This window comes from Dyella choica (genome assembly GCF_003977665.1).
GTDB lineage: Bacteria > Pseudomonadota > Gammaproteobacteria > Xanthomonadales > Rhodanobacteraceae > Dyella_B > Dyella_B choica.
The window spans coordinates 171,828-227,224 of sequence record NZ_RYYV01000001.1; the positions used below are offsets into that span (position 1 = coordinate 171,828).

Genomic DNA, 55,397 nt, shown 5'->3' on the forward strand with positions numbered 1-55,397 from the left:
GTTTCTCCCTAATGAGCTGAAGGACCCTCTGATCTATTCCACGGATTGCCGGCTGCCGAACGCATGCGCCAGCGTGCCGCGATCCACGTATTCCAGTTCACCACCCAGCGGCACCCCGTGCGCGAGGCGCGTCGGGCGGATGCCGGCAGCGCGTGCGAGCTGCGCCAGATAATGGGCAGTGGCTTCGCCCTCCACCGTTGGATTGGTGGCCAGAATCAGTTCTTCCACTTCGCCTTCGGCGAGGCGCTCGCTCAGCAATCCCAGGCCCAGTTCCTCCGGCCCCAAGCCATCCAGCGGCGACAGGCGCCCCATCAGCACGAAGTACTGGCCGCGGAAGCCGGTGGCCTGCTCGATCGCTGCAAGATCGGTCGGCGACTCCACCACGCACAGCACCTGCCGGTCGCGGCTGCTGCTCGCGCAAAGGGCGCACACCGGCGTTTCGCTGAAATTGCGGCAGCGCGTGCAATGCCCGATTTTCTGCATCGCCTGCTGCAGCACATCGGCGAGCTTCAGCCCGCGCTCGCGTTCGCGCTCCAGCAGATGGAACGCCATGCGCTGCGCGCTCTTGCCGCCGACACCGGGAAGGCAACGCAGGGCTTCGATAAGTTCGTTGAGGAGGGGAGATGAACTCATGAGTTTTTACTCCCCCTCCCATCCTTAAGGAGAGGGATCGCGTCGTTAGAACGGCATCTTGAACCCGGCCGGCAGATTCATGCCGGCCGTAATGCCGCCGAGTTTGTTCTTGCTGGCCTCGGCCACTTTGTTCACCGCATCGTTGATCGCGGCAGCCACCAGGTCTTCAGCCATTTCCGGATCGTCGCCGAACAGCTTTCGATCGATCTGCACGCGGCGTACTTCGTGCGCGCCGGTCATCACAACGCTAACCAGGCCGCCACCGGAAGTGCCGGTGACTTCAAGCTTGGCGATTTCTTCCTGCGCGCGCTTCATGTCTTCCTGCATGCGCTGCGCCTGCTGCATCAGCTGGCCAAGTTGTCCTCTCATGACGTGTACTCCAAAGCTCTAGGATTCAATGGGTTTGATGGATTGCGGCAGTACGCGCGCGCCGAACTCACGCTTCAGCGCCTGCACCAGCGGATCGCCTTCGATCGATGCCTCGGCGGCCGATTGCGCCGCACCGCGCGCTTCCGCGGCACGTGCAGCGGGCGTATGCACCGCGCCTTGGCTGTCCTCGACGAAGCGCAAGCGGATCGGCTCACCCATCGCCTCGCTCAGCCGATCGGCGATCTGGCTAACGATCGGCTCCACCGCCAGATGCATATGCGTAGGCTGCAGCGCAAGCACCAGGGTCTGCCCTTCCCTCCCGCGCAGCGCCGAGTTCTGCGCGAGCTGGCCGAGCGGGCCGCGCAGCTCGGCGCGGTGGATCAGTGACTCCCAATCGGGCAGGCCGCCAGGACTGGCAATACGCTGCTGCGGTGCCGCCAGAGGCGCCACTGCAGCGATATTTTCGCGCATTGATGCAGGTGGCGCCGAATGAGGAGGCGTTGCGGGTCGCGCGTTTTGCGCAGGCGCTGCAGCAGGCGCGGATGGTGGTACGACAGGGGGGCGGGGCGGCGTAGCGGGTCGCTGCCCGCCGGAGCTTGGCACGGACGTAGCGTCGTCGCCCGGGCGAAATGCCAGCATGCGCAGCAAAGCCATCTCAAAACCGGTGCGCGTATCCGGCGCAAGCGCCAGATCGCGGCGTCCGGAGGTGGCGATCTGGTAATACAGCTGCACGTCCTCAGGCGTCATGCGCTCGGCCAGGTCCGTCAATGCCGGGTCGTCGCCGTCGTTCTGATCGAGCCGGTAGCCAGGCACGAGCTGCAGCAGCTGAATGCGATGCAGGGCCGCGGCGAGGTCGTCCAGCACACTGCCGAAATCCGGCGAGAACGAAGCGATGCGTGCGCATTCATTCATCAGCGCTTGTCCGTCACCTGTCGCCAGCGCGCCGAGCAAGCCAAGCACCTGGCCCTTTTCGACGCTGCCGAGCATCGCTCGCACATCATCGGCCTTCAGTACCCCACCGCCGTAGGCGATCGCCTGGTCCAGCAGCGACAAGCCGTCACGCAACGAACCATCCGCCGCCCGCGACAGTTCCGCGATCGCCTGGTCGTCGAAGTCAATGTGCTCGGCGCCCAGGATGTGGCGCATCTGCCCGGCAATCTGATTCGGCAACAAGCGCTTGAGGTTGAAGCGCAGGCAGCGCGACAACACGGTCACCGGCAGCTTCTGTGGATCGGTGGTTGCCAGCAAGAACTTCACGTGCGGAGGCGGCTCTTCCAGCGTCTTCAACAAAGCGTTGAAGGCAGGCTTGGAGAGCATGTGCACCTCGTCCACCAGGTAGACCTTGAAACGCCCGCGCGCGGGCGCGTACTGGGCGTTCTCGATCACCTCGCGCACGTCGTCCACGCCGGTATTGCTGGCGGCGTCGATTTCCAGCAAGTCGACGAAGCGGCCTGCGTCGACCGCTGTGCATACGGCGCATTCACCGCAAGGATCGGCCGATTCGCCGCGCTCGCAGTTCAGCGACTTGGCGAAGATGCGTGCGATGGTGGTCTTGCCGACGCCACGCGTGCCCGTGAACAGATAGGCGTGATGCATACGCCCGCTGTCCAGGGCATTGGTGAGTGCGCGTACGACATGCTCCTGACCGACTAGTTCGGCGAACTTGCGGGGGCGCCACTTGCGCGCGAGTACCTGATAGGACATGCCTTAACGCTGTTTGGGCCTAAACACCGATTGTGCCAAGTCCGGGCCAGCAAGTCATGCGAGGCGGGCAGACCGGGCCATAAGGATCGAGGATAGCTCCCCCTTAAAGGCGGCGGCCCCGCCAGCCACACCCCGGCACCCGAATCATTCGCTACCGTTGCTTCCTTCCGGACCTGGCGGGGTTTGCGAACTATCGTCGCGGGGGGACCGACGGGGCCACCATAGGGTGGGCATCGAAGCCCTGAAACTGGTGCTTGACCTGCTTATTTACAAGTTGCAGCCAGCTTCAATGAATGAACTGGCGGAGAGGGCGGGATTCGAACCCGCGATACGGGGATAAGCCGTATACACACTTTCCAGGCGTGCTCCTTCAACCACTCGGACACCTCTCCGCACGCGGTAAAACCGCTTTGCCGCTACAAGACCGGCAAAGAAGCGGAAGCATACCGGCTAGCCTGGACTCAGACAAGAGAGTGTTTCAGCCGGCATCGGCTTTCGGCAGGCAGGGCGCGGTCAAATCCAGCCGCGCCCCGGCCCGCGCAACGCGATAACCACGCGCCGCCAAAGCATCCCCGTCCGCCTTGCTACCGTAGTGGTACAGCACCAACCGCTCTCGCAGCCCCTCGTCATATTCGCGCTCGATATCGTCGATGCCCGTGTGCGAAGGATTCCCCACCAGACCGCAATCGTGCGCGATCAGCTCCTGCCCGCCCGCGTAGTGCATCAGCACCTCGGGGATGGGACGGGTATCGCCGGTGAACGCGAAGCTGCCCTTGAGGCCCAAGCCGAACGAAGTGCCCGGACGATGATGCCGCGTGGCAAATACGTCGAACCAGCAACCCTCCAGCCAAAATCCCCGCGAGCACGGCACCAGCCGGAACGCCTCCCAATAATTCACGCCGCCCTCGGCCAGCACGCCGGGATAGTCGCCCACCCGCGTCTGCAGCCATGGCACCAGCGCAGCGTGCGCGAATACGCGCGAATTTCCGCGCCGTGCGTCATCAAACCACACTCGGGTGAAAAGGCGCTCCAGCCCCCCTACGTGATCCATGTGCGTATGCGTAATGTAGAGATTGCGAGGTGGTTCGCCATAGGCGGCGAAATAGCGGTCCAGCGTATCAGGGCCACAGTCGATCAGCAGCAGTGGCTTGCCATCCCGCTCCAGCACCACCGACGAGGAACCCAACTCCACCGCATGCGCGGCGCCGGTGCCGAGAAAATGCAGATGCCAACTCATGCGCTCAGTATCCGCTCGTAGCCATCCATGAGGGGAGTCCAGGTTGCCTGATCAAACACCGCCTCGCCCCCTTCCGCCGCCCCCAGCTTGAACAACGACCGGCGCAGGCGCTGCAGATTCGCCATACGCCAGCCTTGTTCCGGTACACGTATGCAGCCGCGATCGAAATCCACCAGATAAAGCCCTGCGGGGGAGATCAGCACATTGTGCGCATTGAGATCGGCATGCCACACGCCCGCGCGATGAAAACGCGCCACCAGCGTGCCCACGGCTTGCGCAAGCTCGGCATCCAGACGGCCTTGGGCCAGGCTTTGGGCCAGCGTGTGCGTATTGGCAAGACGCCGTGTGATCAGGTCGGCCCGGTAATAAAGCCCGACACGCCGATAGCGCGCTGCCACCACCTGCGGAACCGGCAATTGCAGTTGGGTCATTGCCTGCAGCAAACGAAATTCCCGGAAGCTGCGCGTGCGGTCCACGCCGATCCACAGGTAACGATCCCCCATCCATCTCGCCACCATGCCGCCGCGGCGGTAATGGCGCAGGACGCATTCACCGGCCGGCGTATGGATGACGGCGACGCCACCGCGGCCACCGGATTGTGTGCTGAGCGCTCCCTGTCGATGCCAATGCCCGGCATCGAACCATGAGCTGTCGACTTGTGGCGACACAGTGGCGTCGAACAGAATCGCATCTTCGGCGTCTTGGCGCAGTTGCTCGTGCATCGGTGCTACGGCAGCCCTGTATTAAGTCAATCCTAAGCGATTCTACATGTCCGCTCCTGCTTCCATCTGCCTGCTGCGCACGTCAGCCATCGGCGACGTCACCCATGTGGTCCCCCTGGTCCATACGCTGCGGCGTGCCTGGCCGCAGGCCGAGCTGACCTGGATCATCGGCAAGCTGGAACGCAAGCTGGTCGGCGACCTGCCCGGCGTGGACTTCGTTACCTTCAACAAAGGCGCCGGCTGGGCCGGCATGCGCGAGGTACATGCCGCTCTGAAAGGACGGCGCTTCGATGCGCTGCTGCAAATGCAAGTTGCCTTGCGCTCCAACCTGCTGAGCCTGGGGATCAAGGCCGAACGCCGCATCGGCTACGACCATGCCCGCGCCAAGGACCTGCACAGCCTGGTGATCAACGAACGCATCCCGGCACGCAGCGGCGAACACGTGCTACAGGCCATTGGCAGTTTTTGTGAACCGCTGGGCCTGAAACAGGCCGAGGTACGCTGGGATATTCCGATCCCCGAAGAAGCCCATGCGTGGGCCGCGCAGCAATGGCCCAATGACAAGCCGGTGCTGCTGGTCAGCCCCACCTCCAGCCATGCACTGCGCAACTGGCGCCCCGAGCGTTACGCCACGGTCATGGATCATGCCGATGCTGAAGGCTGGCTCAGCGTGCTGATCGGCGGCCCTTCCCCGGCGGAACGCGGCATGGCCGACGCCATCCTCGCTCGGTGCAAACACCCCCCGCTCGACCTCACCGGCAAGGACACGCTCAAGAAACTGATGGCCATGTTCTGCCGGGCGCAGCTGCTGCTGACGCCCGACTCTGGCCCCATGCACATGGCCAACACGGTGGGACTGAAAGTGCTCGGCTTGCATGCCGCCAGCAACCCCGCCCGTTCCGGCCCCTACTCCGACCGCCGCTGGTGCGTCGACAAATACGATGCGGCCACACGCAAATATCTAGGCAAGCCGGCCAGTGAGATCCCCTGGGGAAGCAAGATCGAGAAGCCGGGTGTGATGGACTTGATCGAGGTCGATGATGTGATCGAGCGCTTTGAAGCTGTCTGCCGTACAGACAGTTCGCAATAGTGCTGGCGAAAAATGCTGCGCCTGCCACCAAAGCCCCTATCTCGTGTCAAGCTGAACTCGCCTTCGATGGCGGATGCTAGGAAAACCCTTACAGGATAGAGCCCAGAAGGACGACTTATTTTCCAAGCCCGAACTGGCCCAATGTGGACTTTAGCGCCTTGCTCAGGAAATTCCTCCAGGACCTGACGCAGCTAGCGACACAAAGAAGGTCAGATCCATGCGTCAAGGCTCATTTGCCTATGTCCCCGCCATTGACGGCTTACGCGCGCTCGCCGTTCTCGCCGTAATCGTCTTTCACGTCGATGCCTGGCATATCCTGCCGGGCGGCTTCACCGGCGTGGACATGTTTTTCGTCATCTCAGGCTATGTGATCAGCCAGTCCCTCTCGGGTCGTGGCAGCCTGACCTTCCCGGCCTATCTGGCCGATTTCTATCGCAGGCGTTTCCTACGCATCCTGCCTGCGTTGCTGATCGTTCTATTGGCCAGCTTTCTGCTTTCGGCAATGTTCGTGCCGCAAGTCTGGCGCAGCGAGTTGAATGCCCGCACCGGGCTTTCCGCCTTTTTCGGCCTGAGCAACTTTACCCTGGCCTGGAATACGGACACGTATTTCTCGCCGGCAGCGGGGCTCAACCCCTATCTGCACACCTGGTCGCTTGCCGTAGAAGAACAGTTTTATCTTGTTTTTCCGGCCCTCTATTTTCTATGGCTGCGCTACAAGGAGCGGGCGCCGCTGATTTGGGCCGTGCTACCTGTCCTGGCATTGGCGTCACTGGGAATCAGCGTACTTAAGTCGAACAGCGAACCGCTGTCGGCGTTCTACCTGCTGCCTAGCCGTTTTTGGGAATTAGCGGTGGGAGCCATGCTCTTCCAGCTGATCCAGACGGGGCGGCACTGGCCGCGCTCTGCTATCGGCATGCGTTTGATGCTTGCGCTCGGGCTGGTACTGCTGGCCATCGGTTTTGTTTTCGCAAACCGCCAGCAGTTTCCCATGCCCTGGGCTTTGAGCACGGTGACAGGCACCCTGCTGTTGATTGCCGCCATAGTGCAGACTACGGATGCGCCGCCCTTGTTGGTGCGCATGTTGCAGTCGTCTCCGGCCACCTACATCGGCCGATTGTCTTATTCACTCTATCTTTGGCACTGGCCGGTAGCGGTTTTTCTGCGCTGGACCACGGGGTTGGAGTATTTGGCGATCCAGCTCGTCTATCCGATACTGGTTTTCACGCTTGCTGCTGCCTCCTATCACTGGATCGAAACACCCATTCGCGACGGCCGTTCCGCTGTGCAGCGGCACGCATGGTCCACCATCGCGCCCGGCCTCGCAGTGATCTGCCTGTTCTGGTTATCAGCGCGCTGGATCTCGGCCAACTCCGAATCCCTGTCGCTAAGCCAAACACGCGATGCGTACACCTGGTACTCGCGGAAATACGCCGTGCGGAAACCTGCCGAAACGATCAAGGACGCGCGGCTGCACGATCGCCGCCTGTTTGTCATCGGTGACTCGCATACCGCCGCCTACCGTGCGATGTTGAGCATCGCCTCGCAGCGGCTGGGCGTCGAAGTCGTGGAGCACGAACATGGCGGCTGCGGCGTGGTTACCCTCATCGGGCCTGATCCGGCCGATTGCGCCGAAGACCAGGACGCCGCGTTGCGGGAGGTCGAAGCTCGGGCGAAACCCGGTGACATCGTCTTCCTTGCCTCCTTGCGGATGCCGGAACTGGCCGGGCGCGACGGGAGTTTGGACGAGGACACCATGTTCGAGGAAGCCCGGTCCGAGCTAACCCCCGTGCAGATCGAGGACGCGCGTGCCTCTGCAGAGGCAGTGCTGACGCGGCTGGAAGCTGCACAAGTGCATATCCTGATCGATGCGCCCAAGCCTGTTTTAAAAGCCCCGCCCTACCGCTGCTCTGACTGGTTCAACCGGATGAACCCGATCTGCAAGCCCGGCCTGATGGTGGAACGCTATCGTCTGGAACAGTTGCGCGCCCCGCAAATGGCGCTCCTCAAGACGCTGGAGCACCAGCACCCTGATCTCCATGTGTGGGACCCGTTGCCGCTGCTTTGCCCCGGCACGATCTGCTCGGCCTTCGATCACGGCAAACCGCTCTACCTGGACGACAATCATCTTAGCGGTTACGGCAACCGCGTCCTCGCGCCATCCTTTATGCAGGCCGTGCTCGCCATCTGGACACCGCCCGCTTGAGTCATGCTCCCGCGCGGTAATTTTCGTAAGACTTCTCTTCCACCAGCTGCGAGCCGAGTTTCAAGTTGATCTCGCGTTTCACTAAGGCGCGCTCGTCGTTTTTAAAATAGACCGCACGCGCCAGTTCGACGAACTCGGCATCGAAGGCCTGCGCTTTTTCCTTCAGGCGAATGCGGTCTTCGATGTCCCACAGCGCTTCGTTAACTGCCAGCAGGCGTGCACGCTCCTTGCCGATATCGGTCTGCGACGCGTGGTGATTGGCCCAGGTGGCATTGAGCAGGTTCAGCTCGTTATGCACATTGGCAAGCTTGGCCGGATCGGCAATCTGTCGAGCCTTGATCTCGAGGATGGTGATCTTGTCGATCAGCTCGCCGAAGGATACCGGTACCTGAATCAGGCTCATGAAGGACCTCGCACGGAAAAAAGGCCGGCTTGCCGCCGGAAAACGGCGCCTATGATAACGCTATCGCCTGCGCTTGCACCCTGGCTGCGAGTTTCGCGCATAAATCCGCATAAAAACTCGCCGGCAAATCAGCCTTTACCGGCGCGCTCCACCAATTCGGCAGGGCAAACAAACGGCATTTCACCGCGTCCTTTTCCGTCATCAGCACCGGGAGATCATCGCCAAAGGCGAGATCCTCCGGCGTGAAGGCGTGATGATCGGGAAAAGGGTGCGCGATCACATCGAGCCCTTGCACAGCGAGACTCGCAAAGAAACGCTGCGGATGGCCGATGGCGGCCACCGCATGGACACGCATGCCGGCAAAGCTGGCAAGAGCCTGCTCACGTCCATCGCACAATGTCCGCGCGATGCCGCCACTCAGGCGCATAGGCACTTCGCCCGCTTGGGGTTTGCCACCGTTGCAAACGCGAAAATCCACCTGCTGAAGACGCCGCAGTGACTCACGCAAAGGGCCCGCCGGAAGCAAGCGGGCATTGCCGAAGCGACGCTCGCCGTCGATTACGCAGATTTCCAAATCGCGGGCGAGGCGGTAATGCTGCAAGCCATCATCCGCGATGATGACGTTGCATCCCCCGTTGAGCAGCAACTGTGCGGCGGCGGGGCGATCACGCCCAATCGCAACCGGCGCGCCGCTTGTGCGTATCAAGCAAGGCTCATCGCCGACTTCGCCTGGATCGGGTGACTCGTCGAGCAAGCTTGACCCATGCTGGCTGCCGCCATAGCCGCGACTCACCACGCCCGGTCGGTAGCCCCGCTCGCGCAACGCATCAATCAGCGCCAGCGTAAGCGGTGTCTTTCCCGTGCCCCCCGCGGTGACATTGCCGACAACGATGACCGGACTAGGCAGGCGCACGGCACGCAGCACGCCATAGCGATAAAGCGCGCGCCGAAGAGCCACTACGGACCCATAAAGTACCGCGAGCGGATAGCACCACCACGGCAATCGTCCTTCGCCGTACCAGCCCGCCTGGAGCGTCTCGGCCAGGCTCATTGCGTCAGTCGGCGGCAACGACTGCGGGGCGTTCGTTGAATTGCATGCGGTGCAACGCAGCGTAGTGGCCGCCCAGGCCCATCAGCTCGGCATGCGTGCCACGCTCGATGATCCGGCCCTGCTCCATCACCGCGATCTGGTCGGCATGCTCAATGGTCGACAGGCGATGCGCGATCACCAGCGTGGTGCGGTCGCGCATCAGGCGCTGCAGCGCTTGCTGGATCAGGCGTTCGGATTCGGTGTCCAGGGCGCTGGTGGCTTCGTCCAGCACGAGGATCGGCGCGTTCTTGAGGATCGCGCGCGCGATCGCGATGCGCTGGCGCTGGCCGCCGGATAGCATGTTGCCACCCTCGCCGATCGGACTGTGGATGCCCTTCGGCATCCGCTCGATGAATTCCATCGCATTCGCGGCTTCGGCGGCCGCCACGATTTCCTGCTCGGACGCACCAGCCAACTCGCCGTAAGCAATATTCTCCGCTACGCTGCCATCGAACAGCACCACGCTTTGCCCCACCCAGGCAATCTGCTTTCGCAGCGAGGGCAAGGTGTAGTCCTCGTAATTCTCACCGTCGAGCAGGATGACCCCGCCGGTTGGCGCATTGAACCGCGGCAACAGGCTGACCAGGCTGCTTTTGCCGCTGCCGGAGCGACCGACCAGCGCGGTCACCGAACCCGGCGGGCAATGCAGGCTGACACCGGCCAATGCTTCGAAGTCGCCGCGCGGATAAATCAGGCGCACATCCTCGTAACGCAAATCGCCCTTGGTGCGTTCCAAGGCCTTGCTGCCGTGATCGACTTCCGGCGGCAGGTCCATCACCGCAAACAGGTTTTCAGCGGCGGACACGCCCGTCTGAATAGTGGATTGCACGTTGGCCAGTCGCTTCAGCGACGGCAGCATGCCGCCCATGGCGGTAAGCACAGCCACGAACATGCCGGCCGAAATGCTATCGATCACCGCGGGGCGCGAGGCCAGGAAGATCAGGGCGGCCAGGCCGAACGATGCCACGGTCTGAACGGAGGCGCTGGAGGTAGCGGAGGTCGCGACGATCTTGAGGTTCAGATAGCGCGCGCGGCTGGAGACATCCTTGAAGCGCTCCGAGGACTGCTGCTGGCCACCGTATATGCGCAATTCACGGTGCCCGTCGATGGCTTCTTCCACTGTGCCGGTCACCGAACCCATCATGTTCTGGATGCGCCGGCTGATCAGGCGATAGCGGCGGCTCACGAGCGTGGCGATCAGCATGATCGGTGGAATCAGCAAGAACAGCACCATCGTGAGATAGGAGCTCTTGCTCAGCATCACGTAGAACATGCTGATCGCGGTCACGCTTTCGGTCACCACCACCTTCAAGGCGTCCGTGGAAGCACCCGCCACCTGTTCGCTCGTATAGGTGACGCGAGAGATCTGGTGGCCCGAATGTTCGTTGCCGAAGAAAGTGGCCGGCAGGCGCAAATAAGCCGCAAACACATCGCGCTGCATGGACTGCACCACGTTGCGACCGATGTAGCCGATACCATAGTTGCTGATGAAGGTGGCGACGCCGCGCACCAGGAAGATGGCGATGATCCAGATCGGCATCCAGAAGATGAGATAGGGATCCTTCTTCACGAACAGCTTGTCGATGATCGGCTGCAGCTCATTGGTGAAAAACGCAAGACAGCCGCCATCTACGGCAAAACCGACAATCGTGACCAGGATCACCGGCCAGTAGCGCCCGGAGTAGCCGAGCAGGCGCCGGTAGGTGCGCCGGCTTTCCGCACCCCACAGCGAAATTTTACCGCTGCTCATTTGCCCGTTTCCGCCTGCGCGGGCGTCGTGGCGATGGAAAGATGGGCAAAACCGAGCTGGCCCAGCGCATCCATCGCCGTGACCACGTTCTGGTGCGCAGTCATGGCATCGGCGCGAATGGTCACGGTCTGATTGCGGTCATCGCTGGCAACGCGCGCAATGGCCTGCTTCAGCGCGTCCACGCTCGTGCCCTGCACTTCGTCGCTGCCCACGTAAAAGTGGCCGTCACGATCCACCATGACCGTGATCGCGGGCGGCTGCATGTCGCGGTCTTCCGCGCTGGCTTGCGGCAGGTTCACCTTCATGCGCGAATGCTGCACGAAGGTGGTAGTGAGCACAAAGAACATCAGCAGGGTCAGCAGCACGTCGATCAACGAAACCACGTTGATCTCGAAATCGTCGCTGCGGCGGTCGTTACCGATACGCATGGCTCAGACCGAGGCCTTGTCGCCCGCAGCCATCGATGCGCGCCGCGCACGCGGGATCGCGGCCTGCGAGGAAAGCGTGAGGTCGTCAAGCAGCAGCGTGGCCTGCTTTTCCATGTCCACCACGTAGCCGGCCACCTTGGACCGGAAATAACGGTGCAGCACGTAGGCGGGAATCGCCACGGTCAAGCCGGCGGCGGTGCAGATCAGCGCCTCGCCGATACCACCGGCCATCTTGGTCGGATCGGCCATGCCGCCCACCATCACCTGCATGAACATGCGGATCAGGCCGATCACGGTACCGAACAGGCCAAGCAGCGGGCCGATCAGGGCGATGGTGCCGAGCGTGTTCAGATAACGCTCCATGCGATGCACCACGTGACGGCCGGTATCCTCGATCCGCTCCTTGATCAGCTCGCGCGAGTGGTTGCGCACCGCCAGTGCGGCGGCCAGCAATTCGCCCAAGGGCGAGCCGGTCGCAAGCTTTTCCAGGTGGGCCGGATCGAGCTGGTCGGAACGCGCCCATTCGCGCACCTCCTGCGCCAGTCCGGGCGGCAGCACATAGCTGCGCCGCAAGGTCCACGACCGCTCCAGCACGATGGCCAACGCTACCGCCGAACAGATCAGGATGGGCGCCATCGCCCAGCCGCCCGCCATCAGAATCTGACCCAAATCACCCACAGCAAAACTCCCGGCCCTGCCGCCTGCGCAAGGCGCCATCATAGCAGCGTCTCCGAAACGTACCGTGCGGCCAATCACTCCCGTCGCCGGCACCTAGGCTGGGATGGCAATCCCAGCATCCGGGAGGCCGCGGAGTACTGGGACTGGCATCCAGCCTAGGTCGCAACCTGCCCGATCATTCCCGCCAGTAGCGTCGTTCCATCCTCCGCCAACGCGCGGCCACATAAGCCGGCGTCGCCGCCGGAAAGTCAATCTGAACGGCACCGTCCACCGCCGTATTGAATACCGGCACGCCCGCTGCTGCATAGCGCTGCATGACTGCCGGATGCGGGTGGCCAAAACGATTGCGCCAGCCGGAGGAGACCACAGCAAGTTCAGGCCCGGTGGCGGCAATGAAACCGGCACTGGAGGAACTCTTGCTGCCATGATGCGGAACCTGCAGCACAAGCCCGGGCCCCGGCCGCAGCGAATCGGCGATGCGCCGCTCGGTGGACGCCGCAATATCGCCGGTGAGCAGCAGTCGTCCTGCACGGCCTTCGACCAGCAGCACGCATGAGTCATCGTTGGCCGGCGCCTTCGGCACCCTCGCCACGGGACTCAGTACGCGAAAACGAACCTCGTCCCACTCCCATTGCTGCCCAGCCTGACATAGCTCCATCGGCACTCGCGATCGGGCCGGTTCGCCGGAGAAGCGGCGCGCCATTGGAAACGCTGCTGCTACGGCCGCCGCGCCGCCGGCATGGTCGTTGTCGCCATGACTGATCATCAGCACATCCAGCCGATCCATACCCAGGGCATATAGGGAAGGCACGACGACGGCCGCTCCCGAATCGTATTCCGAGGGAAAGCGGGGACCTGCGTCGTAAACCAGGGTGTGATGGCGTGTGCGCACAATCATCGCGAGCCCCTGTCCCACGTCCAGCGTCCACGCCTGGAACCCGCCTTCGGCCGGCAGCCGGCGTACCGGCCACAGCAGTGGCAGAAACAGAAATACGCCAAGCATTCGCAAAGGCACTCCACGCGGCGCAAACAACCACACCGCGCCCAGCATGGCCAATACCAATGCCCAGGGTGTCACCGTCGGCAAATACCAATGCGCGCCGGGCCATGGCGCAGCCTGTTCGAGCAACCACCATTGCGCATGCGTCAACCATTCGGCCACTCGCAGCACCGGTGACGCCAGCGGTGGCCAGACGATGAGCAACAGCGTGCCGAACAAAGCGCACGGCACGATCACGAAACTCACGAAAGGCACCGCGACCAGATTCGACAATGCCCCAACCAACGACGCTTCACCGAAAAACCACATCGTCAGCGGCAGCAAGGAAACCGTCATCACCAACTGTCCCAACGTCAGCTCGCACAGAAACCCACGCAGGCCGCGTCCTTTCGCATCCATGCAGAGGATCAGGAACGCAACGCCGACGAACGACAGCCAGAAGCCTGCCTCCAGCACAGCCGTAGGATTCATCAGCAGGATTGCCATCAGTGCGGTCGCCAGCGCGTGTGACGAACCCTTCGCGCGCCGGCTGCAGCGGGCCAAGGCGAAGGAGCCGATCATCAGCATGGTACGCACTGTCGACATGCCCAACCCAGCCAACGCACCGTACGCACTGGCCAAGGCCAGTGCAGACAGCGCTTGTGCCTGCATACGGGGGTATCGCAGCGCCAGCGAAGGCCATAACCAGTAGAGGGCATGACACAACCACAGCCCGAACAGGGCCGCCACGCCCACATGAAAGCCGGAAATGGCGAGCAGATGTGAAATACCGTTGGCGCGCGCGACAATCCAGTCCTGTTGTTCCAGGCCACGCGTGTCGCCTACCGTAAAGGAACGCAATAAAGCGGCATCATGAGGATCGTGCACACGCGCCTGGATGCCATCGGCAAGCGATCCTCGCAGGCGATCCAGGCACCATGTCGCCACGCCCAGGCGCTGGTTGCGCGGGTCTTCGCGGACATAACCTACGGCCGCGATACCGCGCGCAAGTGCACTGCGTTCACTGTCGGTGCCGCCTGGATTGACCACTCCACGCGGTCTGCGCAAGCGCAACCTCAATTGCCATCGTGAACAGGGTTCCGGCTCCGCGGATGGCTTGCTGTACCAACTGATACGTGCTCGCCCTTGCCAAGATACGGCTCGCCCAGCAAGGCTGGCTCGCTCGATCTCCAACAGCACGCTGGTGGCACCGGCTTTGACTTGCGCCAGATCAACGACATGTCCGATGACTTGGAAATCCTGCCCCTCCCAGGCTCGTGGCAGACGCGCATCCATGGCCGAACCACCACGCCAGGTTGCCCATGCGAAACCGAACAGCAATGGGGCAAGCCGACGGAAGCGCGGCAGGCGCCAGGCGAGAATTGTTGCGCACACCACCAACACACCCATCACCCATTCAGGTGGCAGGGCGGGAAGCCATTGCACCACCGCGATCCCGGCCAACAGCGTTAGCGCCATATTGACTGCGCCGGGCCATGGTCGGGTTGCTTGTACCTGCTCGCCTGCCATGCGAAGAAGTTAACGCAAGCGAAAATCCGGGCTTGTAAGCAGCCGGCGCGCAGCAAAGTCGGACAAAACCCCACGCAGACCATTTTACTATGTATACATAGCTATATTAATATAGCTATATGAAACACGACGCCCCCGTTGACGCAACCCATCTACGCAACCAGATCATGAGCGTGGTGCGCCGCCTGCGCAGCGAAACGCAGAGCGGTTCGATCCCGCTCGCCCAGCTCACCGTGCTCGGCGCCATCGATCGCCTGGCCGACCAGGCCACGCCCTCGGCACTTGCGGCAGCGGAACGGGTGCGTTCGTCCAACTTGGCCAGCTTGCTTCGCAGCATGGAAGAAAGCGATCTCATCCGGCGCGTCGCCGACACCGAGGACCGCCGCAAGATACGCGTGAGCCTGACGCGCCATGGTCGCGCGGTTCTGCATCAGGACCGAGTGCGTCGCGACCAATGGCTTGCGGCGACCATCCAGGCCTGCCTGACTCGAGCGGAGCAGCAACTGCTCGCCGAAGCCGGAGCGCTGCTCGATCGCATCGCCCGCGCGTGATCCCATCATCCACTCAAAACGAGCGAAAGGAGGCAGACATGAGCACGGCATTCATTGCGATCGACTACATCATCGACATTGTGCACCCCGAAGGCAAAATCGCGCGCTCGGCCCCTCATGCGCAGCAACGGAACATCATCACCCAGGTGAACCGGGCTCTGGCCATTGCCGAAAGCAAAGGATGGCTGCGGGTGCTGGTGAAAGTAGGCTTCGCCAAGCACTATCTCGACCAGCCCAAGCATTCGCCCATGTTCGGGCGTGCCGGGCAGTTGGGCGCCCTGAAACTGGGCGAGCCAGGGACCGAGTTTCATCCGGACCTCAAGGTCACCGGCGATCATCTTGTGATCGTAAAACCGCGCGTGAGCGCCTTCTACGCCACTCCGCTCGAGGCGATCCTACGCGCCAATGGTGTACGGCGGCTCATCATCGCCGGCGTCAGCAGCTCGTGGGCGGTGCAATCGACAGCACGTGATGCGCATGACCGGGACTACGATGTCTGCATTGTCGAAGACGCGTGTGCCGCGGGTGACGAGAGCGAACATCAGGCGTCCATGAAAATGATGTCGTCGATCGCGCAGATCATCAGCGTCGACGACTTGGAAAGCCTCTGATGCCGACGAAGGCACATCCCCTGCTCGCCCGTCTTGCCGGGGAAATCAAGGGCAGGGGGTTGGTCAAAGCGCTGCTGGCGCTGCTGCCCTTTGGCGTGCTTTCGATCAGCACCGCCGATCCGATCTGGGCCGAGGTTTCGCTGCTCACGATTTCGACGCTCATCGCCCGGGAGCGGCTCGCGCTTGTTCCGTTGGGCGTGCTGCTACATGGCGTGACCGTGATCGCCGGCATCTACCTGCTCCTGTTTGCGCAGGCGATGCCGATGCTTTTTATTGCGGCGTGCATGCTGTTGGCCGCGGGCTTCATCCGGATCACGGCGGAAGGCAAAAAGTTCAGGTCGCTGGGAACCTGGACTTTCGTGCCGATGCTCATTCTGGCCAGCGAGCTTGGCAGCACGGCTTCGGCCGAAGGCCCATTCCGTCAAGCCCTGACGTCCCTGCCCTGCTTGCTCACGGCCTTGGCACCCAGCCTGGCCGTCGCGGCCCTGGAGCATCGCCGGGCATCCATCGACACGAGTAGCCTGCGCTGGTTTTCACGCTTGGACGATTTTGGGCCGAAAGCGCCGTACGGCGAAACGATGGCCGCCATGGTGACCGGCGTAGGACTGGCGGCGGCATTGGTCGAATATGTTCCGTTGCATTACGGACAGTGGGCGATCTGGGGTGTAGCTAGTGTTGTCACCGGTACGGTGGATACGGCCCGCACAAAGCTACGCCAGCGTACCGTTGGCGTCATTGCCGGTGTGCCGCTGGGGATCGCTCTAGGGCAATTTGTCGTCCCGGCTTCACGCATCAGCGTAGTGGTCGCGTTGCTGGTCACGTTTCTCACCCTGATGGCTTTCCAACGATATCCGGTCGCCTATTTCTTCCGCTGCCTGTTCGTCGCACTCACGGTCTTTCTGGCAACCCGATCGACGGTAGACGCACTTGAGCGCATTACGCACGTGCTGCTGGGTGGCGCTATCGGCATGGCCTCGGTGATCGTATTCCATCTTGCCGGTCGCGCCGGCCTTCGCCGGCATGACGGATTGCCATGAAACAATATCAACGCATCACGGCCAAACCTGTGAATAGGTCAGAGCATCCCTAAGCCTTCTCGCGCAATTCGCCGTTGTGCAATTCCAGCGTGCGGTCCATCCGCCCAGCCAGATGGCTGTCGTGCGTCACCAAGATGAAGCTGGTGCCGATCTCGCGATTGAGCTCCAGCATCAACTCGTACACGTGCGCGGCGTTGTCTTCGTCCAGGTTACCCGTAGGCTCGTCCCCTAGCACGCAGGAAGGACGCGTCACCAGCGCGCGCGCCACCGCGCAACGCTGGCGCTCGCCGCCGGAAAGCTCCGCCGGCTTGTGCTCCAGACGCTGCCCCAGTCCTACCCGTTCCAGCAAGGCCCTGGCTTGTTTCTGCGCCTCAGGAATACCCACGCCGCGAATCAGCAAGGGCATGCACACGTTTTCCAGCGCGGTGAACTCCGGCAGCAGATGATGAAACTGGTAGATGAAACCCATTGAGCGATTGCGTACTCGGCCACGCTCGGCGTCGGAAAGCTTGGAAAGCACCCGGCCTTCCACCTCCACCTCGCCGCTGGTGAGAGTGTCCAGGCCGCCGATGATGTGCAGCAGGGTGCTTTTGCCGGAGCCGGAGGCGCCGACAATCGCCAGCGTTTCGCCGCGTTTAAGGGCAAAGTTGACGTCGATCAGCACCTTGGTGTGCAAGTCGCCTTCCTCGTAGGTCTTGGCGACGTGGCTGGCGCGCAGCACGATATCGTTGGTAGCGTTCACGGACTTACTCATAGCGCAATGCCTGGGCCGGTTGCGTGCGCGAGGCGCGCCATGCGGGATAAAGCGTGGCAAGCAGGGAGAACAGGAAGGTCACCAGCGATACCCCGGCCACGTCGTGCCAATCAAGCCTGCTGGGCACCTCGCTGATGTAATAGACATCCGGCGATAGGAAGGTCACGCCGGTGACGTGTTCGATGACTTTCACGATGCCGGGCAGTCGCCACGACAGCAGCGAACCGAGCCCCACGCCGAACCCGATCCCCACGAAGCCCACCAGCACGCCCTGCACCATGAACATGCTCATGATGCTGCGCGGTGTCGAACCCAGCGTCCGCAGGATGGCGATGTCGGCCTGCTTGTCGGTCACCAGCATCATCAGCATCGAGATCAGGTTGATCACCGCCACCAGGATGATCAGCGAGAGGATGATGAACATCACATGCTTCTCCATCGCGATGGCGGTGAAGAAATTGGCGTGACTGTCCATCCAGGTCGTTACCGTGTAAACCTGTCCAAGCGTATCGGCCAACTGGTGGGCTACCGGGCCGGCGTTGTACAGGTCGTCCAGCTTCAGGCGGATGCCGGTAGGACCGTCGATGCTTTTGAGCTTTTCGGCATCGCCGAGGTTGATCAAGCCCAGGCCGGAATCGAATTCCTCCATGCCCATTTCGAAAATGCCGCTGACGCGGAAGCCGCGGATGCGTGGCACCGCGCCCAGGGGTGTAGCGCGCAACTCGGGCACCACCATGGTGACCTTGTCGCCCACGTTCACGCCCAGCTGCAAGGCAAGATCCTTGCCGAGCACGATGTTCCAGCTGTCCGCGGTGAGCGAATCGAACGAGCCGGCGATCATGTGCTGATTGATGTCAGAAACGTTTGGCTCCCGGACAGCGTCAATGCCGCGCACCATCGCGCCGCTGGAGCGTTGCGCCTGCAGGAAGGATTGGATCTCCACATAGGGCGCCGCCCCCCTTACATGCGGATTGGCCTTTACCTGCTGTAAGGCGTACTGCCAGTTCTGCACCGATTCGCCTGCCAGCCCCGAAACCGTGGCATCCGAAATCGCGCCCAGGATGCGTGAACGAAGCTGGTAGTCGAAGCCGTTCATCACCGACATCACCGTGATCAGCGCCATCACGCTGATGGTGATGCAAACGATGGACACGGTGGAAATGAAGGAAATGAACTGGTTGCGCCGCTTGGCACGGACGTAGCGCAGGCCGATGAAAAGCTCGAGCGGTCGGAACATGGAGGCTTCGCTTGTGGGGTATGGGCGGCGGGTATGTAGGAATCCATCAGACCGCGCCGCGCGCGCAGAGTGCCCGAAGCCGGGCATGGCGGCAACCGCTAGGCCAGCTCTCGCGCGTCCGCTCGCACGACGGCGAGGCGCATGCGCAAGCGCCGGCGGGTGTCCGGATCTGCATTGTCGGACATCAGCCACAACGTCAGCTTGCCGTAGCGGCGGCTGGTCAGGCGAAGCAATACCAGCTGTCCAATGACCCGGAACGACACCAGTTCGGCTGCGTCATCCCCGCCATCCAGTCCGCGCAAGGTCCAGCCGCTTGGGCCGGCCCAGCCCACCGCAAGGATCGGTACATGCAGGCGGCGAATGGCATTTATGCAGCTCCCCACGCAGACCAGTACCAGCACGATGCGCAGGGCTGACGGCAAACCCGATACCGCCACGGCCACCATCGCCAGACAGGTGACCCCGGCAAACAGCCGCGGGACCCAGCGCGAAGGCCGGTATTCAAAGCCGATGGCGGGCGCGGATGTCATCGATGATCGCCTGCCAATCGGCGCGCGGCGCCTTGGCGTGGCCCATCACCCAATCCCATAGGTCCGGGTCCTGCACGTCGAGCAGTTCGTCGAAGGCCTGTTGCAAGGCTGCGCCAGCCGCAGGAAACGAGGTATCCAGCCAGCCGCCGAACAGTGCATCCAGTTCGCGCGTGCCGCGTCGGGTGCGCCAGTGCAGGCGTTTGATGCGAGCTTCGTTCATCTATCCAACCTGTCGAGCAATCCATACGCCTCAAGGCCGTCATTCCCGCGCAAGCGGGAATCCATGTTGCTCTTATGCAAAAGACGAAGATGGATTCCCGCTTGCGCGGGAATGACGGCAACGTAAGGCCCGCCATGACGCTAGACCTAAACCCCGCACAGAAAAGCCGATCAAGCCGACCGCCGCGCCACCAGCAGCTTCTTGATCTCCGCAATCGCCTTCGCCGGATTCAAGCCCTTCGGACATGTGCGTGCGCAGTTCATGATGGTGTGGCAGCGGTACAGCTTGAACGGATCTTCCAGATCGTCCAGGCGCGCGCCGGTGTCCTCGTCGCGCGAGTCGACGATCCAGCGGTAGGCCTGCAGCAGGATCGCCGGCCCCAGGTAACGGTCACCGTTCCACCAGTAGCTCGGGCAACTGGTCGAGCAGCACGCGCACAGGATGCACTCGTACAAGCCGTCGAGCTTCTTGCGGTCTTCCGGCGACTGCAAACGTTCGCGGTCAGGCGTTGCGCTTTGCGTGCGCAACCACGGACGGATCGAGGCGAACTGGGCGTAGAAATGGGTGAGATCGGGCACCAAATCCTTCACCACCGGCATGTGCGGCAGCGGATAGATCTTCACGTCGCCCGCCGCGCACTCCTCGATGGACCTGGTGCAGGCCAGCGTATTGGTGCCGTCGATGTTCATCGCGCAAGAACCGCAGATGCCTTCGCGGCAGGAGCGGCGCAGCGTGAGGGTGGGATCGATCTCGTTCTTGATCTTCAGCAGCGCATCCAGAACCATCGGGCCGCACGCGGCCAGGTCGACCTCGTAGGTATCGACGCGCGGGTTCTGGCCATCGTCCGGCGACCAGCGATAGATGCGGAACGTACGCGGTTTCTTCGCGTCCTTGGCCGGATAATGCTTGCCCGGCTGGATCTTGGAATTCTTCGGTAGCGTGAACTCGGCCACGATTGCCTCTCCAGTCGGTATTTAGTAAACGCGCTTCTTCGGCGGCACCACCTCGACCTCGCCGGTCAAGGTGTACATGTGCACCGGACGGAAATCGAAGCTGGTTTGGCCTGCTTCGTCGACTTTCACCAAGGTGTGCTTCATCCAGGTGTGGTCGTCGCGCTCCGGGAAATCCTCGCGGGCGTGCGCGCCACGGCTTTCCTGGCGCTGTTCGGCCGAATGCATGGTCGCCACCGCCTGGCCCAGCAGGTTGGACAGCTCCAGCGTTTCGATCAGGTCGGAGTTCCACACCATCGAACGATCGCTGACGCGCACGTCCTTGAACGAATCGTGCACCTCGGAGATCTTCTTCGAGCCGGCCTTGAGCGTTTCGCCGGTACGGAACACCGCAGCGTCTTCCTGCATGGTGCGCTGCATGTTCGCCCGGATCTTCGCCGTGGGTGTGCCGCCGTTGGCGTTGCGCAAGCCATCGAAGCGGGCCAGTGCCTGGTCGAGCACGCTGGCCGGCAGATCCTTGTGCGCGGCGCCCGGCTTGATGATCTCGGCGCAGCGATGCGACACGGCGCGGCCGAACACCACCAGGTCGAGCAGCGAGTTGGAGCCGAGGCGATTGGCGCCGTGCACCGACACGCACGCGGCTTCGCCGATCGCGAACAGGCCCGGCACCACCGCATCCACGTCGTCGCCCTTCTTCTGCACGACTTCGCCGTGGTAGTTGGTGGGGATGCCGCCCATGTTGTAGTGCACCGTAGGCAGCACCGGAATCGGCTCCTTGGTGACGTCCACGCCGGCGAAGATGCGCGCGGATTCGGAGATGCCCGGCAGGCGTTCGTGGATCACCTCCGGCCCCAGATGCATCAGGTTCAGGTGCACGTGATCCTTGTGTTCGCCCACGCCGCGGCCTTCGCGGATTTCCATCGTCATCGCGCGGCTGACCACGTCACGCGAAGCCAGGTCCTTCGCGCTCGGCGCATAGCGCTCCATGAAACGCTCGCCCTTGGAGTTGGTCAGATAGCCGCCTTCGCCACGCACGCCTTCGGTGATCAGGCAGCCGGCACCATAGATGCCGGTGGGGTGGAATTGCACGAATTCCATGTCCTGTAGCGCCAGGCCAGCGCGCAGCACCATACCGCCGCCGTCGCCGGTGCAAGTATGCGCGGAGGTGGCGCTGAAGTACGCGCGGCCATAGCCGCCGGTGGCGAGCACCACGGCCTGGCCGCGGAAGAAATGCAGCGTACCCTCGTTCATATCGAGCGCCAGCACGCCGCGGCACACGCCTTCATCGTCGAAGATCAGGTCGGTCGCGAAGTATTCGATGAAGAAGGTGGCGTCATGCGCCAGCGCCTGCTGGTACAGCGTATGCAGGATCGCATGGCCGGTACGGTCTGCGGCGGCGCAAGTGCGCTGTGCGGTGCCCTTGCCGTAGTGCGTGGTCATGCCACCGAACGGACGCTGGTAGATGCGGCCGTCGTCGGTGCGCGAAAACGGCACACCGTAGTGTTCCAGCTCCAGGATCGACGGGATGGCCTCGCGGCACATGTATTCGATCGCGTCCTGGTCGCCGAGCCAGTCCGACCCCTTGATGGTGTCGTAGAAGTGGAAACGCCAGTCGTCCTCGCCCATGTTGCCGAGTGCGGCGGCGATGCCGCCCTGCGCGGCCACCGTATGCGAACGGGTCGGAAACACCTTGGTGATGCAGGCGGCCTTCAGGCCTTTCTCGGCCAGGCCGAACGTGGCGCGCAGGCCGGCACCGCCGGCACCCACCACCACCACGTCGTATTTGTGCTGCTGAATTTTGTAGGCTTCCATCGGGCTCAGGCTCCCAGTGCGATGCGCAGCACAGCCAGCGTGCCGCCCAGCACGCACAGCACGGCGACAAACTTGATGAACACCAGAAGGGTGATTTCCTTCCAGCGGGTGTGCACGTAGTCCTCAACCACCACCTGCAGGCCGAGCACCGCGTGCCAGAACATGCTGACCAGGAATGCGATCAGCAGCACCGCGTTCCACGGCTTGGCCACTGCCGTCCGGGCCGTCGCATAGTCACCGTGCAGCAGGCCGAGCACCAGGATCACGAACCACAGTCCCAGCAGGACCAGGGCGGCCGCCGTGGTGCGCTGGGTCCACCAGTGCGCCACGCCGAACTGGGCCGAACCCAGGCCGCGCGCACGCTTCAGCGGATGCCGCAGATCTTTCGCATTCGTGCTCATGCGGCACCTCCGGCAGACAGCACATAGCCCCAGACGATCAAGGTCAGCAGGACGCTGCCGATCACCGTCAGCCAGCTCGAACGCACGAACTGGGCGATGGCATAGCCCGCACCGGCGTCCTGCACCAGATGGCGGATGCCATTGCACAGGTGATAGAACAGGGACCAGGTCCAACCGATCATCAGGACCATGCCGATCGGGCTACCCATGCAGATCCTGAACTGATGGAACGCATCTTCGCCGGCGGCCAGGGCGATCAGCCCCCACACCACGATCAGGGTGCCCACGGACAAGGCAATGCCGGTGGCGCGATGCAGAATGGAGGTCACCATCTGCACTTGCCACTTATATATCTGTAGATGGGGTGAAAGCGGTCGTTGCGTCTGTGCCATGGCGGCTATCCTGGGGTGGAATCGCTGATGCCCGCGCACCGCCACCGGTTCTCCGCTCACCTGTACCACGCGCCACCGCCAAAGCCCGTGACGCGAATGGCGCGACGGATCAGAAGTCGATGCAGCGCCCGTTCTTTTCCCAATCGCCGTAGCGCGTGGGATCCGGCGCCGGCCGCTCGTTGGGTTCCTTGCCCGGCACGAGCGAAACGGGCGTTGCTACCCGCTCTTGCCTGGCGGGCTGGTTAGGCGTTGCGGGTTTGGAGGACGTGTCGGGCATGTTCGTATCGCCAAAAGCGTAATACTTGCCGCATAGCGGCACAACCAGTTGACGCCGGGGCGCCGGACGTTGCAGGCAAGGGCGGCGCGTGCGCCACTTGCACCCGGCCCCGACCGCCCCCACTCCAGCGCGCATGCCGATACTTCATACCGCCCAAGCCGTCTTCATGGAAGGTCCGGACGCTATCGCGTTCGCCCACAGCCAGTTCGCCAGCCAGGTCACGGCACTGGCGGACCGGCGCTGGCAATTCAGCAGTTGGCTCGACGCACAAGGGCGCGTGCGCAATCTGTTTCATCTTGTACGACTCGGCGACGAGCGCTTGCTGGTGATCTTGCGTGGCGGCGATGCAACGAGCTTCATGGAGAACTTGCGCCGCTTCGTGTTCCGTTCGCGCATCAAACTGTCCGTGACGAAAGGTTCGCTTGCAGGAGCTGCTGCCACGCCATTGCATGAAGTCGACATGCAAGACGATGTCATTCGGCTTGGATGCGGAACGCATGCCATGTTGTTCGGCGACAACGTGAGCAGTGACGATGCTTGGCGGCTGCAACAACTGCGCGAAGGCTGGGCATGGCTTCCGGACAATGCTTTGAACGAACTTGTTCCACCTGCATTGTCGCTGCATCGCCTGGGCGCCGTTGCCATCGACAAAGGCTGTTATCCCGGCCAGGAAATCGTTGCGCGCCTGCACTATCGCGGCGGCAACAAACGACATCTGCATCATGTTGCATTGTCGAGGCACGTTGCAGAGGGCTCGTTGCTGCAACGCGAGAATCGTGAGTTCGTACGCATGCTCGATGTCATCACGCATGCGGAACAAATCGAAGCACTAGCTGTCATCACCGATGAAGCGTCCAGTCAATTCGGACAGCACGATGAAAAAATAACCAGTGCCGAAGGTGTTGACGTACAGCTGCTAAACACTTGGCCGGCTTGACGTTTACATCATTTGCAGCATGTCAGGATAGTGAGCGAAATGTGAACTGCGCCGACCGGGCACTTGCAAAGATGAGCGCACCCCACTAGATTCCGCCAAACTTTTTGCGGTACCCACCTGCCCACAGGGTGCCGATACACGCGACGAACCGGAGGGGTCCGGATCGGCGCGACCCGGCCAAAAGATCGCCGGTGTACAACTCGCCGTATGCGCGAACACGCTGCACTGAAGGTGCCTTATGCACGCAGCGTCATAGCCAAGAGCTTTCCCGATCGGCATCGGACATGCTGATCGATTCCGCCGCGATTTTTTGCGGCCAACCACGCTTGCGCTACGAGTTTCAACGCAAGCGATAGATCCAGGTGGAACGGCCTGCCCGCCCGTCCACCGCAATGGCGTTACGGCGCGCATGAGCGCCGACACGTACAGCAAACTGGAGGCAGATATGAAACTTTCCATGTTGTTGTGGCTGATGTCCGTGCTGCCCCAACCGCTCGCAGACCAGACCTGTCTGGCGACCACCGTCTACCTGGAAGCACGCAGCCAGTCGACGGTAGGCCAAATGGCGGTGGCGGAAGTCGCCATGCGCCGGCGCGAACGCGGCCAATGGGGCGGCACAGTATGCGAAGTGGTCAAGGCGCCGCATCAGTTCGCGCTCTCGACCACCTCCCCCGGTCAGGAAGTCGACAATCTGGTGGCGTTCCAGAAAGCGTGGGACATCGCCGGCAAGTCGATCGAGAACTGGGGCCTTCCCGTCGACGAACGCCGCTTCTTCGTGCCACATGCCGATCACTTTGCCACTGCTGCGGTGGCGCCGGCATGGTCGCGCAATCAGCACGCCGTCACCATCGGCGACCACAAGTTCTATTCGATCAACTGATACGCGCAAAGGCATAAAAAAAGCCCTCGAAAGAGGGCCTTTTTCGTTCGGACGTCCAGACGTCCATTTGAATACAGCGATCAGCGCGGATAGACCTGATTGTTACTGATCACTACGTAATCGCCGGGGCGGACACCCGGACTGGCAACCTGGGTCACCGTGGCGTACTGGCCGTTGTCCATGCGCACCACGATCTGCCATGCCGGCGTGGTGCCGGCAGGCTGACTGTTGGCCTGCCCGACCTTGTTGCCAACCACACCACCAAGGACCGCCCCGCCCACGATGGCTGCGGTATTACCGCGCCCGTGGCCCACGGTACTGCCCAGCAAACCGCCCGCCACCGCGCCGATCACTGTGCCCAGGCCGCTGTTATTGCTGCCCTGCTGCTGGATGTAGATTTGCTGCACCTGTTGCACCACGCCGCAGTTCTGGCAGCCCTGGTAGCCATAGCTCGTCTGGTAGGTGGTCGGCTGCGTCTGGCAGCCGGACAGGGCCGCGGCGGCGACCAGTACCGCCGCCAGCACACCAAATTTGAACGACTTGCTTTTCACGACAACCTCCCATGTATGTTGATAGGCGCAAGCACGCCGCCCGGCGAGCCTTGATGTGAACCATTGAAGCGCCGACACGCTGAATGACGGCTAGACCGATTTGCAGCTATCGGAACAGGCTCGAGATCACGCATCATGACAAGCATGCTTACCCTAGCCGACAGTCATGTACACCTGGACGACGCCTCGTTCAATAGCGACCGCGACACAGTTATCGAGCGCGCCCGGAAGGCCGGCGTAGCACTACAAGTGATCCCAGGCGTCGACGCTGCCAGTTGGCCGCGCATCCGGGCGTTGTGCACCCCTGGCAGCGGCCTTTTTCCGGCCTACGGCCTGCACCCGATGTTCATGCAGCAACATCGGCCGGAAGACCTAGCCGCGCTGTCGACCTGGCTCAGTGCCCACCGCCCCGCTGCGGTGGGTGAAATAGGCCTGGATTTTTACGCAGACGACTACGACGCGGACGGACAGCGTGGATATTTCAGGCAGCAACTGGCCCTCGCCCGAGAGCACGACCTCCCGGTGATCCTGCACGCGCGTGCTGCTCTGGACGAAATCATCGCCACTCTGCGCCGCATCGGCGGCCTGCGCGGCGTTGTGCACAGCTTCGCTGGCAGCCCGCAACAAGCCGAGCAGTTATGGAAGCTCGGCTTCCATATCGGCATCGGCGGTCCCGTTACCTACGAACGCGCACAACGCTTGCGGCGGATCGTCGCAAAAATGCCGATCGAGCACCTGCTCCTGGAAAGCGACGCACCGGATCAGCCGCTGTCGACACATCGCGGCGAGCGCAACGAGCCCGCACGAGTCGCCGAAGTTTTGCAGTGCGTCGCCGCTTTGCGCGAGGAAACCACCCAAGCAGTCGCCGCCGCGACCACTGCCAACGTAAAACGGCTGTTTGCCATCGCATAGCTCGATTGCCAACACGCCTTGCCAGATCAAAGGCATGGCGCAGGCTCGGATGACAATCCCAGTTTTCTGTCCGGCAATCGAAATGTTGGGAATGCCACCCCAGCCTACGAGATCCGACACCAGCACTTGCCAAGCCGGCGGATTGCATTGCATCATTTATTTCATCAATGAAATATGCATCGATGAAATGTTTCTGACCGACAAAATCAAGTGCATGGATGAGGGCATTGCCGGTGTGCGCCGTGCAATCCCCGAAGTACCCGCAGACGTAGGGCTGTGCCGGATCCTGCTACTGATCAGTGAACGCCTGCAGGCGGAACTCGAACACAAGCTGCGTCCGCACAAGCTCAACGACAGCGAATTTCGCACGCTGATCGCCTTGTTTTCGCGCCCCGGCGGCACGTCCACGCCAGGCGAGGTGTGCCTGTTCACCTCCATTGGCGTCACCAACATGACACGCATTTCGAATGCCCTGGTCAAACGCGGACTGATTACCCGCGGCCCCAGCGCGGAGGACCGCCGCCGCGTGGTCATGCAAATCACGCCGGCCGGCAAGCGCTTCGTACAGAAGATGTTGCCCAGCATGTTGCCGCGCCTGAAGCTTCTTTTCGACGGTTTCAGCAACACCGAGCGCAGCACCTTGAACCACCTGTTGCGCAAGCTTGCGCACAACCTCAGCCAACTCGAACACGCAGCGGGTGATCCGCCATGAACGTCGATTCGCTTCCTTTCGCGCGGCTTCGTCCGCTCGCACTGATCACCGTGCTGAGCCTTGCCGGTTGCTACATTCCATCCAAGGTACAGCACCCCGCCTTGCGCGATGACGTGCCGCTGGCGGGACTGCCGACTACCGCCCATGCCGGCTGGCCGGCCAGCGAATGGTGGCGCGCGTACAACGATCCGCAATTGGACCAGGTCATGGCTCTGGTCATGAAACAATCGCCCGACCTGGCGCAGGCGCGCACTCGGGTGAGTACTGCGGAGCAGTCGGTGCACGTCGCCGCGGCGCAAGCCGGGCTTACCGTCAAGGGCAACGGGCAGCTCACGCGCCAGCGGATGAGCGACCATGGACTGATTCCGCCCTCGCTGGTCGGCTTCAACTGGTACAACCAGGCCGACCTGAGCATCCAGGCCGAATACGATTTCGACTGGTGGGGCAAGAAGCGCTCTTCGATCGAGGCCTCCCTTGATCAGGCACATGCGGCGGAAGCCGAGCGCAGCGCCGCCATACTCACCATCCAGAACGCCGTGACGGATGCTTACTTCGGGCTATTGGCCGATGAAAATCGGCTTGCACTCACCCAGCAGGCTGTCTACGTGCAGCAGCACCTTCAGCACATTGCCGAACTGCGCGTGCGGCAAGGCGTGGATTTGCCGGACACCCTGCAGCAGGCACACGCGCAGCTGGCCAATACCCAGCAGACGCAGGCCACGCTGGAAGGCTCGATCCAGCTTCGCAAAGTCGTACTGGCGGCGCTGGTGAACGTGTCGCCGGCCGAATTGCCGCCGCTCGAACCTCGCGCCCTGCCCGAACTCGAAAGCGCCATCCCTGATAGCGCGCACCTGGACCTGATCGCCCGTCGGCCCGACATCGCTGCCAGCCGCTGGCGGATCGAAGCGGCACTGAAGCAGACCGATGTGGCACGCGCAGACTATTTGCCTGATTTCAGCATCAACGCCATGGCGGGCCTTTCCAGCACCGACCAGGGCGCTCCGCATTTCGCCGGCGTCACGTCCGGCAGCAAGGGCGACCTGGGCAACCTGTTCAGTCTCGGCAGCCGGGTGTTCGGCATCACGCCGGCCGTGCATCTGCCGATTTTTGAAGGCGGCCGGCTCAAGGCGAATTACGGTGCAAGCCGCGCGCAGCTCGATGCCGCCATTGCGGACTACAACGTAACGGTGACCAATGCCGCGCGCGACGTGGCTACGCAGGCTGTGACCGCGCAACAGATCGCAGCACGCCGCGAAAAGCAGGATGCCGAGGTAAAAGCCCATGAAGCTTTGCTCGCCAACGCGCAAGCACGCGCCGCGCATGGCATCAAGGACGCTCGCGAAAGCCTCAACGCTCAGGCGCAATTGCTGCAACAACGCGATCAGGCAATCAATCTGCACGCTCAGGCAGTCAGCACCGATTTGGCGCTGATCAGGGCCTTGGGTGGCGGCTATCGATCGGATATCGACAACAAGACGGCGCCGGCCGCCGCCACCCCCTCCCCCACTTCGAATCCCGCAGGAGCCCCCTGACCATGTCCGCCCTCTCCAAGGACGCCAACGACAGCGGCCTGGCCGCGAAGGATCCCGCCAAGCGCAGGCGTGCGCTGCTGATCGTGGCGGCGATTTTCCTGCTCGCGGCACTGGCCTGGTTCCTGCTGTGGCGCTTCGTGTTTTCCACGCGCGAGAGCACCGATAACGCCTATGTCGGCGGCAACCAGGTGGCGCTCTCTTCGCAGGTACCCGGCACCGTGGTAGCCATCCTCACCGATGACACGCAGCACGTCGTGGCCGGACAGGTATTGGTGAAACTGGACGCCACGGACGCCGATGTGCGCCTGCGCCAGACCAGCAGCGCACTTGCGCAGTCGGTACGCCAGGTTCGCCAGCAAAACGATTCGGTAAACGAAGCCGATGCCACGGTAGCCTCACGCGAAGTCGACCTGCGCAAGGCTGCAGCCGACCTGAAGCGCCATCTGCCGCTGGTCGCAGCGCAAGCCGAATCACCCGAGACGGTACAGCACATGCGCGATAGCCTGGCGCAGGCGCAAGCAGCAGTGGACGCCGCAAAGGCGCGGGCTCAATCCGCCCGAGCCACCGTGGAAGGGACCGACATCGCCAACAATCCGGCCGTGATGCAGGCGCGCGCCAACTTCCGCGCAGCCTGGATCGCCGCACAGCGCAACACTATCGTTGCGCCCGTGAGCGGTTACGTGGCGCAACGCAGCGTGCAGTTAGGTGCCAGCATCTCGCCCGGCCAGCAGCTGATGACCATCGTGCCGCTGCATGATCTGTGGATCGATGCGAACTTCAAGGAGAACCAGTTGCGTCACATCCGCATCGGCCAACCGGTGAAGATCGCAGCGGACCTGTACGGTGGTGGCGTGGAATACCACGGCAAGGTGATCGGCCTGGGTGCCGGCACCGGCAGCGTGTTCTCGCTGCTGCCGGCGCAGAATGCCACTGGCAATTGGATCAAGGTGGTGCAGCGCGTGCCGGTACGCATCGCACTCGATAACGGTGAACTCGACCAGCATCCACTACGGATCGGCCTTTCCACCGACGTGACCGTGGACATCAGCAACGAGCAAGGTCCGGCGTTGGCTTCCGTGTCTACGCAGGCGCCCGCTCAGACCTCGGTGTACGACCAGGTAGCCGCGCAAGCCGATGCGCAGGCCGAGAAGATCATTCGCGCCAATCTTGGGGAGTGAGGCTCAAGCCTGCATCCGCTTCCATCACTTTCATGCCGTCATTCCCGCGAACGCGGGAATGACGCCCGGGCAAGACCGCGAGGCCATCCATGGCTGCTACACCTGAAAGCACTCCACCGCTGAAACCGCTGCATGGCACGCCGCTGGTCTTGCTGACCATCGCCGTCGCGTTCAGCACTTTCATGGAAGTGCTGGACATGACCATCGTCAACGTGGCGGTACCGCATATCGCCGGCAGCCTCGCGGTCAGCCCGAACGAAGGCACCTGGACGATCAGTTCCTATTCGCTGGCCAGCGCCATCATGCAGCCGCTCACCGGCTGGATTGCGCGCCGCTTCGGCGAGGTACGCACCTTCGTCACCTCGGTGCTGTTGTTCGTGCTCTTTTCGATGTTCTGCGGCATGGCCACCTCCATGCCGATGCTGGTCTTCGGCCGCCTGATGCAGGGCGCCGGCTCCGGTCCGATGGTGGCGCTCTCGCTGACCTTGTTGCTATCGAGCTACCCGAAGGAGAAACAAGGCATTGCACTGGCGATGTGGGCGATGACGGTAGTGGTCGCGCCGATCTTCGGTCCGATCCTGGGTGGCTGGATCACCGACAATTTCTCCTGGCCATGGATTTTCTACATCAACCTGCCGGTGGGCATACTGGCCGCCATCGTCACCTGGACCTTGCTGCACAAGCGCGAAACCCGGACGGTGAAGGCGCCGATCGATGTGGTGGGTCTGGTGCTGCTGGTCGTCGGCGTGGGCTGCCTGCAGTTCATGCTGGACAATGGCAACGACCATGACTGGTTCGCCTCGCCACTGATCCTCACGCTCGGCCTGATCGCGCTGGTGTGCCTCACCTTCCTGGTGGTGTGGGAAATCCACGCCAAACATCCGGTGATCGACCTCTCGCTGTTCAAGCAGCGCAATTTCACGGTCGGCGTGATCAGCCTGTCGCTGGGCATGTTCGCCTTCTTCGGCATCAACGTGGTGTTCCCGCTGTGGCTGCAGACCACGCTGGGCTACACCGCGACCTGGGCAGGCTTGGCGGCGGCGCCGGTGGGCGTGCTGGCGTTCCTGCTCTCGCCGATCGTCGGGCGCAACATGCACAAGGTCGATCTGCGTTTACTGGTGAGCTGGGCGTTCATCGTGTTCGCCCTCACCTCGTACTGGTTTTCCACCTTCGACAGCGCCGCCTCCTTTGCCACGCTGGTGGTGCCGCGCTTCGTCATGGGCCTGGCCATCCCCTGCTTTTTCATTCCCCTCAACCAGATCTACCTGTCCGGCCTGCCTGCCTCGGAAATCGCCAGCGCCTCGGGACTTTCCAATTTCTTCCGCACCCTGGGTTCCAGCGTGTCCACCGCGGTGATGGTGACGCTCTGGCAGCACCGCGCCATTTCTCACCACGCTAGCCTGACTGAGTACGTTAATTCGGCCCAACCAGGCGCCACGCAATACCTCCAGCAGCTTTCGCAGTTGGGCCTGGGGGCCAGCCGACGCATCGCTTATATCGATCAAATCGTCAATCGAGAAGGCTATACCCTGGCGGTTAACGACATTTTCTACGCTTGCGCGATTCTGTTCGTGCTGCTGTTGCCCGTACTCTGGTTCGCCCGCCCCCCCTTCGGCAGCACCGGTGGCGGCGCCATGGGGCACTGATCCGGCGCCATGCTGCACCTTCCGGCGCAGCATAAAAAGCGGGCCGCCGACTGGTGCGACGCAATACCTTCTGCTAGTTTGTGTGCATGGCACAAACAATCCGCATTATCAAGAAGTACCCGAACCGTCGGCTCTACGATACGGAGATCTCCAGCTACATCACGCTGGAAGAAGTCCGTCAGCTGGTGCTGGATGGCGAAACCTTCGAAGTCCGCGACGCCAAGAGCGGCGAGGACCTGACCCGCTCCGTGCTGCTGCAGATCATCTCCGAGCATGAGGAGAAGGGCCAGCCGATGCTGTCGCCCCAGCTCCTGAGTCAGATCATCCGTTTCTACGGCGATTCCCTGCAAGGATTCATGGGACCGTACCTGGAGCGCAGCCTGCAGGTGTTCCTCGACCAGCAACAGCAGTTCCGCAACCAGCTCAACAGCCTGATGGGGCAAACCCCCTGGTCGCTGCTCAACGAGCTGACGGAACGCAACATGGATGCGTGGAAGAACATGCAGCGGGGCTTCCTGGAATCCGCCTCGCAGGCCGCCACCCCACCGGGTCAGGCCGGCCGCGGCGGCGGCACCAAGAAACCCTGATTGTCGTCGTCCGGGCAGGCCACCCCGTTGCAGCACAACACGTGCTGCCGCGCGGCATGCACTGAAGGAAAACTGCCATGAGCCGGTCACCGTCCGCCTCGCGCGTCGCCCTGGTCACGGGCGGCATTGGCGGTATCGGCAGCGAGGTCTGCCTGCAGCTGGCCCTGACTGGGCGCACGGTGATCGCAGTCGATCTGGCCACCCGCAGCGACCGCATCGAAGCCTTCCGCGAGCATATCGCGGCCTCCAAGGGGGCGATCCGTTTCGAGCCCTGCGATGTCAGCGACTTCAAAGCCTGCGGCTCGCTCATCGAGCACATCGAACATAACATCGGCCACGTCGACATCCTGGTGAATGCTGCCGGCATTACGCGCGATACCAGCTTACGCAAGATGGATCCGCAGCATTGGCATGAACTCATGCGCGTGAACCTGGACGGCGTTTTCAACACCTGCCGGCACGTCGTTGAAGGCATGACTGCGCGAGGCTTCGGCCGCATCGTGAACCTCAGTTCGGTGAACGGCCAGACCGGCCAGTTCGGACAAACCAACTACTCCGCCGCCAAGGCCGGCGTGCACGGCTTCAGCATGGCGCTGGCGCGCGAAACCGCGCGCAAAGGGGTTACCGTGAACACGGTTTCGCCCGGCTACTGCGATACGCCGATGGTGGCAGCGGTACCCCAGGAAATCCGCCAGCAGATCATTTCCGATATCCCGGTAGGTCGCCTGGGCACGCCCGCCGATATTGCGCGCGCGGTAGTGTTTCTCACCGCCGACGACGCCGGCTATATCACGGGCGCCAATCTGCCGGTGAATGGCGGCTACTTCATGAGCTTCTGAAGCGTAGCTGGGATGACAATCCCAGCATTGGGGTGGCGGACGGAAAGCCGGGATTGTCATTCCAGCCTACTCGGTCAGCAGCCTGGCCCTTGCAGTGAACGCCCACTTGCGGAACATTGTGGCGCTCCCAGTCACGGTACGCAGCATGACGCAACCCAAAATCACCCTGATCGGCGGCGGTTTGGTCGGCGCGTTGCTCGCCCAACTGATGGCCACGCGCGGATTCGCCGTCGAGGTTTTTGAAAAACGCCCCGACCCGCGCCGTACCGGTTTTAACGGCGGGCGCTCGATCAACCTGGCGCTCGCCGAGCGCGGCTTGCAAGCCCTGCGCACGGCGGGGCTCGCCGATGACGTGCTGCAACGCGCTGTCATGATGCGCGGCCGCATGGTGCATCCGCTCGAAGGTATGCAAAGCCTGCTGCGCTATGGTGTGGACGACAGCGAAGTGATCTGGTCGGTCTCGCGTGGCGGACTCAACATGCTGCTGCTCGATGCGGCCGAAGCGGCTGGCGCGAGGTTCCATTTCGGCCAGGGCCTGGTTGGGGCCGATCTCAACGCGCGAAGCATCCGCCTGATCGACGCTGGCGGTGTACAACGCCAGCACGACGCCAGCGTGCTAGTCGGTGCAGACGGTGCCGGCTCCACCCTGCGTGCTGCCATGAATAATTATCAGCCGTTGGGCCAGCGCATCGAACCGCTCGGCCACGGCTACAAGGAACTGGAAATTCCGCCCGCCAGCGGCGCTGAGCGCTTCGCGATCGAACCCAATGCCCTGCATATCTGGCCGCGCGGCGGTTACATGTGCATTGCCCTGCCGAACACCGAAGGCAGCTTCACCGTCACCATGTTCCTGCCTGCGCACGGCCCTCATCCCAGCTTCGAAAGCTTGCCTGACGCAGCTGCGGCCGGTGATTTCTTCCGCCAAGATTTTCCCAACCTGCTGCCGCTGATTCCGCGTTTCGCCGAGGACTACGACGCGCACCCGGTCGGCGGCCTGTCCACGCTTTATCTGGATCAATGGCATGTCGACGGCCGCGCCCTGTTGATCGGAGATGCCGCACACGCCATCGTGCCGTTCCACGGCCAGGGCATGAACTGCGGATTCGAAGACACGATCGTGCTCGCCGACCTGCTGGCCGAAGCCGGCCGCGATTGGGCCGATGCCTTCGCCCAATTCCAGCGCATCCGCAAGCCGAATGCCGATGCGATCGCAGCCATGGCGCTGGAAAACTATGTCGAGATGCGCGATTCGGTGTCCGATCCACGCTTTCTGGCCAAGCGCGAGCTGGGTGCGCGGCTGGCGCAGCGCGCGCCGCAGCACTTCATGGCTCGCTACCGGATGGTTACCTTCACGCATTTACCTTACGCGTACGCTTACGAACGTGGACGTGCGCAAGACGTGCTGCTCGAACAATTGCTGCGCGGTTCCACCAATGTCGATGAGGTTCCGCTCGAGGCCGCCGTATCCGCGCTGGAGGCTACCCTCCCCCCGCTGCCACCCTTGCGCCATGGATAGCGCACTGATTGCCGCCTATCGCGACACGGACTACCGCGTGCGCTTGCCCCTGGGCGGCTTCGCTTCCCTACGCGTGGATGCGCCGGTGCCCGATCCCCTGCGCATGCTGGTCGGTGCCCACAGCTGGGCGTTCATGACAGCCTGGAATCCGTGCTCGCAGGTTCGTCCACGCCATCAAAACCATGTTGCACAACAAGCCTTGCTCGCGGTCCTGCGCAAGCTACCGTCCGCGCTCGCCATCCGCCCGGCCATCGGCGTGGGCGGGAATTGGCACGAGCCGAGTTTATTCATCGTCGGCCCTGTGCTGGCCGAAACCGACGCCCTGGCGCAGCAATTCCTGCAAAACGCCTACGTCCACGGCCTGGCCGATGGCTACGCGCGCCTGCGCCTGACCAGCGGCGAGCCGCCGCGTGGACAAGCCGGATAAGCCCTCCCCACAATGCCGGCGATGACCTCCCACAGCCCCCTGCTCGAAGCCCGCGCCCTCGCCTTCCATCGCCAGGACGAACCCGTGTTCGGCCCGCTGGATTTCCGCCTGGATGCCGGCGAGCTGATGCTGATCGAAGGCGACAACGGCAGCGGCAAGACCACCCTGATGCGCATCCTCACCGGCTTGCTGCGTGCCGAAGAAGGCGAGCTGCGCTGGCGTGGCGAACCGCTCACCTGGGACCGCTGCAGCGGCGAGGTGGTGTTTCTCGGCCACCAGCTCGGCCTGAAGGCGGAACTCAGCGCGCGGGAAAACCTGGCGTTCACCATCGGCCTGCACGGCCATCGCAACCAGAGCGGCATCGAAGGCGCACTCACGCAGGTTGGATTGACCGGCTATGAGGATGAACCCGTACGCAAACTTTCCGCCGGCCAGAAAAAACGCGTGGCGCTGGCGCGCTTGCTGCTGATTCCCGCCGCGCTTTGGCTGCTGGACGAACCCTATGCCAACCTGGATCGATCCGGCATCCAGTTGGTGGACGCCCTGCTGGAGGTGCACATTGCTCACGGCGGTGCGGCGCTGGTCACCAGCCACGGCGCCGTGCAGTTCCACGGCGGCGAGCCCCAGCGGATTCGCCTGCATGCTTGATACGCGGCGTCCCGGTCTCGCTCACGCCTGTATCGCGGTATTGCGCCGCGATCTCACGTTGGCCTGGCGCCAGCGCGGCGACATGCTTCTGCCCGTGCTGTATGCGCTGATCGTCACTTCGCTGTTCCCGTTCGCGCTCGGGCCGGAAAGCGCCCTGCTCAAGCGCATCGCCGGCGGCGCGGTCCTGGTGACGGTCTTGCTGGCGATGCTGCTGGCGCTGGATGCGATGTTCCGCAGCGACATCGAGGATGGTTCGCTGGAGCAGCTGATGCTCGCGCCGCAACCGCTGGCGCTGATGCTGGGCATGAAAATCCTGGCGCACTGGCTAGCCACCGCCCTGCCCCTGATCGTGGTCGCGCCGGTCCTTGCCGGCATGCTGCATCTGCCCGCAGCAGTGACGCCGGTGCTGCTGGCCGCGCTGCTTCTCGCCACGCCGCTGCTGAGCCTGCTGGGCGGTATCCTGGTGGCGCTGACAGCCGGCACGCGACGCTCTGGTATGCTGCTGGCGTTGATGCTGCTGCCGCTGTGCGTGCCGGTGGTGATCTTTGCCGCCGGGGCTCTGGCAGCCGCTCAGGAAGGGCTGCCCTGGATTGCCCCCATCGCCTGGCTGGGCGCAGCACTAGTCATGACCGTGGTGCTGGCTCCCCTCGCATGCGCGGCCGCCCTCCGCATCGCACTGGATTCGTAGCAATGGCCAACTGGATCCCCTTGTGGTTGCACAAGCTCAGTTCCCCACCGGTGTTCTACCGCTTTGCCGGTGCGCTGCGGCCCTGGGCGATCGCGCTCGCCTTGGTGCTCGGCCTAATCGCACTGTACGGTGGGCTGGTGCTGGCGCCGCCGGATTATCAGCAAGGCGATGACTACCGCATCATCTTCATCCACGTGCCCAGCGCCTGGATGGGACTGTTCATCTATGGCGTGATGGGCGTTGCCGCGTTCATTGCGCTGGTCTGGCGGATCAAACTGGCCGAAGTGGTGGCGATGGCCTCCGCACCGGTCGGCGCCGCCTTCACGTTCATCACCCTGGTCACCGGTTCGCTGTGGGGCGTACGCATGTGGGGCACCTGGTGGACCTGGGACGCACGGCTCACCTCTGAACTGGTGCTGCTGTTTCTGTACCTCGGTGTGATTGCGCTGTACCACTCGTTCGAGGATCGCCGCCAGGGAGCACGCACGGCGGCGTTCCTTGCGTTGATCGGCATCGTCAACGTGCCGATCGTGCACTTCTCGGTGAACTGGTGGAACACCTTGCACCAGGGCTCCACCATCAAGCTGCTGGGTCCTTCCACCATCGCGCCGGCGATGGTGTGGCCGCTGCTCACCATGATGGTCGCCACCAAGCTTTATTACGTCGCCAGTTTGTGTGGCCGAGTGCGTGCGGATCTGCTGGCCCTGGAAGGCGGCAAGGATTGGGTACGGCAGATCGCCGAAAACGAGGTGCACGGATGAACGCTGCAGCGCTGCAATCGTTTCTGGCCATGGGTGGTTATGCGGCTTACGTGTGGCCGGCCTATGGCGTGTTCTTCATCGTGCTGCTGATCGACTGGCTCGCACCGCAGTTCCGCCGCCGCCGGCTGTTGCGCGAGTTGCGCGCACGCATGGCACGGCAGAATGCGCGCAAGGAGCGCACCAGCCAAGCTTCTGCAGCCTCAACCTAAACGTCATCCATGAATCCGACGCGTCAACGCAGACTAACCATCATTATCGCCATCCTCGCCGCCGTGATCGTAGCGGCGGCCCTGGTGGTGTATGCGCTGCAACAGAACATGAATTACCTCTTTACGCCCAGCCAGGTACAGGCGGGTGAAGCAACCTCGTACAAGAACTTCCGCCTCGGCGGCATGGTCAAGGCCGGCTCGATCCAACGCAGCAATGATTCCTTGAAAGTCACCTTCACCGTCGTCGACGCCAGCGGCGCCATGCCGGTGGAATACACCGGCATCCTGCCGGACCTGTTCCGCGAGAACCAATCGGTGATCGCCACCGGCCATATGGACGGCGCACGCTTCGTCGCCGCCGAAGTGCTGGCCAAGCACGATGAAACCTACATGCCGAAAGAACTGAAGGATGCGATGGCCAAGGCGCATACCGGCAAGCGCATCGACGAGGCAGCCAATCAGGACAAGCAGCAGCTATGACGCCCGAACTCGGTCAGCTCGCACTCATCCTTGCGTTGTTTCTCGCGCTGGCGCAGAGCGCGCTGCCGCTGATCGGCGCATGGCGCGGCAACCGTGCGCTGATGGCCGTGGCGCGACCGGCAGCTACCGGGCAGGCCGTGTTCGTGGCGCTGGCGTTCGCCATTCTGGCTTCGGCCTTCCTGCGCTTCGATTTTTCCGTGCAATACGTAGCCGCCAATTCCAATCTGCAGCTGCCCTGGTATTACCGCATCGCAGCCGTTTGGGGCGCGCATGAAGGCTCGATGCTGCTGTGGGTACTGATCCTCAATGTGTGGACTTTCGCACTCACCCTGTTCAGCCGGCGCCTACCGGACGTGTTTCTGGCGCGCGTGCTCGGCGTGCTGGGGATCATTTCGACTGGGTTTCTGTGTTTCATCCTGTTCACTTCCAATCCTTTCGCACGCCTTTTGCCGATGCCGCCGGACGGCGCGGATCTCAACCCGATCCTGCAAGACCCGGGCATGACCTTTCATCCGCCCGTGCTGTACATGGGCTATGTGGGATTCTCGGTGGCGTTCGCGTTTTCCATCGCCGCCTTGCTCGGTGGCTCGATGGAACAGGCCTGGGTGCGCTGGGCGCGCCCTTGGACGAATGCAGCCTGGGGTTTTCTATCCTGCGGCATCGTCGCCGGCAGCTGGTGGGCCTATGCAGAGCTGGGCTGGGGCGGCTGGTGGTTCTGGGATCCGGTGGAAAACGCCAGCTTCATGCCGTGGCTGGTGGGCGTGGCGTTGATTCACGCCCAGGCGGTGACGGAGAAGCGCGGCTCGCTGCGCGCCTGGACCATTCTGCTGTCGCTGTTCGCGTTTTCGCTGTCGCTGCTGGGCACGTTCCTGGTGCGTTCGGGCATTCTCACCTCGGTGCACGCGTTTGCCTCCGATCCTCGCCGTGGCGCTTTCATCCTCGGCTTCCTGGCGGTGGTGGTCGGTGGATCGCTGCTGCTGTACGCATTGCGCGCACCGAAGGTGGCTGGCGGCAAGGCCTTTGCGTGGGTCTCGCGCGAAAGCGCCATCCTGGTCGGCAACCTCATGTTCACGGTCGCGGCGGCGATGGTGCTGCTGGGCACGCTGTTCCCGCTGTTGGGCGATGCCTTGAACCTCGGCAAGATTTCGGTGGGACCGCCTTACTTCGGGCTGCTGTTTCCCTTGCTTATGTTGCCGGTCGTCCTGTTGCTGCCGTTCGGGCCATACCTGCGCTGGGGTAACAGTGAAGCGCCAGTGCTGAAACAAGTCCTTGTGCGTGCCAGTATCGCAGCGGCCGCATGCGCGATCATCGCGGCATTTTTCGTGCAGGGCCAAATCAAGGCGATCGCCGGCGTAGCCTGTGCGGTGTGGGTGGGCGTGGGCGTGCTGCTGTACGTGGCGAAGCGCTGGCGCGAAATGCCGCGTGGACGCCGATATCCCGCCGAAATGGCCGGCATGCTGCTGGCGCATCTGGGTGTAGCGATTTTCCTGATCGGCGTGCTGTTGTCCGAATCGCTGAGCGTGACACGCGATGTGCGCCTGTCGCCTGGAGAAAGCGCTACGGTCGGCGGCTATGATTTCCGCTTTGATGGTGTAACCCAGACTTCCGGGCCCAACTGGACGGCGCAGCAAGGCGTGGTCACCGTAACCTGCAACGGCGCACCGGTTGCAGTCATGCATCCGCAGAAACGCACCTACCTGCGCGAGCAGGTGCAGACCACATCCGCCATCGATCCGGGTATCACGCGCGATATCTACGTGGCGCTGGGCGAGCCGATGGATCCCCGGCATGTGCAAGGCGCTTGGGCCTTGCGCCTGTACACCAAGCCGTTCGTGCGCTGGATCTGGGGTGGCGGTCTGTTCATGATGCTGGGCGGTTTCGTCAGTGCGACCGATCGCCGCTTCCGGGTGAAGCGTGAAGCAGAATCCGCGCAGCCCACCCCCGTCGCGGCGCTGCAGGAGTCGCAGGCATGAGCCGGCTGCTGCCCTTGTTCGCCTTCGTACTGCTGGCCACGCTGCTTGGTTTCGGCATCTGGTGGAACAGCTCGCATGATCCCGCTGCCGTTCCTTCGCCGCTGATCAACAAGCCCGCGCCCACCTTCGCCCTGCCACGGCTGGATCAACCCGCCAAGACGGTGAGCAAGGATACGCTGCTGGGCAAGCCCTATCTGGTGAACGTGTTTGCAAGCTGGTGCTTCGCCTGCGGTGCAGAACATCCCGTGCTGATGGCCGAATCAAGGAAGCTTGGGGTTCCGCTGGTCGGCTACGACTACAAGGACGACGCCAATGATGCGAAAGCGTGGCTCGCGCAGCACGGCGACCCTTACGACATGGTGATCGCCGACGTGAGCGGCCACACCGCGATCGACTTCGGTGTGTACGGCGCACCGGAGACATTCCTGATCGATGGCAAGGGCGTGATTCGCTACAAACGCATCGGGCCGCTCACACCGGAGGTGATAGCGCAGCAGCTCAAGCCCGCGATCGAGGCGTTGCAGCAGGAGGCACACTGAATGGTGAAGCTTCTGCGCACCACCGTCCTGGTCCTGTTGGTCGCCTGCGCCGGCATCGCTGCGGCCCAGGCCATCGACCCCCTCCCGTTCCGCGACCACGCCGAGGAACTGCGCTTCCAGCATCTCACCAGCGAACTGCGCTGCCTGGTGTGCCAGGACGAAAACCTTGCCGACTCCAACGCCGACTTTGCGCGCGATTTGCGTCACAAGGTGTTCGAACTGATGCAGCAGGGCAAGAGCGACGCGCAGATCAAGCAGTATCTGGTGGATCGCTACTCGGACTTCGTGCTTTACGATCCGCCTGTGAACCATCGCACCTGGCTGCTGTGGTTCGGTCCGCTGCTGATCCTGCTTGCAGGCGGCGCGGTCGTCGCCTACACCATCCGCAAACGCAGCCAGGTCGACACGCCCGGCGCTTGCGCACCGACCGATAACGGGGACGATTGGTGAAATCGCTTTTTTACATTGCCGCCGCAGTGATGATCGCTGTGGCGTTGGCCTTGCTGCTGCTTCCGCTGCTGCGGCACGGCCGGCAAACGGGGCGGCCACGCAACCTGTTCGTACTGATGCTGTGCATCGCCTTGGTTGTACCGGTCGGTGCAGCGTTGCTATATCGGCAGATTGGTACGCCAGCCACGCTCAATGGCGTGGCCACGCAGGCGCAGACCGTCACCGACGTCAACCAGGCGCTGGACGAGCTACGCGCGCACCTCGCCGCACAGCCCACTGACGCGCAAGGCTGGATGCTCCTGGCGCAGGCCGAGATGGAAATGCAGCAACCGGAAGAGGCGCGCAACGCCTTCGAACAGGCACTGAAGCTACGACCCAACGATACCGGCGCCATGGTGGGCTGGGCCCAGGCCGACTCCACCGCCCGCCCGGATCACCATATCGACACGCGTGCGCGGGAGTTGCTGGAACAGGCGGTGAAACTTGAGCCGGATAACCAGCGCGGGCTTTGGCTGCTGGGCATCAGCGATTTCCAGCAAGGCCGCTTTGCCGAAGCCGCGTCCACCTGGCGTACCTTGCAGCCGCAGCTGCAGCCCGGCTCCACCGTCGCTCAAGCGGTGGCGCAACAGATAGCCCAGGCGGACGCGCGTGCCGGCTCGCCAGCCGCTTCGTCCAGCGCGACGAGCCCGGCCTCTTCCGGGCCCACCCTGCAAGTGAAGGTAGCCCTGGTGCCGGCACTCAAAGCCAAGCTTGCCGCCGGCGATACCTTGTTCGTCTACGCCCGTGCGGAAAACGGCCCCCCCATGCCCCTGGCCGTGGCCGTGGCCCGGCTCGACGCCAGCCGGTTGCCCGCCACGGTCACGCTGAGCGATGCGATGAGCATGCTGCCATCGATGAAGCTGTCGTCCGTGCCGCGTGTGGTGATTGGCGCACGCATCAGCCATAGTGGTAATGCGGCCCCTCGGGCAGGCGACCTGGAAGGCGATGGCGGCACGGTCGAAGTGAATAGCAAGGCACCGGTGAATGTCGTCATCGACAAAGTGCATGATTGAGGATCGGGCATGATGCCGCTCCTGCCCGCAAGGGTCCGCTTTCCTCATCGTCATTCCGGCACAGGCCGGTACGCGGCGACTTGGCGAGATCAGCCTCCATGTTCAATCCGGTAGAAACTCAGCTCTCGCAGGAATCCATGAGCGACGCACGCCAATACTTCGACCTGCCCTCCCCGTTCGCCATGAAGCGCGGCGGCAGCTTGCAGGGCGCTCGCATCGCCTACGAAACGTGGGGCAGCTTGAACGCTGCGCAGGACAATGCCGTGCTGATCCTCACCGGCCTGTCGCCCAGCGCGCACGCCGCCTCCAACGCGGAAGATCCCTCGCACGGCTGGTGGGAAGGCATGCTCGGTCCCGGCAAAGCCATCGATACCCGCCGCTGGTTCGTGATCTGCGTCAATTCGCTGGGCAGCGACAAGGGTTCCACCTGCCCCGCCTCCCTCGATCCGGCCACCGGTGAAACGTATCGCCTGAACTTCCCCGATCTTTCCCTGGAAGACGTTGCCAATGCTGCGCAAGCGCTGGTCAAGAGCCTGGGTATCGAACAATTGGCCTGCCTGATCGGCTGCTCGATGGGCGGCATGAGCGCGCTGGGCTACATGGTGTTGCATCCCGGCGGCGTGCGCACGCACATCAGCGTGGATACGGCACCGCAAGCGCAGCCGTTCGCCATCGCCATCCGCTCCTTGCAGCGCGAGGCGATCCGGCTCGATCCGAGCTGGCACGGCGGCCAATACGGCGACCAGAGCTATCCGGACATCGGCATGAGCATCGCACGCAAGCTCGGCGTGATCACCTACCGTTCCGCGATGGAATGGAACGGCCGCTTCGCGCGCATTCGCCTCGATCCCGAGCAACGCGAGGAGCAGCCGTTCGGCTTCGAATTCCAAGTGGAGTCGTATTTGGAAAGTCACGCACGGCGCTTTGTGCGCACCTTCGACCCCAACAGCTATTTGTATCTTTCGCGCGCCAGCGACTGGTTCGATATGGCCGAATACGGCAATGGCAACGTGATGGAAGGCTTGCAGCGTATTCGCGTCGAGCAGGCGCTGGTAATTGGCGTGAGCACCGACATCCTTTTCCCGCTGGAACAGCAGGAACAGATCGCCGAAGGGCTGCAGGCGGCCGGCGCCAAGGTGGAATTCGTGGCCCTGGATTCGCCGCAGGGCCACGACGCCTTTCTGGTGGATATCGAGAACTACAGCCGCGCGATCGGCGGCTTCTTGGCACGTATTTGACGATGTCGGGCTTGGGACCGGGTTACAGCGCCAGCGGCCTGAACTCCGCAAACATCCTCGCCGCCTCGGGCAGCTCGCGCAGGGGCACGTAGTCGCAGGCGGCGGCGAAGCGTTCCCACAACTCCACTACGCGCGCACTCCTGTGAGCATCCTCGATGGCGCCCTCCTTCCATTCGAACACCTCGACGATGATCCCATCCAGGCCGAACATGGCCTGCGCGGGCCGGTCGGTGACCAGCCCCAACGTGCGCAGGCACGGCACGTGCTCCCGGACCAGGGCCTCCAGCTCCTCCGCACACCCCTGCTTCGGACGGTACGCTACAATCACCATCACACCCATGGACGCTCCCCCTCGGATCGGTTCGAGGAAGGCTAGCAGAGAAGCTCCATTCAGGCGCCAGCGGCCTCGCTTTCATGGGTGGAAAGTCCTCCAAGATCGACCGAGACCAGCGATGCTCACCACGGAATTCCCCGGCTGTCGGAAACTCATTCAGGCGATCGACACGGCCGTCGCCAAGGGCTCCACGCCAGCCATCACGGACAGCCTGCGCAACAGCCTGTGCAAGTTGATCCAGAGCAAGGAGATCGTCCTGCCGGCCTGCGTGTTCGAAACCGCCGAGAACCGCTACGCCCGCCGCGAGCTCTATCACAGCGACGAATACGGCTACTGCGTGGTGGCCATGACCTGGGGCCCCGGCCAAGGCACCCCCATCCACGACCACTGCGGCATGTGGTGCGTCGAAGGCGTCTGGAGCGGCGCGCTGGAAGTCGTACAGTACGAACGCCTGCCCACGGAAGAACAGCAGGGCGACCTGTACCGCTTCCAGCCGGTCGGTTCGATCCAGGCCGGCCCCGGCTCCGCCGGCAGCCTGATCCCGCCGCACGAGTACCACACCATCCGCAACCCCAGCGACGACGCCATTGCGGTGAGCCTGCACATCTATTCCGGCAACATGACCCACTGCGCCGTGTTCCAGCCCAAGGACGGCGATCGCTGCTATGAGCGCCATGATCGCCAGCTGAGTCTCGACCCGGTGAACTGAAACCGGCATAATAGGCGTTCGCACTTGCCGGTGTGGCGGAATGGTAGACGCGGCGGACTCAAAATCCGCTTCTGGCGACAGAGTGTAGGTTCGAGTCCTATCACCGGTACCAATGGATCAAAGGCCGCTTACGCGGCCTTTGTCTTTTCTGGCGACCGGTTCAGGCAATCAGGCCGCTACGCTGCAGAAAGACTCTTGAATGCATCAGCCAGCGTACGCATCGCATTGCGCGAGCGACGGTCATTGAGCGCGCTATACAGAACCACTTCCTGAGTGGGCAGCGAAGGCAGAGACAAGACCTGACCTAGATCGATGGTGCCACTGGGTGCCGTGCGCCGCGCAAGTACGGCGATAGCAAGACCAGCCGCGGCCGCGGCACCGAGGACAGCGGCGCCCTTGCCGATGAAGACCTCCGTCCAAGCAATGCCGGCTTCATCCAGCGCACGTACGGCCGCGGCGCGGATGCCGCATGACTCGCCCTGGGTCGACAACGGCAATGGCTGGCCGGGACGCAGGTCCCAATGGGGAACGCCGATCCAGGCGAAGCTCTCGGTGAAGATGGTTTCGCCTTGATTGCGGCGATTGTCCGCCTGCACCACCAGCGCCGCATCCAGTGCACCTTCTTCATACGCCTGCATGACTTCGCGCGAACCTGCAACACGCATTTCGATCAGCAGATGGGGATCATGCTCGTTCATGCGGCGCAACAGGGCCGGCAATTCGCTGCCGACGATCATCTGGCTGATGCCGATGGTCAAGCGGCGCCGCTCAGCCTCAAACGAGGCAACAGCACGTTCATGCGCCCCCATGAGCGAACGCGCTGCGTCGAGAAACACGGCGCCTTCTGCCGACAGGCGCACCTGCCGCGGAGTGCGTTCCAGCAGGCGCCGGCCTAGCTGCTCTTCCAGCCGCCGCAGTTTCAGGCTGAGCGCCGACTGGGTGGTATCGAGCACTTCCGCAGCGCGCGTAAAGCTCTGCAAATCGGCGATAAAGACGAAGGCTTTGACAGCATCGAGATCCAGCGCTTTCACGGGCTTCATCATGTCGTTTTGTAATCGCTGAAATATACATCCATGGCGTTTACTCATGCATGAGGAGCGAATTAACTTTTTTGCCGTCCCCAGCCCACAGGTTTTTCTATGCGCCACGCTCTTTCATACATACCCTGCGTCTTGCTCGCGGCCTTGGTGAGCAACCAAGCGGGAATGGCCACGGACTACCGGGTAAAGCCCTCTCTGGAAGGGACGTGGACGCTGAAGGCCGCCTACGATCTGCATAAGGACTGCAGCAAAAGCTTCGGGTTCGGGCCGGCCCCGGCCGGCACCTTGCTGGTCGATCATGCAGGCAGCTACTCGCTACAGATCTACCGCAGCAATCGACCGACGTCTGCCACCGACGCGGAAGGCCGCCAAATCGACTTCAAACCCAATGAAATCGCCAGCACGCATTACGGCAGGCTCAGCCTTGATCCTGCGTCGCACACGGTGACCTTCCACATCGAGCACGCTTATAACCTGCTGTGGAACGGCACGGTGCAGGTGCGGCCTTACGTGCTCTCAGGCGACGAATTGAGCTACCAGGTTCCGGCGCAGCCCGGCAGCGATGCCGTGGCAGTGTCAGTATGGCAGCGCGCGAAGCCCGCATCGCCGGCAAGCGATCCTTGATCGAAGGCCTGCCGGCTACGCCCCTGCCACGTAGACTGGGATGACAATCCCAGCTTTCCACGCGGCAACCCGAAGCCGGGATTGTCATCCCAGCCTACCCGGACGCCATGATCATTCGCCGTCCAGGAACATCTGGCCGTCCGGCGCAAAGCGAATCACCGAGCGCTGCCGCGCGCGCAGCTGCTTTGCCGTTTCCACCGAGGCCGCCAATGCCGGCGCCATTTCCTCGATATCCAAGCCCCGGTTGCCGCGACGCCTTTGCTTGCCGGCGAAGCGTAGACGGTTGTATTGCGACCACGAGCCCATCGAAAGCGCGCAGACGATCGCAATGCTCAGCACGATGCTCAGATTATTGGCCGCTTGCAGCGGATGCATCAGGCCCAGTTGCTTGAACGCGTCTTCCAGGCCAAGCAGCCAGGCGATCAGCGTGAGGAACGGCAGCCACAGCGAAATCCACAGAGTCCACGCCACCATGGTGATGACGGTGAACAGGGTGCGTTGCAGCGGCGCCTGGCGGTGCGGTCGGTTGATGATAAAGTCGGCTTTCATCATATCCCCCTATCAGGACTGGTCCAGATCGCCAGCGTGCCCCTGCGCTTCAGGATGGCCTTGGGCAAGGCGACGATGGACGTGGCTGTGGTGAGCATCCAATAAACCAACGGGTACCAGATCATCCAGTAGTAATTGCGGCCGATGCGGGTTTCGTAGCGGCGGTCGATCAGCAGGCTGATCAGGAACTGCAGCATGCATATCATGCCGAGCACCACGCCGTTCCATTGCGGAATAAAGGTGGGAACGTGCAACGACGGCGGAAGTTTCACGACGAGTCCGATCAGCCACAGCAGCACGATCACCGCCATGTCGAAAGACCACGCCAGGCTCACCACGAATTCCAACGCCACCATCCACATCCGCCGCTCCCGCCAGCGCAACAGATGCAGGCCGTAGCGCAGCAGCACTTCCGAACCGCCCTGCGCCCAGCGCAGGCGCTGTCGCCATAGACCACGCAGCGTTTCCGGCATCAGTATCCAGCACAGCGCATTCGGTTCGTAGCGGATTTCCCAATGGCGCATCTGCAGTCGCCAGCTCACGTCGATGTCTTCGGTCACCATGTCGGTATTCCAGTAGCCGACATCGTGCAGCGCCGTCTTGCGGAAAGCAGAGATCACGCCGGAGACCGTGAAGATGCGCCCGTATACGCGCTGCGCACGCTTGATCAGGCCGATGATCGACGAGAACTCGCCTACCTGCAGCCGGCCCAGCAAGGTGGAGCGGTTGCGAATGCGTGGATTGCCGGTGACCGCACCTACACGCGGACTGTCGAGCATATGCATCACCAGCCAATGCGTGGCATACGTATCGAGCATGGCGTCACCGTCGATACACACCAGGTAATCGCCCTTGGCAGCGAGCGCCGCCGCGCGCAGACCCGTGGCCTTGCCGCGATTGGCGGCCAGATGCAACACACGCAGCTCCGGAATCTCCTTGATCAACTGATCCAGTTGCGCGCCGGTATCGTCGGTGGAGCCGTCATTGACCGCGATGATCTCGAAACTGGGATACGTCTGCTTCGCCAGCTGAGTGAGGGTTTCGCGCACGTGTTCGCTTTCGTTGTGACAAGGCACGATCAGCGATACCAGCGGGTAAGACGACAGCGGTGGCGGCTTCACACGCGACGGCTCGGTGCGCTCCCAACGGAAAAAATAGATCAGGCCGCCGCTCATCCAGATCAGCGACATGGCCAGCGGATAGAAGAAGGCGAAATCGAGCAGGGTTTGGAGCGCATGGATATGCATGGTTATCGCTCCGGATAGGGATAGTCGGCGATGGAAATCGCCGGGCGGACGGCTTCAAGCTGCGGGTGGTTCTGGATGAAGTCGTCTGGGTAGTAGCCCAGGTGGCGTGCGCCTTCGACTTGCAGTAGACGGAAGCGTGCGTCGATGTCCTGGTTGGAAACGGCCTGGCCGGTACGCCAATCGTGCGTGGCAAGTTCAAACAGCGTGCCGTCCAGAGCATGCGGGCCGGCGGCAGCAACACGTGCGACCAGCTCGCGATACCAGCTATCCGTATCGGCCTGCTTGTCCAGCTGCGGCATCGCCATGACAGCAGTGAGGTTGTAGTTGTTCAGGAAAGCGGGAAGGCTTTGCGCGAACCACGCTTCCGACTTGGGATCGAGGATCGGCCGCGTGTAAATATTCCGCACCGTCTTGACCTCCGGCCGCCAGCGGCGGACTCGCGCGGTGAGTTCGTGCGTGAAGTCGATCAGCGCGGCGGTGCGCTCGGCCGGCGACCGGTTCGACCAGGGGCCGAGGTTGTCCGTATCACGCAGGTAGGCATCATCGGAGAACAGCAGCCCAGCTTCATCGGCATGCATCGCGAGGTCTTCGTAAACATCGCCGATAAGCTGCCGCACGCGCGGATCCCACGGCGCAAGGCGATAGTGATCGCCACCTGGCTTTGGCTCGCCGCCCAGCGCAGGCAGGTTCGGCTGATCCGCAAGGCGGAAGGCGAGCACCGGCATCCACGCATACACGCGTACCTGCGCACGCGTGCGCAATTGCCAGGCAACGCGTGAGAACAGGTCCGCGCGCATCGGCAGATGGCGATTCGGGAAATACACGGCCTGCGCCACGCCGTCACCTTTCGGATCGGCATAGGCCTGCAGCCAGACCTGGCTGGGGTGCATGCGGCGGATGCGGTCGAGCAGGCGCGAGAGGTTACGTTCCTGCTGCGCCGGATCCGGATCGTAGACGTAGTCGAGATCCACCTGCACGGCGCGCACGGGGTCGACCCGGGTGGGGTGGCGGATCAGCCAGCCAAGGCGATTGGCGCTGACGTTGCCGCTGACCAGCAGGCGCGGCAGCGTGTGGTCGTCCGGCGATACCGGTATGACATCGTCCAGACTGAAGGACACGCGCATTCCTTCGCTGTTTGCCACTTGCGTTGCAATCTGGTTGTAGGCGCCGTAGGGCCACACGATCGCGCGCGGACGGTGGCCGGTGGCGTGATCGATCTCCTCGGCACTGTGCTGCAGATCCTTGCGCAGGCGTGCGGTGTAAGCAGCAAGGCTTTCATAGCTTGCCGTGCGCGGGTCGTACTCGAGGCTCACCACTGCCGGCAACTGGTTGCCTTGCGGATTGGCCATGATGCCTTCGTGCAGATCCCAGGTATGCGAGGCGAATTCCACCAGGCCGGAGCGCTGGATTTCGCGCACCTGGTCCCAGCTCAAGAAACAATCCCGCGTGCAGGACTCGCCATTGATCGGCATTTTCTGGCCGGGCGGCAGGTCCATCCACGAACCCACCAAAGCTGACACCGCCGGATAGTGGTAGGCGCGCAGCAGTGGATAGACGCGCGTGTAGAAGCTTTCCAGGCCATCATCGAAAGTGAGCAGCACGGCATGTGCCGGCAGCGGTGCACCGCCCTGCCTGGCCTGGATCACCTGATCGAGGCTGACCACGTGATAGCCATTGGCCTGGAGCCAATCGAAATGCGCGACCAGGTGGTCCGTGCTGGTGGCATCCGGATCGCGATCGCCCTGCAGGCCGACATCGTCGCGCACGTCGTGATAGGTGAGCACGATCAACGACGCGTCCGGCACGAATTCATTGGCGCAGGCCAGCGACGTCATGACGAAAAGTAGCAGGGCGAGCAGTAGGAAACGCATGGCTACTCTCCCCAGTGCATGGAAACGTCCAGCACGACACGCGACTCGTGCCGGCCGTCGTAGGGTTGCCAATGCCAGCTCACGCCCCAGCCGAAACGCAAGCCGGCATGCGCCTGGAACATCTGTCCGTAGCGTGCACTGGCCATCACGCCGCTGGCGAAGTTGCGTTCTTCGTAGCGACCGATGGCAAACTCGAAGCGCTGGGTCCAGAGCCGGCTGTCGTATTGGTTGAGCACGTTTTGCAGCACGCCGGTGACCGCGTAGGAGCGATCCCACCTAGGATTGAAATACGGCCGGTTCGTTTCGCTGTTGGTCGAGCCGCTGACTTCCACACCACCGTCGAAGCTCAGGTTCGGACCGGTGTGCAGGCGCTGCACGAAGTCCGCCTGCCAGCCCTTGCGCACATTGCCGTCGGTGAAGCGATCGCGATATAGCGCCAGGCGTGCGGAGGTAAGTTCACTCGCACGCCACTGCACGGCGGTGTTGAAGGTTTTTCCCGTAATGCCGTAGCGCTGCGCCCGCAGCGGAACATCCGCGCCGGCGCTGGCCCAATCGGAAGACCACGACCAGCGGTCGCTGATCGCCCAGTTGAAACCGGCTTCGAAATCCGTGCGACGCACATAGTGATCCGCCGAGGGCAGCGCTTGCACGTAAAACGACCAATGAGGCATGAAGCCCTGCACACCGAGGCCGCCGCGATCCCTCGCGACGTGGCCCTCGGGCAAAGCGGCAGATGATGCGCGTGCCAGCGCCAGCACGCGCCAGTGATGGTCGATCAGCGGACTGGCCAGTGTCGCCTGCGTTTCCTGGTCGCGATCGCCATAGTCGGGACTGTTGCCCCAACCATTGTCGTGGGTGAGATCGAATTGCCAGCCGCGCTGGCGGTCCCATGCCGACAGCGCATCTTCCACGCGGCCGCTACGTTCGGCCTGCTGTTGCGCCTGGTCGAGTGCGGCCTGCGCGCCCGCATAGTCATGCACGGCGCCCCGGACTTCGGCATCGTCCAGATTGGCGCCGGCATCGTGTTCGTCTTCCAGCGTGTCGGCAATCTTCAAGGTTTCCGCCGCGCGCCTTGGCCAGCCACGCGCCAGTTCCGTCATCGCCAGCTGGCGACGTAAGTCGGCATTGCCAGGCGCCTCGGCGCACATCGCGGCAAGCCGCTGATACGCGCTCTTGAGCTCGCCGGCATCCTCGTGCAACTGGATATCGGTGCTGTCCGCATCGACCTTGCGTGCATTCTGTTTGGCGCCACGAACGCCAGGGGCACGCAGCCAGCGCGGTTCATCCGCGACCAGCTTGTCCACCATGGCAAGCGATTCGCGCGTGCGGCCCGCCTCGAAATAGGCGGACGCAAGGCCGATGCGTGGATCGACATCGCCCGGCTGGTACGGATCCGGGTCCTGACGGATGCTGTCTTCGTACAGCGCAATCGCTTCGCGCGGCCGATGCTCCTGCATCATGGCGTCGGCCGCTGCGTTTTCCGCATACGGCGGCAATTGCACTCCTTCCTGCTTCAGCTGGACATACTCGGCCAGTGCCTCCCGTGCGCGATCCCCTTGGTCCAGCGCCACCAGCAGATCGAGCTGCGCGCGCCTGCGAACATCCGCGGGTGCATGGGGATCATCTGCGATGCGTTGGATATCGGCGACGGCTTTATCGTCATCCGCGTAAGGATGCGTGGCATCGGCGGGAATGCCTTGGGCCCAACGTACTTCGTGCGAGGCGTAATCGGCCTGCAGCTGTTCGCGCTCGGCAGGACTGAGCGATGGCGACAGGTTCGCCGCCAGCCCCCCGGCGCGCGCGGCGCCACCCAATTCCGACAACAGCTGGATGTTCAGCATTTGGGCGTTGCGGTCATCAGGCCAGCGTGCCAGCACTTCCTGGCAATGCGCCAACGCTTCCACCCGATGCCCCGCGGAGCGCTCCGCGCGGGCCTGGGTCAACAGCGCATTGCTATCAGGCGTGGACTGCGCGGTAACCGCTTCGCTGGCCGTGCATAACGCGAGCGTGACAACAACCGCCAACGTTGCACGCCGCAGCATTACTGCCCGCGTTGCCGATGCCGTTGCGATTTGCACGCGTTTTCTCATCGCCAGAGCCGCTCTCGCGCCTAACGTGGAAAATCCCCAAGTCCGGTGAAGCCGTGGGCCCCCTGCTCCATCGAACCCCCTTCTCTGCAGGAGTTAAGTCGCAAAAATCAGGCCATGGTGCGTGAAGATGGTTTTCACACGGCAAATTGTAAAAAAATCATTAAGCTCAATGAAGGAAAGCGGCCGCGCGCGCAGCTCGTTCATCATAAATAGCTGTTTCTTTAATAATTTTCGTCAGAACAACGGTTCATAACGGAACCATAGTGAGCTCGCGCCAAATGTGACGTGATTCACATGTGTCACAACGGGGCAGCGACTGTTTATGTCACTTTCGCGCAAGGAAGCGCCTAGGCTACCTGGACGGGCTCGAGCGCAAGCCGAACAGGATCAGCAGCACCGCGCCCACCGTAATGCCGCAATCGGCCACGTTGAACGTGGGGTAGTACCAGTCGCGGTAATAGACCTGGATGAAGTCGGTCACTTGCGAGGCATGCAGACGGTCTATCAGGTTGCCCAGAGCGCCGCCGATCACCAGCGATAGCGGCAAGGCCGTGCGCCATTCGCGTCGCGCCGTGCGTGTGAGCCACACCACCAGTGCCGCGGTAATCACCACCGCCAGCAGCACGAAGAACCAGCGCTGCCAGCCGCCGCCTTGCGCCAGAAAGCTGAAAGCCGCGCCGGTGTTGAAGGCCAGGGTCCAGTTGAGGAAGCCGGGGATGACTGGGTGCGGCAGGCCCGCTGGCTCCAGTGAGGCGAGCGCCCACCATTTGGTGAGCTGATCGAGGACGATCGTCAGCGCGGAGACCAGTAACCAGGAAAGCGCGTTGGGTTTGGGATGCATGGGTGTTCTCAAGAATGACAAGCGATACCGGATGCGGCCCCCTCCCCTGCTCGGCAGGGGAGGGCTGGGGTGGGGTTGCATGAGCTTGCCGCAATGTTTGAGTTCACCTCGAGGTTGCTTCACCCCACCCAAACCCTCCCCTAATACACGTTAGGGGAGAGTGTGAGTTTGAGGCGAATTTAGAACCACCGGCGATTTTCGCCCGGTCCTTCCACATTGCTCACGCAACGTCCACACAGTTCCGGATGCTCCGGATGGCTGCCGACATCCTCGCGCCGGTGCCAGCAACGGATACATTTGGCCGCCTCGCTCACGCTGGCGGATACGTACACTTCACCGCCTTCGAGTTGCAAAGCTGCCGCATCCGCAGGCCGGGACGGCAGTGACGCGAAGCTCAGCTCGGAAGTGATGAAGAAGAAGCGTAGCTCGTCTGCGGTGGACGCATAACGCTCGGCCATCGCCGGATCGACATGCAGCACCAGTTTCGCTTCGAGTGCGGCACCTATCTTTTCGGCCTTGCGCATCTCTTCCAGCACTCGCGATCCGGCATCGCGCATCGCCAGCAGATCAGTCCAATAGCGGCGCTGCTCCGGCGAGCCTTGCGTATTGGCCAGGCCGTCATACCAGGTTTCGAACAGCACGCTTTCGCCGCGCTGGTCCGGCATCTGCTGCCAGATTTCTTCCGCCGTGAACGACAGCACCGGCGCCAGCCAGCGCACCAGCGCCTGCAGGATGCGATACATCGCGCTCTGCGCGCTGCGCCGGCCCAGGCTTTCGGTCGGCATGGTGTAGAGGCGATCTTTGGTGATGTCCAGATACAACGCGCCCATCTCGTTGGTGCAGAAGTTCTGCACGCGCTGCACGATCTCGGGGAAGTCGTAGCGCTCGTACGCGGCGACTACCGCCTGCTGCAGTTCGTAGGCCTGGCTTACCGCCCACTGGTCGAGCAGCAAGCTCTGTTCCACCGGCACCAGGTGCGTGGCCGGATCGAAACCGTCCAGATTGCCGAGCAGGAAGCGCGCGGTGTTGCGAATGCGCCGATACATGTCCGACACGCGCTTCAAGATTTCCTCCGACAAGGACATCTCGTAGCGATAGTCGGTCGAGGCCACCCACAGGCGCAGGATGTCGGCGCCCAGGCGGTTCATGATGTCCTGCGGCTCAATGCCGTTGCCCAACGACTTGGACATCTTGCGGCCCTGCGCATCAACGGTGAAGCCGTGCGTCAGCAACTGCTTGTACGGCGGCTTGCCGTCGAGCATGGCCGCGGTGAGCAGCGAGGAATGGAACCAGCCGCGGTGCTGGTCGGAACCTTCCAGGTACAGATCGGCAGGAAAATGCTGCACGTCGGCGTGCGAGCCGCGCAGCACGTGCCAGTGCGTGGTGCCGGAGTCGAACCAGACATCCAGGGTGTCCCGGTTCTTCTCATAATGCTCGGCGTCCGCGCCGAGGAGTTCGGCCGGATCCAGGCTTTGCCATGCCTCGATGCCGTGGAGCTCGACGCGCTTGGCTACCTCTTCCAGCAATTCCGGCGTGCGCGGGTGCAGCTCGCCGCTTTCGCGATGGACGAAGAACGCCATCGGCACGCCCCACTGACGCTGACGCGAGAGCGTCCAATCGGGGCGATCGGCGATCATGTTGTGCAGGCGCTGCTTGCCCCAGGCCGGGAAGAACTGCGTGGCTTCCACGCCTTCCAGCGCCGTTTCCCGCAGGGTCTTGCCACCCTCCTTGGGGGTGATGTCCATGCCGGCGAACCACTGCGAGGTGGCGCGATAGATGATCGGCGTCTTGTGCCGCCAGCAGTGCATGTAGCTGTGCGGGTACTTGTTCTGGTGCAGCAGCGAACCGGCCTGGTCCAGCGCCTCCGCAATCTTGGGATTGGCCTTCCACAGGAACATGCCGCCGAACAGAGGCAGCCAGGAGGCGTAGACACCATTGCCCATCACCGGGTTGAGGATCTCGGCATCCTTCATGCCGTAAGCCTTGCACGACTGGAAGTCTTCCACGCCGTACGCGGGCGCGGAGTGCACGATGCCGGTACCGGTATCCAGTGTCACGTAGTCGCCGAAATAAACCGGCGCAAGACGCGCATAGCCTGGATCCACCGCATACAACGGATGGCGGAATTTCAGGTCGCCCAGCTCATGGCCTTCCACCGAGGCCACGATGTGCCCTTCCAGGCCGTACGTCTTGAGGCATTCTTCGACGCGGTCGGTGGCAAGGATCAGCAAACCCCTGGGCGTATCGACCAGGCTGTAGCTGAATTCAGGATGCAGGTTGAGCGCCTGGTTGGCAGGAATCGTCCAGGGCGTGGTGGTCCAGATCACGATCTGGCCGTTGGGCTTGGGCAATTTTTCCAGGCCGAACGCCTTGGCCACCGCCGCGGGATCGTCGAATGCAAAACCGACGTCGATGGCGATATCGGTCTTGTCCTCGTATTCCACTTCCGCCTCGGCCAGGGCGGAGCCGCAGTCGAAGCACCAGTTGACCGGCTTCAGGCCGCGATAGATGTAGCCCTTGCGCAGCAGCTCAGCCAGCGCACGGATTTCGCCCGCTTCATTGCGTGGCGCCATGGTGAGATAGGGGCGATCCCATTCACCCAGCACGCCCAGGCGCTTGAAATCGCCCTTCTGTTTGGCGATCTGTTCGCTGGCATAGGCACGCGCCTTGCTCATCACTTCGCTGGTGGGCAGGTTTTTGCCGAACTGCTTTTCGATCTGGATCTCGATCGGCATGCCGTGGCAATCCC

57 protein-coding genes, 2 tRNA genes and 1 other RNA gene (1 of these 60 only partly in view) are annotated in these 55,397 nt (G+C 62.8%); 29 read left to right on the plus strand and 31 right to left on the minus strand.

Annotation, left to right across the window (positions count from 1 at the left end; translation table 11 throughout):
• Nucleotides 1–33: 33 nt before the first annotated feature.
• From recR to EKH80_RS00885, 7 genes are all read right to left on the minus strand, one after another.
• A complete protein-coding gene (recR, locus tag EKH80_RS00855) occupies nt 34–633 on the minus strand; it encodes a recombination mediator RecR (RefSeq protein WP_126682834.1) in 600 nt (199 codons plus the stop codon).
• Between the two features lie 45 nt (nt 634–678).
• Nucleotides 679–1,002, minus strand: coding sequence for a YbaB/EbfC family nucleoid-associated protein (locus EKH80_RS00860; protein WP_126682835.1), 324 nt, complete (start codon nt 1,000–1,002; stop codon nt 679–681).
• Between the two features lie 18 nt (nt 1,003–1,020).
• Nucleotides 1,021–2,706, minus strand: a complete 1,686-nt coding sequence (dnaX, locus tag EKH80_RS00865; RefSeq protein WP_126682836.1) for a DNA polymerase III subunit gamma/tau — start codon at nt 2,704–2,706, stop codon at nt 1,021–1,023.
• 116 nt (nt 2,707–2,822) lie between these two features.
• An RNA gene (ffs, locus tag EKH80_RS00870) (signal recognition particle sRNA small type) lies at nt 2,823–2,919 on the minus strand.
• A gap of 86 nt (nt 2,920–3,005) precedes the next feature.
• A tRNA-Ser gene (locus EKH80_RS00875) sits at nt 3,006–3,098 on the minus strand.
• An 86-nt stretch (nt 3,099–3,184) separates the two neighbouring features.
• Nucleotides 3,185–3,943 carry an MBL fold metallo-hydrolase gene (locus EKH80_RS00880; RefSeq protein WP_126682837.1) on the minus strand — a complete coding sequence of 253 codons (759 nt, stop codon included), beginning with the start codon at nt 3,941–3,943 and terminating at the stop codon, nt 3,185–3,187.
• The gene (locus EKH80_RS00885; RefSeq protein WP_126682838.1) at nt 3,940–4,665 is read right to left on the minus strand and encodes a 3-deoxy-D-manno-octulosonic acid kinase; all 726 of its coding nucleotides are present in this window, start codon (nt 4,663–4,665) and stop codon (nt 3,940–3,942) included. The genes EKH80_RS00880 and EKH80_RS00885 overlap by 4 nt, the downstream gene beginning before the upstream one ends.
• Before the next feature lie 46 nt (nt 4,666–4,711).
• On the opposite strand from EKH80_RS00885, the gene EKH80_RS00890 reads away from it, so the two are divergent.
• Together EKH80_RS00890 and EKH80_RS00895 are read left to right on the plus strand one after the other, a co-directional pair.
• The gene (locus tag EKH80_RS00890) at nt 4,712–5,755 is read left to right on the plus strand and encodes a glycosyltransferase family 9 protein (protein ID WP_126682839.1); all 1,044 of its coding nucleotides are present in this window, start codon (nt 4,712–4,714) and stop codon (nt 5,753–5,755) included.
• Nucleotides 5,756–5,972: 217 nt separating this feature from the next.
• Nucleotides 5,973–7,958, plus strand: coding sequence for an acyltransferase family protein (locus tag EKH80_RS00895; RefSeq protein WP_126682840.1), 1,986 nt, complete (start codon nt 5,973–5,975; stop codon nt 7,956–7,958).
• Nucleotide 7,959: 1 nt separating this feature from the next.
• Here the strand turns inward: EKH80_RS00895 and EKH80_RS00900 are convergent, their stop codons facing one another.
• The 6 genes from EKH80_RS00900 to EKH80_RS00925 all read right to left on the minus strand — a co-directional run bounded on the left by EKH80_RS00900 (nt 7,960) and on the right by EKH80_RS00925 (nt 14,765).
• A complete protein-coding gene (locus tag EKH80_RS00900) occupies nt 7,960–8,361 on the minus strand; it encodes a DUF6165 family protein (protein WP_126682841.1) in 402 nt (133 codons plus the stop codon).
• Nucleotides 8,362–8,410: 49 nt separating this feature from the next.
• Complete coding sequence (gene lpxK / locus EKH80_RS00905; RefSeq protein WP_126682842.1) at nt 8,411–9,412, minus strand: tetraacyldisaccharide 4'-kinase; 1,002 nt, start codon at nt 9,410–9,412, stop codon at nt 8,411–8,413.
• 4 nt (nt 9,413–9,416) lie between these two features.
• Entirely contained in the window at nt 9,417–11,201 is a 1,785-nt protein-coding gene (msbA, locus tag EKH80_RS00910) for a lipid A export permease/ATP-binding protein MsbA (RefSeq protein WP_126682843.1), read from the minus strand.
• The gene (locus EKH80_RS00915) at nt 11,198–11,629 is read right to left on the minus strand and encodes an ExbD/TolR family protein (protein WP_126682844.1); all 432 of its coding nucleotides are present in this window, start codon (nt 11,627–11,629) and stop codon (nt 11,198–11,200) included. The genes msbA and EKH80_RS00915 overlap by 4 nt, the downstream gene beginning before the upstream one ends.
• 3 nt (nt 11,630–11,632) lie before the next feature.
• Nucleotides 11,633–12,283, minus strand: coding sequence for a MotA/TolQ/ExbB proton channel family protein (locus tag EKH80_RS00920; protein ID WP_126683188.1), 651 nt, complete (start codon nt 12,281–12,283; stop codon nt 11,633–11,635).
• A 199-nt stretch (nt 12,284–12,482) separates the two neighbouring features.
• Nucleotides 12,483–14,765 (minus strand): DNA internalization-related competence protein ComEC/Rec2, encoded by a 2,283-nt coding sequence (locus EKH80_RS00925; RefSeq protein ID WP_230473346.1) that lies wholly within the window; start codon nt 14,763–14,765, stop codon nt 12,483–12,485.
• Between the two features lie 170 nt (nt 14,766–14,935).
• Between EKH80_RS00925 and EKH80_RS00930 the strand changes: the two genes are divergently transcribed.
• From EKH80_RS00930 to EKH80_RS00940, 3 genes are read left to right on the plus strand one after another with little or no spacing between them, the layout of a single operon-like run.
• Nucleotides 14,936–15,367, plus strand: coding sequence for a MarR family winged helix-turn-helix transcriptional regulator (locus EKH80_RS00930; protein ID WP_126682846.1), 432 nt, complete (start codon nt 14,936–14,938; stop codon nt 15,365–15,367).
• Nucleotides 15,368–15,405: 38 nt separating this feature from the next.
• Complete coding sequence (locus tag EKH80_RS00935) at nt 15,406–15,978, plus strand: cysteine hydrolase family protein (RefSeq protein ID WP_126682847.1); 573 nt, start codon at nt 15,406–15,408, stop codon at nt 15,976–15,978.
• A complete protein-coding gene (locus EKH80_RS00940; protein WP_126682848.1) occupies nt 15,978–17,015 on the plus strand; it encodes an FUSC family protein in 1,038 nt (345 codons plus the stop codon). The genes EKH80_RS00935 and EKH80_RS00940 overlap by 1 nt, the downstream gene beginning before the upstream one ends.
• 49 nt (nt 17,016–17,064) lie before the next feature.
• On the opposite strand, the gene lolD is transcribed toward EKH80_RS00940, so the two are convergent.
• The 9 genes from lolD to EKH80_RS00985 form a co-directional block, all read right to left on the minus strand.
• On the minus strand, nt 17,065–17,757 hold the full coding sequence (lolD, locus tag EKH80_RS00945; RefSeq protein ID WP_425481123.1) for a lipoprotein-releasing ABC transporter ATP-binding protein LolD: 693 nt from the start codon (nt 17,755–17,757) through the stop codon (nt 17,065–17,067).
• Between the two features lie 4 nt (nt 17,758–17,761).
• Complete coding sequence (locus EKH80_RS00950) at nt 17,762–19,006, minus strand: lipoprotein-releasing ABC transporter permease subunit (RefSeq protein WP_126682850.1); 1,245 nt, start codon at nt 19,004–19,006, stop codon at nt 17,762–17,764.
• A gap of 98 nt (nt 19,007–19,104) precedes the next feature.
• On the minus strand, nt 19,105–19,536 hold the full coding sequence (locus tag EKH80_RS00955) for a YgfX family protein (RefSeq protein WP_126682851.1): 432 nt from the start codon (nt 19,534–19,536) through the stop codon (nt 19,105–19,107).
• Complete coding sequence (locus EKH80_RS00960; protein WP_126682852.1) at nt 19,508–19,756, minus strand: FAD assembly factor SdhE; 249 nt, start codon at nt 19,754–19,756, stop codon at nt 19,508–19,510. The genes EKH80_RS00955 and EKH80_RS00960 overlap by 29 nt, the downstream gene beginning before the upstream one ends.
• 170 nt (nt 19,757–19,926) lie before the next feature.
• Nucleotides 19,927–20,709 (minus strand): succinate dehydrogenase iron-sulfur subunit, encoded by a 783-nt coding sequence (locus EKH80_RS00965; protein WP_126682853.1) that lies wholly within the window; start codon nt 20,707–20,709, stop codon nt 19,927–19,929.
• 21 nt (nt 20,710–20,730) lie between these two features.
• Nucleotides 20,731–22,518: a succinate dehydrogenase flavoprotein subunit gene (gene sdhA / locus EKH80_RS00970; protein ID WP_126682854.1), complete on the minus strand. Its 1,788-nt coding sequence runs from the start codon at nt 22,516–22,518 to the stop codon at nt 20,731–20,733.
• 5 nt (nt 22,519–22,523) lie between these two features.
• The gene (gene sdhD, locus EKH80_RS00975; protein WP_126682855.1) at nt 22,524–22,919 is read right to left on the minus strand and encodes a succinate dehydrogenase, hydrophobic membrane anchor protein; all 396 of its coding nucleotides are present in this window, start codon (nt 22,917–22,919) and stop codon (nt 22,524–22,526) included.
• Entirely contained in the window at nt 22,916–23,311 is a 396-nt protein-coding gene (gene sdhC / locus EKH80_RS00980) for a succinate dehydrogenase, cytochrome b556 subunit (RefSeq protein ID WP_126682856.1), read from the minus strand. The genes sdhD and sdhC overlap by 4 nt, the downstream gene beginning before the upstream one ends.
• Before the next feature lie 109 nt (nt 23,312–23,420).
• The gene (locus EKH80_RS00985; RefSeq protein WP_126682857.1) at nt 23,421–23,588 is read right to left on the minus strand and encodes a DUF1674 domain-containing protein; all 168 of its coding nucleotides are present in this window, start codon (nt 23,586–23,588) and stop codon (nt 23,421–23,423) included.
• Nucleotides 23,589–23,721: 133 nt separating this feature from the next.
• Here EKH80_RS00985 and ygfZ point away from each other — a divergent pair, with 133 nt between their 5' ends.
• Together ygfZ and EKH80_RS00995 are read left to right on the plus strand one after the other, a co-directional pair.
• Nucleotides 23,722–24,525, plus strand: a complete 804-nt coding sequence (gene ygfZ, locus EKH80_RS00990; protein WP_126682858.1) for a CAF17-like 4Fe-4S cluster assembly/insertion protein YgfZ — start codon at nt 23,722–23,724, stop codon at nt 24,523–24,525.
• A gap of 445 nt (nt 24,526–24,970) precedes the next feature.
• Nucleotides 24,971–25,405 (plus strand): cell wall hydrolase, encoded by a 435-nt coding sequence (locus tag EKH80_RS00995; RefSeq protein ID WP_230473347.1) that lies wholly within the window; start codon nt 24,971–24,973, stop codon nt 25,403–25,405.
• An 80-nt stretch (nt 25,406–25,485) separates the two neighbouring features.
• Here the strand turns inward: EKH80_RS00995 and EKH80_RS01000 are convergent, their stop codons facing one another.
• Nucleotides 25,486–25,956, minus strand: a complete 471-nt coding sequence (locus tag EKH80_RS01000; RefSeq protein WP_126682859.1) for an outer membrane lipoprotein — start codon at nt 25,954–25,956, stop codon at nt 25,486–25,488.
• A gap of 144 nt (nt 25,957–26,100) precedes the next feature.
• Between EKH80_RS01000 and EKH80_RS01005 the strand changes: the two genes are divergently transcribed.
• The 19 genes from EKH80_RS01005 to metX all read left to right on the plus strand — a co-directional run bounded on the left by EKH80_RS01005 (nt 26,101) and on the right by metX (nt 43,343).
• The gene (locus EKH80_RS01005; RefSeq protein ID WP_126682860.1) at nt 26,101–26,868 is read left to right on the plus strand and encodes a TatD family hydrolase; all 768 of its coding nucleotides are present in this window, start codon (nt 26,101–26,103) and stop codon (nt 26,866–26,868) included.
• A 187-nt stretch (nt 26,869–27,055) separates the two neighbouring features.
• On the plus strand, nt 27,056–27,580 hold the full coding sequence (locus EKH80_RS01010; RefSeq protein WP_230473348.1) for a MarR family winged helix-turn-helix transcriptional regulator: 525 nt from the start codon (nt 27,056–27,058) through the stop codon (nt 27,578–27,580).
• Nucleotides 27,577–29,112, plus strand: a complete 1,536-nt coding sequence (locus EKH80_RS01015; protein WP_126682861.1) for an efflux transporter outer membrane subunit — start codon at nt 27,577–27,579, stop codon at nt 29,110–29,112. The genes EKH80_RS01010 and EKH80_RS01015 overlap by 4 nt, the downstream gene beginning before the upstream one ends.
• Before the next feature lie 2 nt (nt 29,113–29,114).
• Complete coding sequence (locus EKH80_RS01020; protein WP_126682862.1) at nt 29,115–30,290, plus strand: HlyD/EmrA/EmrK family protein; 1,176 nt, start codon at nt 29,115–29,117, stop codon at nt 30,288–30,290.
• A gap of 89 nt (nt 30,291–30,379) precedes the next feature.
• A complete protein-coding gene (locus EKH80_RS01025) occupies nt 30,380–31,936 on the plus strand; it encodes a DHA2 family efflux MFS transporter permease subunit (RefSeq protein ID WP_126682863.1) in 1,557 nt (518 codons plus the stop codon).
• A gap of 86 nt (nt 31,937–32,022) precedes the next feature.
• On the plus strand, nt 32,023–32,523 hold the full coding sequence (gene phaR / locus EKH80_RS01030; RefSeq protein WP_126682864.1) for a polyhydroxyalkanoate synthesis repressor PhaR: 501 nt from the start codon (nt 32,023–32,025) through the stop codon (nt 32,521–32,523).
• 77 nt (nt 32,524–32,600) lie between these two features.
• Nucleotides 32,601–33,362, plus strand: a complete 762-nt coding sequence (gene phbB, locus EKH80_RS01035; RefSeq protein ID WP_126682865.1) for an acetoacetyl-CoA reductase — start codon at nt 32,601–32,603, stop codon at nt 33,360–33,362.
• Nucleotides 33,363–33,507: 145 nt separating this feature from the next.
• The gene (locus EKH80_RS01040; protein WP_126682866.1) at nt 33,508–34,878 is read left to right on the plus strand and encodes an FAD-dependent oxidoreductase; all 1,371 of its coding nucleotides are present in this window, start codon (nt 33,508–33,510) and stop codon (nt 34,876–34,878) included.
• Nucleotides 34,871–35,305, plus strand: a complete 435-nt coding sequence (locus EKH80_RS01045; protein WP_126682867.1) for a DUF3293 domain-containing protein — start codon at nt 34,871–34,873, stop codon at nt 35,303–35,305. Before EKH80_RS01040 ends, EKH80_RS01045 begins: the two co-directional genes overlap by 8 nt.
• Nucleotides 35,306–35,326: 21 nt before the next feature.
• Nucleotides 35,327–35,953, plus strand: coding sequence for a cytochrome c biogenesis heme-transporting ATPase CcmA (ccmA, locus tag EKH80_RS01050; RefSeq protein ID WP_425481124.1), 627 nt, complete (start codon nt 35,327–35,329; stop codon nt 35,951–35,953).
• Nucleotides 35,946–36,641, plus strand: a complete 696-nt coding sequence (ccmB, locus tag EKH80_RS01055) for a heme exporter protein CcmB (RefSeq protein ID WP_126682869.1) — start codon at nt 35,946–35,948, stop codon at nt 36,639–36,641. Before ccmA ends, ccmB begins: the two co-directional genes overlap by 8 nt.
• 2 nt (nt 36,642–36,643) lie before the next feature.
• Nucleotides 36,644–37,402 carry a heme ABC transporter permease gene (locus EKH80_RS01060; RefSeq protein WP_126682870.1) on the plus strand — a complete coding sequence of 253 codons (759 nt, stop codon included), beginning with the start codon at nt 36,644–36,646 and terminating at the stop codon, nt 37,400–37,402.
• Between the two features lie 11 nt (nt 37,403–37,413).
• Nucleotides 37,414–37,611: a heme exporter protein CcmD gene (gene ccmD, locus EKH80_RS01065; RefSeq protein ID WP_196240323.1), complete on the plus strand. Its 198-nt coding sequence runs from the start codon at nt 37,414–37,416 to the stop codon at nt 37,609–37,611.
• Nucleotides 37,612–37,620: 9 nt separating this feature from the next.
• A complete protein-coding gene (gene ccmE, locus EKH80_RS01070) occupies nt 37,621–38,091 on the plus strand; it encodes a cytochrome c maturation protein CcmE (protein WP_126682872.1) in 471 nt (156 codons plus the stop codon).
• Nucleotides 38,088–40,064: a heme lyase CcmF/NrfE family subunit gene (locus EKH80_RS01075; protein WP_126682873.1), complete on the plus strand. Its 1,977-nt coding sequence runs from the start codon at nt 38,088–38,090 to the stop codon at nt 40,062–40,064. The genes ccmE and EKH80_RS01075 overlap by 4 nt, the downstream gene beginning before the upstream one ends.
• Complete coding sequence (locus EKH80_RS01080; RefSeq protein ID WP_126682874.1) at nt 40,061–40,603, plus strand: DsbE family thiol:disulfide interchange protein; 543 nt, start codon at nt 40,061–40,063, stop codon at nt 40,601–40,603. Before EKH80_RS01075 ends, EKH80_RS01080 begins: the two co-directional genes overlap by 4 nt.
• Nucleotides 40,604–41,053 carry a cytochrome c-type biogenesis protein gene (locus EKH80_RS01085; RefSeq protein WP_126682875.1) on the plus strand — a complete coding sequence of 150 codons (450 nt, stop codon included), beginning with the start codon at nt 40,604–40,606 and terminating at the stop codon, nt 41,051–41,053. It abuts the gene before it with no gap.
• Nucleotides 41,050–42,105: a tetratricopeptide repeat protein gene (locus tag EKH80_RS01090; protein ID WP_126682876.1), complete on the plus strand. Its 1,056-nt coding sequence runs from the start codon at nt 41,050–41,052 to the stop codon at nt 42,103–42,105. Before EKH80_RS01085 ends, EKH80_RS01090 begins: the two co-directional genes overlap by 4 nt.
• Before the next feature lie 137 nt (nt 42,106–42,242).
• A complete protein-coding gene (metX, locus tag EKH80_RS01095) occupies nt 42,243–43,343 on the plus strand; it encodes a homoserine O-acetyltransferase MetX (RefSeq protein WP_126682877.1) in 1,101 nt (366 codons plus the stop codon).
• Nucleotides 43,344–43,365: 22 nt separating this feature from the next.
• On the opposite strand, the gene EKH80_RS01100 is transcribed toward metX, so the two are convergent.
• The gene (locus tag EKH80_RS01100; RefSeq protein WP_126682878.1) at nt 43,366–43,683 is read right to left on the minus strand and encodes a hypothetical protein; all 318 of its coding nucleotides are present in this window, start codon (nt 43,681–43,683) and stop codon (nt 43,366–43,368) included.
• A gap of 112 nt (nt 43,684–43,795) precedes the next feature.
• Here EKH80_RS01100 and EKH80_RS01105 point away from each other — a divergent pair, with 112 nt between their 5' ends.
• Entirely contained in the window at nt 43,796–44,386 is a 591-nt protein-coding gene (locus EKH80_RS01105) for a cysteine dioxygenase family protein (RefSeq protein WP_126682879.1), read from the plus strand.
• 26 nt (nt 44,387–44,412) lie between these two features.
• A tRNA-Leu gene (locus EKH80_RS01110) sits at nt 44,413–44,498 on the plus strand.
• Nucleotides 44,499–44,562: 64 nt separating this feature from the next.
• Here EKH80_RS01110 and EKH80_RS01115 read toward each other — a convergent pair.
• On the minus strand, nt 44,563–45,429 hold the full coding sequence (locus tag EKH80_RS01115) for a LysR family transcriptional regulator (protein WP_196240314.1): 867 nt from the start codon (nt 45,427–45,429) through the stop codon (nt 44,563–44,565).
• Between the two features lie 162 nt (nt 45,430–45,591).
• On the opposite strand from EKH80_RS01115, the gene EKH80_RS01120 reads away from it, so the two are divergent.
• Nucleotides 45,592–46,050, plus strand: coding sequence for a lipocalin-like domain-containing protein (locus tag EKH80_RS01120; protein ID WP_158628704.1), 459 nt, complete (start codon nt 45,592–45,594; stop codon nt 46,048–46,050).
• Between the two features lie 111 nt (nt 46,051–46,161).
• On the opposite strand, the gene pgaD is transcribed toward EKH80_RS01120, so the two are convergent.
• The 6 genes from pgaD to ileS all read right to left on the minus strand — a co-directional run.
• On the minus strand, nt 46,162–46,599 hold the full coding sequence (gene pgaD, locus EKH80_RS01125; protein ID WP_158628705.1) for a poly-beta-1,6-N-acetyl-D-glucosamine biosynthesis protein PgaD: 438 nt from the start codon (nt 46,597–46,599) through the stop codon (nt 46,162–46,164).
• Nucleotides 46,599–47,846 (minus strand): poly-beta-1,6-N-acetyl-D-glucosamine synthase, encoded by a 1,248-nt coding sequence (gene pgaC, locus EKH80_RS01130; protein WP_126682882.1) that lies wholly within the window; start codon nt 47,844–47,846, stop codon nt 46,599–46,601. Before pgaC ends, pgaD begins: the two co-directional genes overlap by 1 nt.
• Before the next feature lie 2 nt (nt 47,847–47,848).
• Nucleotides 47,849–49,717: a poly-beta-1,6-N-acetyl-D-glucosamine N-deacetylase PgaB gene (pgaB, locus tag EKH80_RS01135; protein ID WP_126682883.1), complete on the minus strand. Its 1,869-nt coding sequence runs from the start codon at nt 49,715–49,717 to the stop codon at nt 47,849–47,851.
• 2 nt (nt 49,718–49,719) lie between these two features.
• Nucleotides 49,720–51,795, minus strand: coding sequence for a poly-beta-1,6 N-acetyl-D-glucosamine export porin PgaA (gene pgaA, locus EKH80_RS01140; protein ID WP_158628706.1), 2,076 nt, complete (start codon nt 51,793–51,795; stop codon nt 49,720–49,722).
• A 364-nt stretch (nt 51,796–52,159) separates the two neighbouring features.
• A complete protein-coding gene (gene lspA, locus EKH80_RS01145) occupies nt 52,160–52,648 on the minus strand; it encodes a signal peptidase II (protein WP_126682885.1) in 489 nt (162 codons plus the stop codon).
• A 179-nt stretch (nt 52,649–52,827) separates the two neighbouring features.
• Nucleotides 52,828–55,397 carry the 3' portion of an isoleucine--tRNA ligase gene (ileS, locus tag EKH80_RS01150; protein WP_126682886.1) on the minus strand. The gene runs 286 nt beyond the window's last position, so only the last 2,570 of its 2,856 coding nucleotides appear in the window; its start codon lies off the right edge, out of view; the stop codon is at nt 52,828–52,830.

What these genes read in the sequence shown, in the direction of transcription:
- dnaX (WP_126682836.1), bottom strand. Translation starts at nt 2,706, where the DNA reads ATGTCCTATCAGGTACTCGCGCGCAAGTGGCGCCCCCGCAAGTTCGCC.
- EKH80_RS00860 (WP_126682835.1), bottom strand. Translation starts at nt 1,002, where the DNA reads ATGAGAGGACAACTTGGCCAGCTGATGCAGCAGGCGCAGCGCATGCAG.
- pgaC (WP_126682882.1), bottom strand. Translation starts at nt 47,846, where the DNA reads ATGCATATCCATGCGCTCCAAACCCTGCTCGATTTCGCCTTCTTCTAT.
- EKH80_RS00895 (WP_126682840.1), top strand. Translation starts at nt 5,973, where the DNA reads ATGCGTCAAGGCTCATTTGCCTATGTCCCCGCCATTGACGGCTTACGC.
- EKH80_RS00915 (WP_126682844.1), bottom strand. Translation starts at nt 11,629, where the DNA reads ATGCGTATCGGTAACGACCGCCGCAGCGACGATTTCGAGATCAACGTG.
- lpxK (WP_126682842.1), bottom strand. Translation starts at nt 9,412, where the DNA reads ATGAGCCTGGCCGAGACGCTCCAGGCGGGCTGGTACGGCGAAGGACGA.
- pgaB (WP_126682883.1), bottom strand. Translation starts at nt 49,717, where the DNA reads ATGCGTTTCCTACTGCTCGCCCTGCTACTTTTCGTCATGACGTCGCTG.
- metX (WP_126682877.1), top strand. Translation starts at nt 42,243, where the DNA reads ATGAGCGACGCACGCCAATACTTCGACCTGCCCTCCCCGTTCGCCATG.
- EKH80_RS01010 (WP_230473348.1), top strand. Translation starts at nt 27,056, where the DNA reads ATGTTTCTGACCGACAAAATCAAGTGCATGGATGAGGGCATTGCCGGT.
- EKH80_RS00940 (WP_126682848.1), top strand. Translation starts at nt 15,978, where the DNA reads ATGCCGACGAAGGCACATCCCCTGCTCGCCCGTCTTGCCGGGGAAATC.
- EKH80_RS00950 (WP_126682850.1), bottom strand. Translation starts at nt 19,006, where the DNA reads ATGTTCCGACCGCTCGAGCTTTTCATCGGCCTGCGCTACGTCCGTGCC.
- EKH80_RS01015 (WP_126682861.1), top strand. Translation starts at nt 27,577, where the DNA reads ATGAACGTCGATTCGCTTCCTTTCGCGCGGCTTCGTCCGCTCGCACTG.
- pgaD (WP_158628705.1), bottom strand. Translation starts at nt 46,599, where the DNA reads ATGAAAGCCGACTTTATCATCAACCGACCGCACCGCCAGGCGCCGCTG.
- ygfZ (WP_126682858.1), top strand. Translation starts at nt 23,722, where the DNA reads ATGCCGATACTTCATACCGCCCAAGCCGTCTTCATGGAAGGTCCGGAC.
- EKH80_RS01020 (WP_126682862.1), top strand. Translation starts at nt 29,115, where the DNA reads ATGTCCGCCCTCTCCAAGGACGCCAACGACAGCGGCCTGGCCGCGAAG.
- EKH80_RS01045 (WP_126682867.1), top strand. Translation starts at nt 34,871, where the DNA reads ATGGATAGCGCACTGATTGCCGCCTATCGCGACACGGACTACCGCGTG.
- EKH80_RS01075 (WP_126682873.1), top strand. Translation starts at nt 38,088, where the DNA reads ATGACGCCCGAACTCGGTCAGCTCGCACTCATCCTTGCGTTGTTTCTC.
- EKH80_RS01115 (WP_196240314.1), bottom strand. Translation starts at nt 45,429, where the DNA reads ATGATGAAGCCCGTGAAAGCGCTGGATCTCGATGCTGTCAAAGCCTTC.
- phbB (WP_126682865.1), top strand. Translation starts at nt 32,601, where the DNA reads ATGAGCCGGTCACCGTCCGCCTCGCGCGTCGCCCTGGTCACGGGCGGC.
- EKH80_RS00935 (WP_126682847.1), top strand. Translation starts at nt 15,406, where the DNA reads ATGAGCACGGCATTCATTGCGATCGACTACATCATCGACATTGTGCAC.
- ccmA (WP_425481124.1), top strand. Translation starts at nt 35,327, where the DNA reads ATGACCTCCCACAGCCCCCTGCTCGAAGCCCGCGCCCTCGCCTTCCAT.
- ccmE (WP_126682872.1), top strand. Translation starts at nt 37,621, where the DNA reads ATGAATCCGACGCGTCAACGCAGACTAACCATCATTATCGCCATCCTC.
- EKH80_RS00900 (WP_126682841.1), bottom strand. Translation starts at nt 8,361, where the DNA reads ATGAGCCTGATTCAGGTACCGGTATCCTTCGGCGAGCTGATCGACAAG.
- EKH80_RS00925 (WP_230473346.1), bottom strand. Translation starts at nt 14,765, where the DNA reads ATGGCGCTAACGCTGTTGGCCGGGATCGCGGTGGTGCAATGGCTTCCC.
- EKH80_RS00885 (WP_126682838.1), bottom strand. Translation starts at nt 4,665, where the DNA reads ATGCACGAGCAACTGCGCCAAGACGCCGAAGATGCGATTCTGTTCGAC.
- EKH80_RS00995 (WP_230473347.1), top strand. Translation starts at nt 24,971, where the DNA reads ATGAAACTTTCCATGTTGTTGTGGCTGATGTCCGTGCTGCCCCAACCG.
- sdhD (WP_126682855.1), bottom strand. Translation starts at nt 22,919, where the DNA reads ATGAGCACGAATGCGAAAGATCTGCGGCATCCGCTGAAGCGTGCGCGC.
- EKH80_RS01040 (WP_126682866.1), top strand. Translation starts at nt 33,508, where the DNA reads ATGACGCAACCCAAAATCACCCTGATCGGCGGCGGTTTGGTCGGCGCG.
- EKH80_RS00930 (WP_126682846.1), top strand. Translation starts at nt 14,936, where the DNA reads ATGAAACACGACGCCCCCGTTGACGCAACCCATCTACGCAACCAGATC.
- EKH80_RS00960 (WP_126682852.1), bottom strand. Translation starts at nt 19,756, where the DNA reads ATGAACGAAGCTCGCATCAAACGCCTGCACTGGCGCACCCGACGCGGC.
- EKH80_RS01005 (WP_126682860.1), top strand. Translation starts at nt 26,101, where the DNA reads ATGCTTACCCTAGCCGACAGTCATGTACACCTGGACGACGCCTCGTTC.
- EKH80_RS00880 (WP_126682837.1), bottom strand. Translation starts at nt 3,943, where the DNA reads ATGAGTTGGCATCTGCATTTTCTCGGCACCGGCGCCGCGCATGCGGTG.
- EKH80_RS01060 (WP_126682870.1), top strand. Translation starts at nt 36,644, where the DNA reads ATGGCCAACTGGATCCCCTTGTGGTTGCACAAGCTCAGTTCCCCACCG.
- EKH80_RS00955 (WP_126682851.1), bottom strand. Translation starts at nt 19,536, where the DNA reads ATGACATCCGCGCCCGCCATCGGCTTTGAATACCGGCCTTCGCGCTGG.
- EKH80_RS01100 (WP_126682878.1), bottom strand. Translation starts at nt 43,683, where the DNA reads ATGGGTGTGATGGTGATTGTAGCGTACCGTCCGAAGCAGGGGTGTGCG.
- EKH80_RS00890 (WP_126682839.1), top strand. Translation starts at nt 4,712, where the DNA reads ATGTCCGCTCCTGCTTCCATCTGCCTGCTGCGCACGTCAGCCATCGGC.
- recR (WP_126682834.1), bottom strand. Translation starts at nt 633, where the DNA reads ATGAGTTCATCTCCCCTCCTCAACGAACTTATCGAAGCCCTGCGTTGC.
- EKH80_RS00920 (WP_126683188.1), bottom strand. Translation starts at nt 12,283, where the DNA reads ATGGCGGGCGGCTGGGCGATGGCGCCCATCCTGATCTGTTCGGCGGTA.
- EKH80_RS01085 (WP_126682875.1), top strand. Translation starts at nt 40,604, where the DNA reads ATGGTGAAGCTTCTGCGCACCACCGTCCTGGTCCTGTTGGTCGCCTGC.
- EKH80_RS01080 (WP_126682874.1), top strand. Translation starts at nt 40,061, where the DNA reads ATGAGCCGGCTGCTGCCCTTGTTCGCCTTCGTACTGCTGGCCACGCTG.
- EKH80_RS01105 (WP_126682879.1), top strand. Translation starts at nt 43,796, where the DNA reads ATGCTCACCACGGAATTCCCCGGCTGTCGGAAACTCATTCAGGCGATC.
- phaR (WP_126682864.1), top strand. Translation starts at nt 32,023, where the DNA reads ATGGCACAAACAATCCGCATTATCAAGAAGTACCCGAACCGTCGGCTC.
- sdhC (WP_126682856.1), bottom strand. Translation starts at nt 23,311, where the DNA reads ATGGCACAGACGCAACGACCGCTTTCACCCCATCTACAGATATATAAG.
- lspA (WP_126682885.1), bottom strand. Translation starts at nt 52,648, where the DNA reads ATGCATCCCAAACCCAACGCGCTTTCCTGGTTACTGGTCTCCGCGCTG.
- sdhA (WP_126682854.1), bottom strand. Translation starts at nt 22,518, where the DNA reads ATGGAAGCCTACAAAATTCAGCAGCACAAATACGACGTGGTGGTGGTG.
- EKH80_RS00985 (WP_126682857.1), bottom strand. Translation starts at nt 23,588, where the DNA reads ATGCCCGACACGTCCTCCAAACCCGCAACGCCTAACCAGCCCGCCAGG.
- EKH80_RS01025 (WP_126682863.1), top strand. Translation starts at nt 30,380, where the DNA reads ATGGCTGCTACACCTGAAAGCACTCCACCGCTGAAACCGCTGCATGGC.
- msbA (WP_126682843.1), bottom strand. Translation starts at nt 11,201, where the DNA reads ATGAGCAGCGGTAAAATTTCGCTGTGGGGTGCGGAAAGCCGGCGCACC.
- ccmB (WP_126682869.1), top strand. Translation starts at nt 35,946, where the DNA reads ATGCTTGATACGCGGCGTCCCGGTCTCGCTCACGCCTGTATCGCGGTA.
- EKH80_RS01120 (WP_158628704.1), top strand. Translation starts at nt 45,592, where the DNA reads ATGGCCACGGACTACCGGGTAAAGCCCTCTCTGGAAGGGACGTGGACG.